The organism is Streptomyces sp. NPDC045470 (assembly GCF_040646595.1).
In the GTDB taxonomy this organism is placed as follows: domain Bacteria; phylum Actinomycetota; class Actinomycetes; order Streptomycetales; family Streptomycetaceae; genus Streptomyces.
Genome location: NZ_JBEZAN010000001.1, coordinates 696,440 through 752,117 on the forward strand (window position 1 = coordinate 696,440; position 55,678 = coordinate 752,117).

General features: G+C 71.1%; 51 protein-coding genes, 1 tRNA gene, 3 pseudogenes and 1 riboswitch (1 of these 56 only partly in view). Of the genes and pseudogenes, 30 read left to right on the forward strand and 25 right to left on the reverse strand.

Features of this window, described 5'->3' with window-relative positions; all coding sequences use genetic code 11:
* Positions 1-98: 98 nt before the first annotated feature.
* Positions 99-797 (reverse strand): superoxide dismutase family protein, encoded by a 699-nt coding sequence (locus AB0A97_RS03020; RefSeq protein ID WP_361143623.1) that lies wholly within the window; start codon positions 795-797, stop codon positions 99-101.
* 403 nt (positions 798-1,200) lie between these two features.
* On the opposite strand from AB0A97_RS03020, the gene AB0A97_RS03025 reads away from it, so the two are divergent.
* Both AB0A97_RS03025 and AB0A97_RS03030 read left to right on the forward strand, forming a co-directional pair.
* Complete coding sequence (locus AB0A97_RS03025) at positions 1,201-1,866, forward strand: VTT domain-containing protein (protein ID WP_361143626.1); 666 nt, start codon at positions 1,201-1,203, stop codon at positions 1,864-1,866.
* A 156-nt stretch (positions 1,867-2,022) separates the two neighbouring features.
* Positions 2,023-2,559: an N-acetyltransferase gene (locus AB0A97_RS03030; protein WP_361143629.1), complete on the forward strand. Its 537-nt coding sequence runs from the start codon at positions 2,023-2,025 to the stop codon at positions 2,557-2,559.
* Between the two features lie 29 nt (positions 2,560-2,588).
* Here the strand turns inward: AB0A97_RS03030 and AB0A97_RS03035 are convergent, their stop codons facing one another.
* The gene (locus tag AB0A97_RS03035; RefSeq protein WP_361143631.1) at positions 2,589-3,512 is read right to left on the reverse strand and encodes a universal stress protein; all 924 of its coding nucleotides are present in this window, start codon (positions 3,510-3,512) and stop codon (positions 2,589-2,591) included.
* 147 nt (positions 3,513-3,659) lie between these two features.
* On the opposite strand from AB0A97_RS03035, the gene AB0A97_RS03040 reads away from it, so the two are divergent.
* Complete coding sequence (locus tag AB0A97_RS03040) at positions 3,660-4,898, forward strand: class I SAM-dependent methyltransferase (RefSeq protein WP_361143634.1); 1,239 nt, start codon at positions 3,660-3,662, stop codon at positions 4,896-4,898.
* Between the two features lie 8 nt (positions 4,899-4,906).
* The gene (locus tag AB0A97_RS03045) at positions 4,907-5,602 is read left to right on the forward strand and encodes a nucleoside/nucleotide kinase family protein (RefSeq protein WP_361145204.1); all 696 of its coding nucleotides are present in this window, start codon (positions 4,907-4,909) and stop codon (positions 5,600-5,602) included.
* A 124-nt stretch (positions 5,603-5,726) separates the two neighbouring features.
* Here the strand turns inward: AB0A97_RS03045 and AB0A97_RS03050 are convergent, their stop codons facing one another.
* Positions 5,727-7,328, reverse strand: a complete 1,602-nt coding sequence (locus AB0A97_RS03050; protein WP_361143637.1) for a glycosyltransferase family 39 protein — start codon at positions 7,326-7,328, stop codon at positions 5,727-5,729.
* Positions 7,329-7,478: 150 nt separating this feature from the next.
* On the opposite strand from AB0A97_RS03050, the gene AB0A97_RS03055 reads away from it, so the two are divergent.
* From AB0A97_RS03055 to AB0A97_RS03070, 4 genes are all read left to right on the forward strand, one after another.
* A complete protein-coding gene (locus AB0A97_RS03055) occupies positions 7,479-8,771 on the forward strand; it encodes a glycosyltransferase family 87 protein (RefSeq protein ID WP_361143639.1) in 1,293 nt (430 codons plus the stop codon).
* Between the two features lie 164 nt (positions 8,772-8,935).
* Entirely contained in the window at positions 8,936-9,619 is a 684-nt protein-coding gene (locus AB0A97_RS03060) for a MarR family transcriptional regulator (RefSeq protein ID WP_361143642.1), read from the forward strand.
* Positions 9,616-10,521 carry an alpha/beta fold hydrolase gene (locus AB0A97_RS03065; protein ID WP_361143645.1) on the forward strand — a complete coding sequence of 302 codons (906 nt, stop codon included), beginning with the start codon at positions 9,616-9,618 and terminating at the stop codon, positions 10,519-10,521. The genes AB0A97_RS03060 and AB0A97_RS03065 overlap by 4 nt, the downstream gene beginning before the upstream one ends.
* 85 nt (positions 10,522-10,606) lie before the next feature.
* Positions 10,607-11,419: a PE-PGRS family protein gene (locus tag AB0A97_RS03070; protein ID WP_361143648.1), complete on the forward strand. Its 813-nt coding sequence runs from the start codon at positions 10,607-10,609 to the stop codon at positions 11,417-11,419.
* Between the two features lie 117 nt (positions 11,420-11,536).
* On the opposite strand, the gene AB0A97_RS03075 is transcribed toward AB0A97_RS03070, so the two are convergent.
* Positions 11,537-11,752 (reverse strand): zf-HC2 domain-containing protein, encoded by a 216-nt coding sequence (locus tag AB0A97_RS03075; protein ID WP_361143651.1) that lies wholly within the window; start codon positions 11,750-11,752, stop codon positions 11,537-11,539.
* 61 nt (positions 11,753-11,813) lie between these two features.
* Between AB0A97_RS03075 and AB0A97_RS03080 the strand changes: the two genes are divergently transcribed.
* On the forward strand, positions 11,814-12,395 hold the full coding sequence (locus AB0A97_RS03080) for a sigma-70 family RNA polymerase sigma factor (protein WP_361143653.1): 582 nt from the start codon (positions 11,814-11,816) through the stop codon (positions 12,393-12,395).
* 95 nt (positions 12,396-12,490) lie between these two features.
* On the opposite strand, the gene AB0A97_RS03085 is transcribed toward AB0A97_RS03080, so the two are convergent.
* From AB0A97_RS03085 to AB0A97_RS03095, 3 genes are read right to left on the reverse strand one after another with little or no spacing between them, the layout of a single operon-like run.
* Positions 12,491-13,006, reverse strand: a complete 516-nt coding sequence (locus AB0A97_RS03085; RefSeq protein WP_361143656.1) for a copper chaperone PCu(A)C — start codon at positions 13,004-13,006, stop codon at positions 12,491-12,493.
* A complete protein-coding gene (locus AB0A97_RS03090) occupies positions 13,003-15,489 on the reverse strand; it encodes a cation-translocating P-type ATPase (protein WP_361143659.1) in 2,487 nt (828 codons plus the stop codon). The genes AB0A97_RS03085 and AB0A97_RS03090 overlap by 4 nt, the downstream gene beginning before the upstream one ends.
* Entirely contained in the window at positions 15,486-15,716 is a 231-nt protein-coding gene (locus AB0A97_RS03095; protein ID WP_361143663.1) for a hypothetical protein, read from the reverse strand. The genes AB0A97_RS03090 and AB0A97_RS03095 overlap by 4 nt, the downstream gene beginning before the upstream one ends.
* Before the next feature lie 506 nt (positions 15,717-16,222).
* On the opposite strand from AB0A97_RS03095, the gene asnB reads away from it, so the two are divergent.
* The 3 genes and pseudogenes from asnB to AB0A97_RS03110 all read left to right on the forward strand — a co-directional run.
* Positions 16,223-18,136 carry an asparagine synthase (glutamine-hydrolyzing) gene (gene asnB / locus AB0A97_RS03100; protein ID WP_361143666.1) on the forward strand — a complete coding sequence of 638 codons (1,914 nt, stop codon included), beginning with the start codon at positions 16,223-16,225 and terminating at the stop codon, positions 18,134-18,136.
* A 54-nt stretch (positions 18,137-18,190) separates the two neighbouring features.
* A pseudogene (locus tag AB0A97_RS03105) lies at positions 18,191-19,429 on the forward strand (cytochrome P450); the annotation flags it as partial.
* A 239-nt stretch (positions 19,430-19,668) separates the two neighbouring features.
* Positions 19,669-20,535, forward strand: a pseudogene (locus tag AB0A97_RS03110) (isocyanide synthase family protein); the annotation flags it as partial.
* A gap of 110 nt (positions 20,536-20,645) precedes the next feature.
* Here the strand turns inward: AB0A97_RS03110 and AB0A97_RS03115 are convergent.
* The 3 genes from AB0A97_RS03115 to AB0A97_RS03125 form a co-directional block, all read right to left on the reverse strand.
* Complete coding sequence (locus AB0A97_RS03115; protein ID WP_361145207.1) at positions 20,646-21,527, reverse strand: ABC transporter ATP-binding protein; 882 nt, start codon at positions 21,525-21,527, stop codon at positions 20,646-20,648.
* A gap of 65 nt (positions 21,528-21,592) precedes the next feature.
* Complete coding sequence (locus tag AB0A97_RS03120; RefSeq protein ID WP_361143668.1) at positions 21,593-22,858, reverse strand: iron ABC transporter permease; 1,266 nt, start codon at positions 22,856-22,858, stop codon at positions 21,593-21,595.
* A complete protein-coding gene (locus AB0A97_RS03125) occupies positions 22,858-23,970 on the reverse strand; it encodes an ABC transporter substrate-binding protein (protein WP_361145210.1) in 1,113 nt (370 codons plus the stop codon). The genes AB0A97_RS03120 and AB0A97_RS03125 overlap by 1 nt, the downstream gene beginning before the upstream one ends.
* Before the next feature lie 261 nt (positions 23,971-24,231).
* Positions 24,232-24,445: riboswitch (cobalamin riboswitch) on the forward strand.
* Between the two features lie 177 nt (positions 24,446-24,622).
* On the opposite strand from AB0A97_RS03125, the gene AB0A97_RS03130 reads away from it, so the two are divergent.
* Complete coding sequence (locus tag AB0A97_RS03130; RefSeq protein WP_361145212.1) at positions 24,623-25,693, forward strand: HoxN/HupN/NixA family nickel/cobalt transporter; 1,071 nt, start codon at positions 24,623-24,625, stop codon at positions 25,691-25,693.
* Between the two features lie 168 nt (positions 25,694-25,861).
* Here AB0A97_RS03130 and AB0A97_RS03135 read toward each other — a convergent pair whose 3' ends face one another.
* The 3 genes from AB0A97_RS03135 to AB0A97_RS03145 all read right to left on the reverse strand — a co-directional run bounded on the left by AB0A97_RS03135 (position 25,862) and on the right by AB0A97_RS03145 (position 27,600).
* Positions 25,862-26,362: a VOC family protein gene (locus tag AB0A97_RS03135; RefSeq protein WP_361143670.1), complete on the reverse strand. Its 501-nt coding sequence runs from the start codon at positions 26,360-26,362 to the stop codon at positions 25,862-25,864.
* 100 nt (positions 26,363-26,462) lie between these two features.
* Positions 26,463-27,014: a DoxX family protein gene (locus AB0A97_RS03140; RefSeq protein WP_361143673.1), complete on the reverse strand. Its 552-nt coding sequence runs from the start codon at positions 27,012-27,014 to the stop codon at positions 26,463-26,465.
* A 319-nt stretch (positions 27,015-27,333) separates the two neighbouring features.
* Positions 27,334-27,600 (reverse strand): hypothetical protein, encoded by a 267-nt coding sequence (locus AB0A97_RS03145; protein WP_361143676.1) that lies wholly within the window; start codon positions 27,598-27,600, stop codon positions 27,334-27,336.
* A 908-nt stretch (positions 27,601-28,508) separates the two neighbouring features.
* On the opposite strand from AB0A97_RS03145, the gene AB0A97_RS03150 reads away from it, so the two are divergent.
* Positions 28,509-29,468 (forward strand): hypothetical protein, encoded by a 960-nt coding sequence (locus AB0A97_RS03150; RefSeq protein ID WP_361143678.1) that lies wholly within the window; start codon positions 28,509-28,511, stop codon positions 29,466-29,468.
* A gap of 1,195 nt (positions 29,469-30,663) precedes the next feature.
* Here AB0A97_RS03150 and AB0A97_RS03155 read toward each other — a convergent pair.
* Genes AB0A97_RS03155 through AB0A97_RS03165 form a run of 3 tightly spaced genes read right to left on the reverse strand, consistent with a single transcriptional unit; the run spans position 30,664 to position 31,941 of the window.
* Positions 30,664-31,053 (reverse strand): hypothetical protein, encoded by a 390-nt coding sequence (locus tag AB0A97_RS03155; RefSeq protein WP_361143681.1) that lies wholly within the window; start codon positions 31,051-31,053, stop codon positions 30,664-30,666.
* A complete protein-coding gene (locus AB0A97_RS03160; protein ID WP_361143684.1) occupies positions 31,047-31,487 on the reverse strand; it encodes an ATP-binding protein in 441 nt (146 codons plus the stop codon). Before AB0A97_RS03160 ends, AB0A97_RS03155 begins: the two co-directional genes overlap by 7 nt.
* 46 nt (positions 31,488-31,533) lie before the next feature.
* Complete coding sequence (locus AB0A97_RS03165; RefSeq protein WP_060730812.1) at positions 31,534-31,941, reverse strand: NUDIX domain-containing protein; 408 nt, start codon at positions 31,939-31,941, stop codon at positions 31,534-31,536.
* Between the two features lie 110 nt (positions 31,942-32,051).
* Here AB0A97_RS03165 and AB0A97_RS03170 point away from each other — a divergent pair, with 110 nt between their 5' ends.
* From AB0A97_RS03170 to AB0A97_RS03215, 10 genes are all read left to right on the forward strand, one after another.
* Positions 32,052-32,837, forward strand: coding sequence for a GntR family transcriptional regulator (locus tag AB0A97_RS03170; protein ID WP_361143687.1), 786 nt, complete (start codon positions 32,052-32,054; stop codon positions 32,835-32,837).
* Positions 32,838-32,993: 156 nt separating this feature from the next.
* A complete protein-coding gene (locus AB0A97_RS03175; protein WP_361143690.1) occupies positions 32,994-33,350 on the forward strand; it encodes a hypothetical protein in 357 nt (118 codons plus the stop codon).
* On the forward strand, positions 33,350-34,726 hold the full coding sequence (locus AB0A97_RS03180; protein ID WP_361143692.1) for an FtsK/SpoIIIE domain-containing protein: 1,377 nt from the start codon (positions 33,350-33,352) through the stop codon (positions 34,724-34,726). Before AB0A97_RS03175 ends, AB0A97_RS03180 begins: the two co-directional genes overlap by 1 nt.
* Before the next feature lie 84 nt (positions 34,727-34,810).
* Complete coding sequence (locus AB0A97_RS03185) at positions 34,811-35,458, forward strand: DUF2637 domain-containing protein (protein WP_361143694.1); 648 nt, start codon at positions 34,811-34,813, stop codon at positions 35,456-35,458.
* 12 nt (positions 35,459-35,470) lie between these two features.
* On the forward strand, positions 35,471-35,662 hold the full coding sequence (locus tag AB0A97_RS03190) for a mobile element transfer protein (protein ID WP_004986816.1): 192 nt from the start codon (positions 35,471-35,473) through the stop codon (positions 35,660-35,662).
* Between the two features lie 26 nt (positions 35,663-35,688).
* Complete coding sequence (locus tag AB0A97_RS03195; protein WP_361143698.1) at positions 35,689-35,883, forward strand: hypothetical protein; 195 nt, start codon at positions 35,689-35,691, stop codon at positions 35,881-35,883.
* Positions 35,884-35,908: 25 nt separating this feature from the next.
* Positions 35,909-36,154, forward strand: coding sequence for a SpdD protein (locus AB0A97_RS03200; RefSeq protein WP_361143700.1), 246 nt, complete (start codon positions 35,909-35,911; stop codon positions 36,152-36,154).
* Between the two features lie 167 nt (positions 36,155-36,321).
* Positions 36,322-37,638, forward strand: a complete 1,317-nt coding sequence (locus AB0A97_RS03205) for a replication initiator (protein ID WP_361143703.1) — start codon at positions 36,322-36,324, stop codon at positions 37,636-37,638.
* The gene (locus AB0A97_RS03210; RefSeq protein ID WP_361143706.1) at positions 37,635-37,823 is read left to right on the forward strand and encodes a helix-turn-helix domain-containing protein; all 189 of its coding nucleotides are present in this window, start codon (positions 37,635-37,637) and stop codon (positions 37,821-37,823) included. Before AB0A97_RS03205 ends, AB0A97_RS03210 begins: the two co-directional genes overlap by 4 nt.
* Positions 37,823-38,977, forward strand: coding sequence for a site-specific integrase (locus AB0A97_RS03215; protein ID WP_361143709.1), 1,155 nt, complete (start codon positions 37,823-37,825; stop codon positions 38,975-38,977). Before AB0A97_RS03210 ends, AB0A97_RS03215 begins: the two co-directional genes overlap by 1 nt.
* A gap of 93 nt (positions 38,978-39,070) precedes the next feature.
* On the opposite strand, the gene AB0A97_RS03220 is transcribed toward AB0A97_RS03215, so the two are convergent.
* Positions 39,071-39,145 (reverse strand) — tRNA-Val (locus tag AB0A97_RS03220).
* Positions 39,146-39,322: 177 nt separating this feature from the next.
* On the opposite strand from AB0A97_RS03220, the gene AB0A97_RS03225 reads away from it, so the two are divergent.
* From AB0A97_RS03225 to AB0A97_RS03240, 4 genes are all read left to right on the forward strand, one after another.
* Positions 39,323-40,717 (forward strand): hypothetical protein, encoded by a 1,395-nt coding sequence (locus tag AB0A97_RS03225; protein ID WP_361143712.1) that lies wholly within the window; start codon positions 39,323-39,325, stop codon positions 40,715-40,717.
* A 352-nt stretch (positions 40,718-41,069) separates the two neighbouring features.
* Entirely contained in the window at positions 41,070-41,717 is a 648-nt protein-coding gene (locus AB0A97_RS03230; protein ID WP_361143715.1) for a DUF4383 domain-containing protein, read from the forward strand.
* A gap of 164 nt (positions 41,718-41,881) precedes the next feature.
* Positions 41,882-43,027 (forward strand): galactonate dehydratase, encoded by a 1,146-nt coding sequence (dgoD, locus tag AB0A97_RS03235; protein WP_361143717.1) that lies wholly within the window; start codon positions 41,882-41,884, stop codon positions 43,025-43,027.
* Positions 43,028-43,331: 304 nt separating this feature from the next.
* Positions 43,332-43,550, forward strand: a complete 219-nt coding sequence (locus AB0A97_RS03240) for a zinc ribbon domain-containing protein (RefSeq protein ID WP_361143719.1) — start codon at positions 43,332-43,334, stop codon at positions 43,548-43,550.
* A gap of 234 nt (positions 43,551-43,784) precedes the next feature.
* Here the strand turns inward: AB0A97_RS03240 and AB0A97_RS03245 are convergent, their stop codons facing one another.
* Genes AB0A97_RS03245 through AB0A97_RS03255 form a run of 3 tightly spaced genes read right to left on the reverse strand, consistent with a single transcriptional unit; the run spans position 43,785 to position 46,237 of the window.
* A complete protein-coding gene (locus tag AB0A97_RS03245; protein WP_361143721.1) occupies positions 43,785-44,444 on the reverse strand; it encodes an O-methyltransferase in 660 nt (219 codons plus the stop codon).
* Between the two features lie 9 nt (positions 44,445-44,453).
* The gene (locus AB0A97_RS03250; RefSeq protein WP_361143724.1) at positions 44,454-45,110 is read right to left on the reverse strand and encodes a response regulator transcription factor; all 657 of its coding nucleotides are present in this window, start codon (positions 45,108-45,110) and stop codon (positions 44,454-44,456) included.
* Positions 45,101-46,237, reverse strand: a complete 1,137-nt coding sequence (locus AB0A97_RS03255; RefSeq protein WP_361145215.1) for a histidine kinase — start codon at positions 46,235-46,237, stop codon at positions 45,101-45,103. The genes AB0A97_RS03250 and AB0A97_RS03255 overlap by 10 nt, the downstream gene beginning before the upstream one ends.
* Before the next feature lie 108 nt (positions 46,238-46,345).
* On the opposite strand from AB0A97_RS03255, the gene AB0A97_RS03260 reads away from it, so the two are divergent.
* A complete protein-coding gene (locus AB0A97_RS03260; protein WP_361143727.1) occupies positions 46,346-46,975 on the forward strand; it encodes a DedA family protein in 630 nt (209 codons plus the stop codon).
* Here AB0A97_RS03260 and AB0A97_RS03265 read toward each other — a convergent pair.
* The 3 genes and pseudogenes from AB0A97_RS03265 to AB0A97_RS03275 form a co-directional block, all read right to left on the reverse strand.
* The gene (locus AB0A97_RS03265; protein ID WP_361143729.1) at positions 46,938-47,759 is read right to left on the reverse strand and encodes an HAD family hydrolase; all 822 of its coding nucleotides are present in this window, start codon (positions 47,757-47,759) and stop codon (positions 46,938-46,940) included. The two genes, AB0A97_RS03260 and AB0A97_RS03265, sit on opposite strands and share 38 nt — an antisense overlap.
* A pseudogene (locus AB0A97_RS03270) lies at positions 47,756-50,389 on the reverse strand (phosphoribosyltransferase). The gene AB0A97_RS03265 and the pseudogene AB0A97_RS03270 overlap by 4 nt, the downstream one beginning before the upstream one ends.
* Before the next feature lie 69 nt (positions 50,390-50,458).
* A complete protein-coding gene (locus tag AB0A97_RS03275; RefSeq protein WP_361143732.1) occupies positions 50,459-51,631 on the reverse strand; it encodes an HpcH/HpaI aldolase/citrate lyase family protein in 1,173 nt (390 codons plus the stop codon).
* Between the two features lie 219 nt (positions 51,632-51,850).
* On the opposite strand from AB0A97_RS03275, the gene AB0A97_RS03280 reads away from it, so the two are divergent.
* The gene (locus tag AB0A97_RS03280; RefSeq protein WP_361143734.1) at positions 51,851-53,083 is read left to right on the forward strand and encodes a TerD family protein; all 1,233 of its coding nucleotides are present in this window, start codon (positions 51,851-51,853) and stop codon (positions 53,081-53,083) included.
* A gap of 477 nt (positions 53,084-53,560) precedes the next feature.
* On the opposite strand, the gene AB0A97_RS03285 is transcribed toward AB0A97_RS03280, so the two are convergent.
* On the reverse strand, positions 53,561-54,298 hold the full coding sequence (locus AB0A97_RS03285; RefSeq protein WP_361143737.1) for a Tellurium resistance: 738 nt from the start codon (positions 54,296-54,298) through the stop codon (positions 53,561-53,563).
* Positions 54,299-54,551: 253 nt separating this feature from the next.
* Positions 54,552-55,678 carry the 3' portion of a DUF475 domain-containing protein gene (locus AB0A97_RS03290; RefSeq protein ID WP_361143740.1) on the reverse strand. 64 nt of this gene lie beyond the right edge of the window, so only the last 1,127 of its 1,191 coding nucleotides appear in the window; the start codon falls outside the window, past its right edge; it ends in the stop codon at positions 54,552-54,554.

The window sequence follows — 55,678 nt, forward strand, 5'->3', positions numbered from 1 at the left end:
CCCGCGCCCCCCGCCCGCCCCCCGCCGCAGGCCCCCCCCCCCCGCCGCTCTTTCCGAGCCGCGTCAGAACGTGGTGACGGGCAGCACCGGTGCCGCCGTCAGAAGAGCTTCGACAGGAGGCCGGTGACGGCCTTCGCGGCTTCCTTCGACTGGTTGAACGGCACGGAGTAGCACGCGACCACCCGGCCGGCCGTCCCCGCCACCCCGGCCTTGGTCGCGGTACGCCGCTCGTGGATCACCACGGACCGCGCCTCACCGGACCGGAAACGCCAGGCGTTCCGGGACACGGCGCTCGCCTCGCCCTGCCCGTCGGTCGTGAAATCCAGCCAGACCTCGTTCTTCGGGTTGGCGTACGCCGGGTCGACGGAGGGGGTACGCGGGTCCTTGCGGTGCTGGTAGTGCGGCCCCGAACTCTCCGGGCGGACCCCGCACGTCCCCGTGTGGACGTGCGCCCCGTAGGTGCGGTTCGCCACCAGACCGGCCACCCGCAGGCCGACCCGGGTACGCGCGCTGTCGGCGCGCTCGCTGACCGTGACGCGGGAGTTCACGGGCACCAGCTTGGGGTCGTACGTCAGCGCGCTGCTCAGCATCGCGCCGTTCGGGCGGGTGAACTGCGCCGCGATGGTGACGGAGTAGTCCTGATTGACGGTGTTCTTCGTGACCTTGTCGCCGTCCGCCGCGACGGCCGCCGGGGCGAGCAGGAGCGTGCCCGCCGTGACGAGGGCCGCCGCGGAGGCGCCCGCCGCCCTGACGGCCGTCCGCGGCCGCGTTCGCGTCGGTGCCGGTGCCGGCGTCATGCCACTTCCGGCCCGTCCGCCGTTCACGGACCGTTTGCCGCCGGCAGCCGGTCCCGCCGCGCCCTCCGGCGCCTCCGACGACTCCGGCGCCGCTGACGACTCCCTCAACGTCTGCATCCCTGTCTCCATTCGTGTGCCGTTCCGCTCCGGAGCACCCTGTTTGCGCGCTTCACAAGGCGCTTATATCGGCACATAACATGCCCAAAGCCGCGCTCTTTTGCGCCACGGCCGGAGCAGACGGGTGACAGTGCCGCCCGGGGCGGTCCCGCGGGGGTGTGAAGCCGACAACACCGTGCGCCCTGGAACGTCACGGCGGACCGGCCAGGCGTACGCTGTATGGCGGTACAGCCGCCCCAGCCGCCGATGCGACGTCGCGGCAGGGGATCGGATCAGGAGTAGGACGTTGTTGGAAAGCCTGGGGTCGTTGAGCGACACCCCTTGGGTCTACGCGATCGTCGGTCTCTCCGTACTCCTCGACGTCTTCGTGCCGATCCTGCCCAGCGGTGTCCTGGTGATCACCGCGGCCACCACGGCCGCGGGCACCCGCACCGCGGCCGGCGCGGTGGGCGTCTCCACCTCCGTACGCGGTGACGCCGACATCGCCGAGATGCTGGCCCTGGTGCTGTGCGCCGCGACCGCCTCGGTGCTCGGCGACATGGTCGCCTACCGGCTCGCCTGGCGCGGCGGCGACCGGTTCGACCGCGCCATCGCCCGCTCCCGGCGGCTGACCGCGGCACAGGAACGGCTCGGTGCGGCGCTGACGCGGGGCGGCGGCGGCATCGTCGTCCTGGCCCGTTTCGCGCCCGCCGGACGGTCGGTGGTCAGCCTCGGCGCGGGGGTCGCGCACCGTACGGTCCGGGAGTTCCTGCCGTGGTCCGCGCTGGCCGGGCTGGCCTGGGCCGCGTACGGGGTGAGCCTGGGCTATGTGGGCGGCCAGTGGCTGGGGGTGTCGTGGATCAGCACCGCCATGTCGGTGTTCGCGCTGTTCGCGGCCGGGTCCGCGGCGGTCTTCCTGATGCGCAGGCCGGAACGCCGGGCTGCGGCGTTCCCGGCGGCCGGCTCGGACTGACCGCCTGCCGGAGCCCGGCAGGCGGGAGATCCGGGGGGGGGAGGATCGGGAGCGGTCCGGGCGGAGGGCCGGGAGGTGTCCGGGCGGAGGGCCGGGGCCTCAAGGCCGGAGGAGAAGCCCGGGCGGATTGTCAGACCCCGGTGCGACCATGTGGGCATGAACACCTGGCAGTGCCGCCCCGAGACTCCCGAGGACGTCCCGGCCGTCCGCCGGATCAACCTCGCCGCCTTCGAGACCGCGGGCGAGGCCGACCTCGTCGACGCGCTGCGGCAGGACCCGGCGGCCTGGCTGCCGGGCCTCTCGTACGTGGCCGGGCCCGCCGCCGAACCGGCCGGCACCGCGGCGGCGCCCGCCCCCGTCGTCGCGCACGCGCTGCTCACCCGCTGTCACATAGCCGGCGAGCCGGCCGTCGCGCTCGCGCCCTGCGCGGTGCTGCCCGAGTACCACGAGCAGGGCGCGGGCAGCGCGGTCGTCCGGGCCCTGCTGGACGCGGCCCGGTCGGCCGGCGAGCGGACGGCAGTCGTGCTGGGCCACCCGCCGTACTACCCCAGGTTCGGCTTCGAGCCCGCTTCCCGCTTCGGCATCCTGCCGCCGCAGGAGTGGCCGGACGAAGCGTTCCTGGCCCTGTCCCTGGACGGCAGCACACCTCCGCGCGGCACGGTGCGCTACGCGGAGGCGTTCGGCGTCGACTGAGGAGAGGGGCAGGGGGAGGAGCGCTCGCGCTACTCCGCTTCCCCGCTCCGCTCCGTCCCCTCCGGCACGACCGCGATCGGGCACACCGCGTGCAGCAGTACGGCGTGGGCGACCGAGCCGAGCCGACGGCCGACCGGCAGCCGCCTGCGGTGCCGGGCGACCACGACCAGATCGCTGGCCTTGGACGCCTCGACGAGCTGCCCGGCCGCGTCCGCGTTCCGCAGCTCGGCCGTCACCGCCACCTCGGGGTAGCGCTCCCGGTACGGCGCGAGCGTCTGCGTCACCTGCTCGACCAGCGCGTTCTCGTACTCCTGCTGGGTGCCTTCGTAGGCCGCGATGTATTCGAAGGACGGCGGTGTCAGCATCGGCCAGGCATAGCCGGAGACCACCTTGAGGCGGGCGCCGCGACGGCTCGCCTCGGCGAAGGCGAAGCCGATCGCGCCCGGTTCGTCCGAGGAGGCGTCGACGCCCAGGGTGACCTGCGGCGGGTCGGGGCGGACCGCCTCACCGTCCGCACCGGGCCCGGCGCCGGCCCGGTCCGGGCGCGGCACGACCACCACCGGCCCTTCCGAGTGCGCCGCGCACGCCATGCCGTTCGAACCGAGCAGCAGGCTGGCGAAGCCGCCGCGCCCGCGCGAGCCGAGCACCAGCAGCTGCGCCTCGGCGCCGAGGGCGGGCAGCAGCGTGTCTGTGAGCCCGCTGAGGCTGCGGAATTCGATGCCCGGCAGCCCGGCCGTGTCGGCCTGCCCGTCCAGCGTCTTGCGCAGTTCGTCCAGGACCGGGTCGCCGATGCCGGATTCGGCCGCCGCGCGGCCCTCCGAGGTGACGTACGGCCAGACGTGTACGACCTGGAGCGGCGCGGACCGCAGCCGGGCCGCCTCGATCGCCCAGCGCAGCGCCCGTTCGCTGTCGGGAGATCCGTCCACCGCGACAATGACCGGCAGGGTGTCCATGTACGCCTCCATACGACCGACAGCGTGTGCTATGCCCAACTATTTACATACTCCTACCCCGGGCCGTCCCGAAGACAGGGGACGAAGGTCCCTCCCCGGCACGGAGTAGAGTCGAACGTCACTTCTCAGCCCCTTACCTGGGACGCAATGAACACACTTCAGGCCCCGCAGTCCGTCGAGTGGACCGAGGCCGGCGCGGCCCGCACCGCACGCTGGCGTTCCGAGAGCGGCACGCCGGCGCCCCGCCGGGTGGTCGTCGCCGACGACCGTACGAAGGCCGACGACGCCTACAAGCTCGCCTGCGAGGGCACGGCGCTGCTGTGGCGCGGCGACTTCCACAACGCCCGCCAGCTCTTGACGGCGCTGGCCCGCCGCATCGACCGCCGCCCGCGCAAACGGCCGCCGGCCGACCCCGCCCAGGCCTTCCACCTGCACCGGGCCGCGCAGAGTCAGCGCGCCCGCATTCTGGGCATGCTGCTGGTGTCCCTGGACCCCGGGTACGAGCTCCTACTGCGCCGTGCGCCCGACGTACGGGAGGCGTGCCTCCAGGCGTACGGCCCGGACAGCACGGACGCCCCGGACGGTCCGGACGGCACCGCACCCCGCTCCGCGACGCACCCCGCCCCGCCCCTGATCGTCTCGCTGCGCGAACTGCTCGGTGTGATCGGCGCGTACGAATGGCGCAGAAACGGCGTCCGCATACCGGCGCTCGGCGGCGACCGTGTCCACCCGTACTACGGCGTCTTCTCCCCCGTGCGCGGCGAGTACGTCGACCTGGTGGCCCAGGCACCGCTGCCCTCCGTCCCCGGGCCGGCGTTCGACATCGGCACCGGCACCGGCGTCCTGGCCGCGGTGCTGGCCCGGCGCGGTGTGTCCCGTGTGGTGGCGACCGACCAGGACCCGAGGGCCCTGGCCTGTGCGCGGGAGAACACCGAACGGCTCGGCGTGGCCGACCGCGTGGAGATCCTCGAAGCCGACCTGTTCCCGGCCGGACGCGCGGCGCTCGTCGTCTGCAACCCGCCGTGGGTACCGGCCAAGCCCACCTCCCCCGTCGAGTACGCGGTCTACGACCCGGGCAGCCGGATGCTCCGCGGCTTCCTGGACGGCCTGGCCGCCCACCTCGAACCAGGCGGCGAGGGCTGGCTGATCCTGTCCGACATCGCCGAACACCTCGGGCTGCGCTCCCGCGCCGAACTGACCGCCGCGTTCGACGCGGCGGGCCTGACGGTCCTCGACCGTCTGGACATCCGGCCCCGGCACCCTCGGGCCCGGGACGCCGACGACCCCCTGCACACGGCCCGCGCCGCCGAGGTGACCTCGCTGTGGCGGCTGGGGGCGGCGGGAACTGCGGAGTCCGCAGGGGCCGGGCAGGAACCGAGGACATGACCCAGGACATGAGCAAGGGCCTGAGCGAGGATCTGACCGAGCTCACGCACCTGCGACAACTCGTCGACCGTGCCCGGCGGCTCACCGCCTCCGCCACTCCGGCCCGCCGTCGGCTCCTCGGGATCGCGGGGCCGCCCGGCTCGGGCAAGTCCACCCTGGCCGCCCGTCTGGTGGCCGAGCTGGCCGGGGCGGCGGTGCTCGTGCCCATGGACGGTTTCCACCTCGCCGAGGCGGAGTTGCGCCGCCTGGGGCGCACGGACCGCAAGGGAGCGCCGGACACCTTCGACGCCGCCGGTTACGCGGCCCTGCTGGCCCGCCTGCGCTCCCCCGCCCCGGACACCACGGTCTACGCCCCGGCCTTCGACCGCCGTGTCGAGGAGCCCGTGGCGGGCAGCGTCCCGGTGGCGCCCGACGTGCCGCTCGTCGTGACCGAGGGCAACTACCTGCTGCTCGACGACCCGCCGTGGACGGACGCCAGGGCGTGCCTCGACGAGGTCTGGTACGTGGACCTGGACGACGCGGAACGGGTGCGGCGCCTGGTCGACCGGCACGAGCGGTTCGGCAAAGCACGCGCGCACGCCGAGCGGTTCGTGCGGACCTCGGACGAAGTCAACGCCCGCCTGGTGACGGCCGGGCGGGAGCGCGCCGATCTGGTCGTCAGGTTCGCCCCGGACGCGGCACCGGAACCGTACGGCGGGGCGTGAGGACGCCGGGCCGGCCGGCGCGGCCGGGTTCGGTGGCCCGGTCACCGCTGCCGGGTTCGGTGGCCCGGTCACCGCGGCCGTCGCCGTACGGCTGGGCGTGCGGGCCGAGTGCTTCCGTGGCCGGTCAGCGCACCTTCTCGTAGACCTCTATGCGGCGGCCGACGGTGTCCGTGCGGTCGGTCCGCTCGAAGTGCCGGCCGAGGACGCGGAGTTTCTCGGTCTCGCGTACGGGTGCGGGCGGCGCGGCCCGGCGGGTGTCGGTGACGACCACGATGCGGGACGCGGCCAGCATGGCGGTACGTATCTGCTCGGCGCTGCCCTCGACGCCCTTGATGGTGCCGGAGGCCGCCGGGCTCTCGGCCAGCGCCAGATCGTCGAGACCGGTGAAGGCCGACGGCGTCACCAGTGCCGTGTCGCGCCGGGCGGCCGGTATGAACAGCACGCCGTCGCCCGTCCGCGCGACCGCCGCGACCCGGTCGGCCGCCCGCAGCACGTCGTCCGCCCGGCTCTCCGGCGCGCGCAGGCCGGTCTCCACGGGCAGCAGCGCCACGAAAGCCGTCGCCGTCACACCCGCGAGCAGCACCCCCGTACGGGCCGGGAGCGCCTGGACGGCAGCGGCGACGCCGACGCCGAGCAGAAGGGCGAAACCGAGGTTCGTGTAGAGGACGTAGCGGTCCAGGTAGACGGGCTCCACAAGGACGGAGGCCAGCAGCAGACCGCCTTGCGGCACGGCGAGCAGCGGCAGCCCGACGGAGGCCGGTGACACGGCCGCGCGGCCACGGCCCGGGTACGGGACGCGGGCGCACACCAGCGCCACGAGCAGCAACACACCGACGCCCAGGACGGTGGACACGGCGACGGGCTTTATCCACGACACCTGGTCCGACTGGGCCCGGCTGGCCAGGATGAGCGGCAGTGCGCCGGCCAGCACCACGGCGGCCGACACCGACCACGGGACGAGCAGCGGGCGCGCACCGCGGCGGCGGGCGACGAGCACGGTGACGGCGTGCGCGGGCAGGACGAACAGCGAGAACCAGTTCAGCAGGGCCGTGGTGAGCATGACCAGGACATAGCCGGCCCAGCCCGCCCAGCCGGCCCAGCCCGCCCAGCGCGGCCGGCGGCGCCGCCCTACGGCCGCCCCTGCGTTCTGCGACGCGTCCGCCGCACTCACCAGAAGCCGGGTGGCGATCGCCACGCCGGCCGTGACCAGCGCGTACGCCCGGCCTTCCTGGGCGTAGTGCTGGATGTTGGGTATCAGCGCGAGGACCAGCCCGGCGGCGAGACCGGCCCACGGCCCGGCGAGGCGGCGTCCGGCCGCGGCGATGGCGGCAACGGCCGCGGCGACGGCCAGGACGGACGGCATCCGGAGGACCACCGGGCCGGCGCCGAAGAGTTCGAAGACCCCGTGCATCAGCACGTAGTAGAGGCCGTGCACGACGTCCACCTGGCCGAGCAGGTCCCAGATCTCCGCCACCGAGCGCTGGCCGACCTGCCAGGTCACGGCCTCGTCCCGCCACAGGCTGTCCTCTCGCCGGATGCCCCACAGGCCGAGCGCCAGCGCCAGCAGGGCGGGCAGCGCCGGGACGGCGAGCCGCGCGAGGGCGGAGGCGGGAACGGGTGCGGGAGCAGACGCGGAAGCGGGCGCGGGTGCGGTGGTGACGCCACGTCGGGCAGGGAGGGCAGTGGGGGCAGCGGCCGGTGCGGCGGGGGCGGCTTCAGCGGGCATGACGAGGACTCTACACTGCACGTATACATCGCATGTATACACCTTGTGCCTAGGCCGCGACCTGCCGACTTCACAGGTCTGCGCCGTACCGCCCTACCGCCACCGCCCTGACGCACCACCCCCCGTACGAAGAACGGAGCCCTTGGCGCAGTGCCCGACCAGACCGCCGCCCGAGCCATCGCCGCCGTCGCCCCCGCGACCACCCCGGCGCCCGCGCCCGACCCCGCGCCCACCCGCCCCCGTACGGCACTCCCGCCCCTGCTCGCCGTCTGGTTCCTCACCCGGCTCTGGCTGGTGCCCGCCGCCCTGAAGATCAGCCCGTTCGTGGGAGGCGGCGGGCTCGATCCGTCCGTGAGCAAGGTCTACACCGGCTGGTACACGGTCCTGAGCGGCGGCAGCTTCCCGCTGCACGACATGAGCTGGCAGTACCCGCCGGGCGCGGCCCTGCCGATCCTGGCGCCCGGACTCGTCCCCGGCCTCGGCTTCGGGCACGCCTTCATCGTGCTGGCCGCGCTGTGCGATGCCGCGATCTTCGTACTGCTGGTGCGGGTGGCGCGGCGGCGCGGGCGTTCGCTCGCGGCGCCCTGGCTGTGGACCGTGGGCCTGGCCGTCCTCAGCACCATGCCGTGGAACCGTTTCGACCTGCACGTGACCGCTCTGGCGATGCTCGCCCTGGTGGCCGCGTCCGCGCGGCGCGCCTGGGCCGACCGGGTCTTCGGGGCCGTGACGGCGCTCGCCGCCGTCGTCAAGGTCTGGCCCGCGCTGCTGCTCGCCGGCACGGCGCGGGGCCGCCGCACCCGTACCGCCTGGACGGCCGCCGCCGTCACCGGCGCGGCCGTGACCGCCGCTCTCGCCCTCGCCATGCCGAACGCGTTCTCCTTCCTCTCCGCCCAGGAGTCGCGCGGCATCCAGATCGAGTCGGTCGGTTCCCTGCCGTTCCATGTGGCCCGGCACCTCGGCTGGAGCGGCACCTGGGCGGCGAAGGACGGATCACACGAGTTCGTCGGCCCGTGGGTGAACGGGGTCAGCGCCGCCATGCAGGTGTCGACCGTGCTGGCCTTCGGCTGGCTGCTGTGGTGGCGGCACCGGTCGGACCGCACCGCCGCCCGGGTCCTGCCGGACGCCGCGCTGACCGCCACGCTCCTGTTCGTGGTCACCAGCCGGGTGATCAGCCCGCAGTACATGGTCTGGCTGCTCGGTCTGGCCGCGGTCTGCCTGCTGCGTGGGGACACCACCCAGCGTCCGGTCGCGCTGCTGATCCTGGCGGCCTGCCTCTTCACCACACTGGACTTCCCGCTCCTGTACCGCGGGCTGCGGGACGACGCGTCCTGGCTGTCCATCGCCAACCTGTACGCGCGCAACCTGCTGCTGCTCGCCGCGGCCCGGCTGTCCGCCCGGCGCCTGTGGCGCGGGACCGTACCCGTACGCCGCCCTCTGCCATGAGACAAGAAAAAGACGGCATCGGGTCGGGAACTTCGCCGCCCCCTCATCCGTACACAGAACGGAATCAGCGGATTTCGCGGATGCGACGCGCGTCGCGGAAGGCGGTAACTGCCGGGCGCGGGGGGCGACTTCCGTAACGACACCGCCGATGTCATCATGACACCATGAGTGTCACCGAGGGCGGCGCGGACTCCGCCGAGCATCTCGCGTACGAGGTGATCCGCCGCCTGTGGCCGCTGCACCGGACGGTCGTACGCGCCGTGGAACGGGAACTGGCGGGTACGGGCCTGACGGCCGGTCAGTGCGCCCTGCTGGACACCCTGCGTACGCACGGCCCGAGCACCGTACCGGAGCTGGCCCGCGCCCTGGGCCTGGACCGCCAGCCCGTACAGCGCCGGGTGAACCACGCGACGGACCTGGGCTTCCTGGAGGCCGTCCCCAACCCCGCGCACCGGCGCTCCCCTCTGATCCGGCTCACACCGGAAGGCGCCGAGGCGCTGAGCGCGCTCCAGCAGTCCGAGGCGGCCGGGCTGCGGCGGATGCTGGCCGGGGTGCCGGCCGCCGACGTGGCCACCACCCTGCGCGTACTCGACCGCCTCGGCGAGGACCTCCGGGCGCCGGCCCGGGACGAACCGGCGCACCCCGGCCCCTCCCGTACGGCGGTTCCGCCCCGGGAGCCTCGGACATCCCGTGAACCTCGGACACCCCGGGAACCTCGAAGGCCCCAGGCACCTCAAACCTCCCGGGAGCCCCAACCGCCCCGGACCTCCCCGGCAGGCCGGGCACCGCGAGCAGACCGAGCGCCCCACCCGACAGCAGCACCCCACACAGGACGGCACGGAGCATGACGACCGACGACATCCAAGGAATTCACGGAATCCAAGGAATCCAGGAGGCCGGGGCCTGGGGTACGGAGGTCGAGAACGACACGGTCCCGGTCGAGAACGGTGAGCTGTTCTACGAGGCGGCCGGCGCCGGCACGGAGGGCGACCCCTCCGTGGTGCTGCTGCACGGCGGGATGCTCGACCAGCGCATGTGGGACGAGCAGTTCACCTGGCTCGCCCGATCCGGCCTGCGCACGGTCCGCTACGACGCACGCGGCCACGGACTGTCCTCCACCGTCGACGGTGACTACGCCAACCACGAGGACCTGCGCGCCCTCCTCGACCACCTCGGCATAGCGCGCGCCATCCTCGTCGGCCTCTCGCACGGCGCCCGCATCGCCCTGGACATGGCGCTCGCCCACCCGGACCGCGTCTTCGCGCTGGCGCTGGCCTCGCCCGGGGTGAGCGGCCGGGCCTTCACCGACCCGTTCATCCTGGAGCACATCAAGGAGCAGGTGGCCGCCGTCACCGACGAGGAGGACGGCACGGAGCGCTACATCGAGCACTTCCTGCGCATGTGGGTGGACGGCCCGCACCGCGCCCCCGACGCCGTGGACCCCGCCCTGCGCGAGCGGATGCGGGCCTCGGCGGACGCCAACGTGGTCGTGCACGCAGGCGGCATGGGCGCCGGAGTGCCGATCGAGGTCGGCGCGTACGAGCGGCTGGCGGAGATCCGCGTACCGACCCTGGTCCTGGACGGCGACCTGGACAGCTCCGACATCTCCGCCAACGCGCACGCCATCACCCTCGCCGTGCCGGGCGCCCAACGGGTACGGATTCCGGGCGCGGCCCACATGGTGAACCTGGAGAACACCGGCCACTTCGACCACGCCCTGCACGGGTTCCTCTCGGGTCTCCCGTACTGAGCCTGTCCGGCCCTGAGCCTGCCGCCCACCCCGCCCCTGCCCCTGCCGTCGGGCGTCCGGGGCGGGGTGCAACCATGAGCGGGTCATGATTGCGGGGCATGTTCTCAGGGGATTGCGGGCCGGGGTGTTCGCGGCGGTGTGTGTGCTGCTCGCCGCCCTCGGCCACGTCCTCATGTCCGGCGCGCCCGTGCCCTGGTGGGTACTGCTCGGCGCGATGACGGCAACGGCCTTCGGGGCGTGGAGCCTCGCCGGCCGCGAACGTGGACCGCTGTTCGTGACCTCGCTGACGCTGGCGACGCAGGCCGCGCTGCACTCCGCCTTCTCCTTCGGCCAGTCGGTGGCGGCCACCCTGCCCGGCACCGTGGGCGAGCAGGCTTCCCTGGCCCAGCGGTGGGCGGCCTCGCTGACGTGCGGCACGGTCGGCCCGATCCCGCAGCGCGAGGCCGAACAGATGCTGCACGAGGCGGGGATCGGGCGTCGGTACGGCGAGGCCATGGCCGACATGCGGTCCACCCACGGAGTGCACTCCGGGCACGCCATGCACTCCGGGCACGCCATGCACTCCGGACACGACATGCATGGCATGCACGACATGCCGGGTATGCACGACATGCCAGGTATGGGGGGCAGCATGACCGGCATGGTCGCGGCGCACGTTCTGGTCGCGCTGCTGAGTGCCTGGTGGCTGTGCGGCGGCGAACGGGCGGCGTTCCGCGTCGTACGGACGGTCTCCGTACGGCTCTTCGTGCCGCTCGCCCTCGTCCTGCGCGCGTTCCTGCCGGACCTGCCCCGGCCTGCCCGCCCGGTACGCCGCGAACCCCGGCAGCCGCTGCGGCGGCTGATCCTCGTCCACGTCATCTGGCTCCGCGGCCCGCCCCGGGAGAACGCTGTCCGCTGACAGCACGGTCACATCCAGGACTTCGCACCGCACGCCGGCCGGTCCTGGTCCTTGTAATCGTCATCGGTCCCGACCGTCGTCCGTCGAGTACGCGGCGGGGCCGGATCTCCCGAAGGACTACTGATGATGACTCCTGTCCTCGCCGTCACCGTATGCGGCGGACCGCCGCAGCCGGTCGAGCAACCCGTCCAGCGCCGCTGCCCGCTCCGACCAGAGACGGCAGTCAGCGCACCCCGCCAGGTGGGCGTCGAGCAGCCCGCCCGTGACGCCCGGCGGCAGTTGTTCGCCGTCCAGGCGGGCGGAGACGGCGGTTCGTACGCGCGAGCAGTGCATGACCCCATCCTCCCCGACGTGCGCGGCAGCGGTTCCGCGACCGGCGGCGAGGAGGTGCGGCATGCGCGATGACCGTACGGTGACGGCCTGGGCCCTGGCGGCCCGCGCCGGGGACGAGACGGCCGTGGAACGGTTCGTCCGCGCGACACAACTGGACGTACGGCGCTACGTCACGCACCTCAGCGGCGACGCGCAGGCCGCCGACGACCTGGTGCAGGACACCTACCTGCGGGCCCTGCGCAGCCTGCCCCGCTTCGAGGGCCGGTCGTCGGCCCGTACGTGGCTGCTGACCATCGCCCGCCGGACGGTCGCCGACCGGCTGCGGTCGATGGCCAGCAGACCGCGGCTCACCGGGACCGACGACTGGCAGGCCGCGGTGGAGAAGGCCCAGCCGCGCGGTGTGCCCGGCTTCGACGAGGGCATCGCCCTCACCGAACTGCTGTCGGCGCTGCCCGCACCCCGCCGGGAGGCGTTCGTACTGACCCAGGTGCTGGGTCTGCCGTACGCGGAGACGGCGGAGATCGCCGGCTGCCCGGTGGGAACGGTGCGCTCCCGGGTGGCACGGGCCCGCGAGACGCTGGTGTCCTTGCTGGCGGAGCAGGAGCAGCACCCCGCCCGGGTCCCGGCGGGCTCCGCCGCGTGAGGCTGAGGGCTGGGCCGGATGCTTGAACGGCCGGTGTCCTGGGCGTGCGCCCGGGACACCGGCCTCCGGCTCTCGGCTCTCGGCGTACGGCCGGATCAGAGCCGCAATTGGCCAGGGCGTACGGCGACGGCCTGGGCGGTGACGGGGCCGCTGTGGCGAAAGTGCAGTGTGAAGGTGAGCCGGTCGCCCGGTGCCAGTCGCGGTGGCGGGCTGACCATGACGTCCAGACCGGTCGGCGCCATCCGCAGTTCGCCGCGCGCCGGGACGGTGACGGTGCCCGCCATCTCCATCCGGTGCGCCCCTTCGGCGATCTCGACATCGCGGCCGATCATGGCCCGCAGCCCGGCGGGGCCGGTGACGCCCGTCAGTTCGTCGGCGGTGGTACCGGTGTTGCTGATGGTGAAGAACGCCGCGGTGGCTTCCGTGTTGGAGGCGGTGAGGATACGGCCGTCGGACACGCCCAGCCGGGGCGGAGTGCCCGCGTTGCCGGTGACGGTCCAGGCGGTGAGGCAGCCGAGCGTCAGCACACCCGCGAGGAGCGGTGCGGCGGCGGAGCGCAGAGCGGTGCGTGCGGTGGTGGCTGTGGTGACAGGGATGGCGGCGGGTGTCATGGGGCGTCCGGGGTGATCGTGGAGGAGGTGCGGGAGGCAGGAGAGGTGCTCGGGGCACGAGAGGCGCGAGAGGTGTGGGAGGTGCTGGCGGCGCGGGAGGTGCGGGAGGCCGGCTTCCATGCCCGTAGGCGCAGACTGTTGCCCACCACCAGCAGCGAACTCGCGGACATCGCGGCGGCCGCGATCATCGGATCCAGCCGTCCGACGGCGGCGAGCGGCACGGTGACCAGGTTGTAGCCGAAGGCCCAGACGAGGTTGGCGCGGATGGTGCCCAGCGTGCGCCGGGCCAGCCGTACGGCGTCGGGTACGGCCTGGAGGTCCTCGCGCAGCACGGTGACGTCGGCCGCGCCGATCGCGGCGTCCGTACCGCTGCCCAGGGCGATGCCGAGGTCCGCACGGGCCAGCGCGGCCGCGTCGTTGACTCCGTCGCCGACCACCGCGACCCGGCCGCCGTGTTCCTTCAGCGTCGTGACCAGCGCGGCCTTCTCCTCGGGGAGCGCCGCTGCGTGGATCTCGGTGATTCCCAGGTGCCCGGCGACGGCCCGCGCGGTGGCCGCGCGGTCCCCGGTGGCCAGCACCGGCCGCAGACCGAGGCGGCGCAGGTGGTCGACGGCCCGGTAGCAGTCGGGCCGCAGTGTGTCGCCGATGGAGAAGACGGCCTGGGGGGTGCCGTCGACGGTCACGAGTACGGCGGTGTGCCCGGCGGTCTCGGCCGTACGGACCGCGTCCGCGAGCGAGGCGGGCAGGGCCGTCAGCTCGCCGGGCCGCCCGACGGTCACGGTCCGGCCGTCCACCTCGCCGGTCACGCCGTACCCCGCGGTCGCGGCGAAGTGCCGCGCGGTGGGGGGCGGCCGGTGGTCGGCGAGGGCTTCGCGGCGCTGGTCACCGTACGCGGTGATGGCGCGCGCCAAGGGGTGTTCGGAGCCGTGCTCGACGGCGGCGGCCAGCCGAAGGGTCTCGTCGGCCGTAAGGCCGGGGGCGCACGTGGGGTGCGCGGGGCCGTTGGTGTCCGTGGGTTCCATGGGGTCCTTGCTGTCCCTGGTACCAGCAACTGCTGTGACCCCAGCGGCCCCCGTGTCGCTCGTGTCCCCTGTGCCTCCCTTGCCCCCCGTGTCCCCCGTGCGGACCGTCATGGCGATCACGCTCATCCGCCCGGTGGTCAACGTGCCGGTCTTGTCCAGCACCAGGGTGTCGATGCGCCGCAACCGCTCCAGGGCCTGCGGCCCGCTGACCAGAATGCCCAACTGCGCGCCCCGGCCCGTGGCGGCCAGCAGGGCGGTCGGGGTGGCCAGTCCGAGCGCGCAGGGGCAGGCGACGACCAGGACGGCCACCGCGGCGGTCACCGCCGCCTGCGGATCGGCGCCCGCGCCCAGCCAGAACCCGAGGACGGTCACGGACACCGCCAGCACGGCCGGGACGAAGACTCCCGCGACCGCGTCGGCCAGGCGCTGCGCCTGGGTCTTGCCGGTCTGCGCCTCCTCCACGAGACGGGTGATCCGGGCCAGCCGGGTGTCCGCGCCGACCGCGGCAGCCCGTACTTCGAGGAGGCCGCCCACGTTCACCGCGCCGCCCACGACCGCCGATCCCGGCCCGACCTCCACCGGGCTGCTCTCACCGGTGACGAGGGAGAGGTCGAGGGCGGAACTGCCGTCCACCACCGTGCCGTCGGTGGCCACCCGCTCTCCGGGGCGTACGAGGAACCGGTCGCCGACCTGGAGCCGGGCGACCGGAATACGACGTTCCACAGTGGCGGCACCGTCCGCGAGGCCGCCACCGGAACCCCTGTCCGCCGCGTCGGCCGGTACCCGTACGGACACGTCCTTGCCGACCAGTTCGGCCAGCGCCCGTAGCGCAAACCCCGTACCCCGCCGGGCCCCGGCCTCCAGCCACCGCCCCGCGAGGACGAACAGTGGTACGCCGACCGCCGCCTCCAGGTAGAAGTGCGCGGTGCCGCCGCTGAGGAAGAGCGCGTACGCGGACCAGGCGAACGAGGCGGCCACACCGAGTGAGACCAGTGTGTCCATCGTCGCGGCACCGTGCCGCAGACCGCCGGCCGCGCGGCGGTGGAACGGCAGCGCACCCCACACGGCGACCGGCGCGGTCAGCGCGAAGCAGAGCCACTGCCAGTTGCGGAACTGCCAGGCGGGGACCATCGACAGGACGAGTACGGGGACGGACAGCAGCGCGGTGACGAGGAGACGGTCGCGTTCGCCGTCCGGTGCCGGCCCCTCGGCAGGAGGGGCATTCTCTGCCAGGTCGGTCCGTCGGCTCTCCGGGAGTTCCGCCGTGAATCCCGCGGCCTCCACCGTCGCCAAGAGATCGGTCACCAGCAGTCCGGACGGGTGGCGGACACGGGCCTTGCCGGTGGCCAGGTTCACCGTGGCGGTCACCCCGTCGAGCCGGCCCAGCTTCTTCTCCACCCGGTTCACGCAGGCAGCGCAGGTCATGCCGCCCACCGTCAGTACGGTGACGCGCTCGCTCATCCCATACCGCCCATACCGCTCATGCCGTCCATGCCGTCCATGGAGTCACCGCTTCCGGGTTGCTGCGGCGCTCCGGGGAGCGTGCCGCTCGGGCGCATGCCCGGTGCCGCGGGCCCGGCGGCCGAGCCCGCCCCGTACGCGCACAAGAACAGGACGGCGAGCAGTGCCACGAACCCGATCACCGGTTTCGCGGGCCGTACGGATGACAGACGTTCTACGAGAGGCATGGCCGCTCCGATACACAGATGCAGACTCGGACACAGACGACGGAAAGAGAAAAGGGGAAAGGGGAATGGGCTCACCGAGCCCGAAAAGGCGAGGCGGGAGAATCGGAGAACGGAAACGGGAGACCAGGCGCGAGGCAGCTCAGGTTTCCCGGGCCCCGGGCCCGCGCCCCGTATCCAGCGCCCAGAACCTCGCCGCCCCGCCCCGCCGCCCGAAGCGCCATCCTGGCACGGCGACCGGCCCCCTCCCCCTCTCTCACCGCCTCTTGTCCCACGTGAGGTTTGTCCTGGTCATCCGCTGGAACCCGGCCGGCCGCCCGGCCGACTACCTAGGGCTGCGACCGCCGTTCACGACGTCATCCCACCGGAATTCCGGTACCCCCTCGGCGGAATTCCCGTAACGCGCCGGGAACTCGTCCGCCCTCCCGCCCGACCTCTGAGTGAAGCGTGCGCACGACCGGCCCCGGACGTGTGAGCGGACAGTTGCCGATCGCCGAGGAGTTGGGTCCATGTGTGGCATCACCGGATGGATTTCGTACCGCGAGGACCCCCGCGCCCAGATTTCCGTCATCGAGCGGATGACCTCCGCGCTGGCCCGCCGCGGCCCCGACGCCTCGGGCACCTGGTGCGGCCCGTACGCCGCGATCGGGCACCGGCGCCTGGCCGTCCTGGACCTGGAAGGCGGTACGCAGCCCATGGTCGCGCCCGCCGCCGTACCCGTACCGCCGTCCTCCGACGAGAGTCACAAAGGGCTCCGCACCCCGCGGAGTTCCGCGGGTGCGGTGTCGCCGGACGCCGTCCTCACCTACAGCGGCGAGATCTACAACCACCACGCCCTGCGGGCCGAACTCCGTTCGCGCGGGCACCGTTTCGCGACCCGCAGCGACACCGAAGTCGTGCTGCGCGCGTACCTGGAGTGGGGCGACGGCCTCACCGAGCGCCTGGAAGGCATGTACGCCTTCGCCGTCTGGGACGCCCGCCGGGAGCGGCTTCTCCTGGTACGTGACCGGCTGGGCGTCAAACCGCTGTTCTTCGCCGGAATCCCGGGCGGCCTGGTCTTCGGTTCCGAACCCAAGGCCCTGTTCGCGCACCCCGCCTGCCGGCCGCGGGTCGACGCGCGGGGGATGCGGGAGGCGTACGGCCTGCTCTTCGGCACCGGGGAGACGCTCTGGTCGGGGGTGCGGGAGGTGCAACCCGGTGGCGTGGCGGTCTTCGACCGGAGTGGTCTGTCCGAGCGTGTCTACTGGCGCCTTGCGGCCCGCCCGCACCCGGACCGCGGGATCGCCGCGACGGTGGACACCGTCCGTTCCCATGTGGAGCGGGCCGCCCGTGCCCAGGTGGAGGCGGACGTGCCCCGGTGCACCCTGCTCTCCGGCGGTCTCGACTCCACCGTGCTGACCGCGTTGCTGGCGGACGAACTGCGCGTACGGGAGGGGCCGGCGGCCCGGCTCCGTTCGTACGCGGTCGACTACAGCGACCAAGTGGAACGTTTCACCGGCGATGTCCTGCGCACCGGCCACGACACCCCGTACGCGGCCGAGGCCGCCGCCTTCATCGGCACCGACCACCACCTCGTCGTCCTCGACCCGCGGGACCTGCTGGACCCGGCGCACCGCGCGGCCGTGGTGGCGGCCCGCGACTCGCCCATCGGCGTCGGCGACATGGACACCTCCCTGTACCTCCTCTTCGGCGAGATGGCCCGGCACTCGACGGTCGCGCTGTCCGGCGAGGCGGCCGACGAGGTCTTCGGCGGCTACCCCTGGTTCCGCAGCACCGCCGCGCGGGACGCCGACACCTTCCCCTGGCTGCTGGTGACCGGCGACCAGGCCGCCATGCCGCTGCACCCGGCGCTCGCGGACACGCTGCGCATCGGCGAGTTCCGCGCCGACACGTACCGGTCCGCGCTGGCCGCCGTCCCGCACCTGGACGGCGAGACACCGGCACAGCGCCGCCGGCGCGAACTCCAGCACCTGTCCCTGACCCGCTGGCTCCGCCAACTGCTGCACCGCAAGGACCGGCTCAGCATGGCGCAGGGACTGGAGGTGCGGGTGCCGTACTGCGATCACCGTCTCGTCGAGTACGCCTTCAACGCCCCCGCACCGCTCCAGGACTTCGACGGGCGGGAGAAGAGCCTGCTGCGCGCCGCGGGCGCCCGCCTCGCCCCGCACTCCGTACTCCACCGCCCCAAGAACCACTACCCGGCCACCCACCACCCGGCGTACCACCGCGGCCTCCAGGACATGGCGCGTGACGCGCTCTCGGCCGGTCAGGGCCGCGTCCGCGACCTGGTGGACGAGGGCGCCGTCAAGGACCTCCTAGACACCCCGCCCGAACACCTCCAGTGGGGCCACCGCCTGCATCTGGAACGCGTCGTCGACCTGTCGCTGTGGCTGGACGAGTACCGCCCGGAACTGGCCTTCTGATCCGCTCGCGCACCTACGAGCCCGTGCGCGCCCACCTCTGAGGAGCACCCACCCATGCCTCTTCCCGAACCCGAACCGATCCCGCTGTACGGAAAGAGCTACAAGCGTGATCCTTACCCCCTCTACACCGAGTTGCGCGAGCGCGGCCCGGTCCACCGCGTCCGGTTCCCGAGCGGTGTACGTGCCTGGCTCGTCACCGGATACGAAGCCGCTCACCGGGCACTGAACGACTCCCGGCTCGGCAAACACCACTCCCGGGGCAACGCGGCCTGGCGCGCCCGCGCCTCGATCATGCCGGAGCCGCAGCACTCCCAGCTCCAGGTGCATCTGCTGCACCAGGACCCACCCCGGCACACCGCCCTCCGCCGACTGATCACCGACACTTTCGCGCCCCGGCGCGTCGCGGCACTCCGTCCGCGCTTCGCGGCACTGGCGGACGCGCTGCTGGACGAGCTGCCGCCGGCCGGGAGCCGGGAGCGCGGCGGCACCACCGACCTCGTCGCGTCGTTCGCCGCCCGCTTCCCCTTTCTCGTACTCGCCGAGGTCATCGGCCTGCCGGAAGAGTTCACCGGACGCTTCGACCGGGACTGGGGCAAGGTCGTCCAGCCCGTCGGCCCGGCGGACCCCGGCCGCCCGGCCTATGAGGCGAGGCTGCGCGGCCTACAGAAGTACATCGCCGGTCTGGTGGGCCACAAGCGGCGAGAACGCGGCACCGACCTGCTCTCCCGTCTCGTCGCGGCCCACGACGAAGGGGCCCTGGACGGCGCCGAACTGGACTCCATGATCTTCCAACTCCTCGTCGCCGGCCAGGAACCCGTCACCCATCAGATCACGACGGCCCTGATCGCCCTGCTGCGCCACCCGCACCACCTCGCCGCACTCCGCGACGACCCCGCGCTCCTCCCCCGCGCCGTCGAGGAACTGCTCCGCTACGACAGCGCTTTCGAGCTGACGACCTGGCGCTTCCTCGCCGAGGACGCGGACGTGTCCGGCACCCGGGTTCCGGCCGGCGACTCCGTGATCGTCTCGCTGTGCGCGGCCAACCGCGACCCCGCCCGCTTCCCCGCACCCGACACCCTGGACCTCGGCCGGTCCCCCAACCCCCACCTCGCCTTCGGCCACGGCATCCATTTCTGTCCGGGCGCCACCCTGGCCCGTACCGAACTGCACATCGCCCTGGAGACGCTGCTCCGTCGCCTGCCGGGTCTCCGCCTGGCCGTACCGGACAGCGAACTGAACTGGATACCGGCGGTGCTCGCGCGGGGAGTCAGCGAGCTTCCGGTGGCGTACGGCGGGCCCTCCGCCGGGCGGCCTGCGGCGGGGAGTTCCCCTGCGGCTCGGTCCCGGGCGGCGGATTCCCCAACGGGGCGGTCGTCGGCGGAGAGTTCCCCGGCGGCAAGCTCGGGTGCTGCTCGCGGTTGCCCCTTCGGCACCGCCGTATCCGCCGCCACGGTGGACACTGTTGTCGCCGCTGACCCCGTCGCCGCACCCGCACCCGTCCCGGCACCCGCTCCCGCTCCCGAGGAAGCCCGATGAACAGCACGGCGGCAGCGGCCGCCATCCTCACCGCCCTCCTCCCGCACCGCCGCACCCCGGAGGCGACGGCCGCGGACCGAGCGGCCACCGCGGCCCATTTCCCGTACCACCTACGACAACTGGAAGCCCTGACAGCGGCCCGCCGCCCGATCCGCTTCACCCTCCCCGGCTTCCCCTGCAAATCCCCCAACCCGGCCAAGGTCATCGGTCGGCTCCCCGACGAGGGGGAACGCCTCGCCCTGCGCTTCCTGGACCAACTGTGCGCCCGGATCGGGGAGCTGTACGCGCCGGGCGCGCGGCTCGTCATCTGCTCCGACGGACACCTCTTCAGCGATCTGATCGGCGTCCCGGACCCGCACGTCGACGCGTACAACGACGCGCTGCGCGCCATGATCCGTACGGCCGGGCTGTCCCACCTCACCACCTTCGACCTGCGGGACGTCTACGGGGACCGGCCCTGCGACGCCAAACGCGCCGAGGTGCACAGCCGGTACGCGCCCTCCCTGGACTCGCTGCGCGCCGAAACCCGGAACCCGGCCGCCGACGGCGGCGAAACGCTTCGCGTCTACCGCGGCATCACCCGCTTCCTGTTCGAGGACACCACCGGCTTCGAAGGCACCCGCTCCGCCCTGCAACGTGCCTGCCGCACCCGCGCCTACGGAGTCGTCCAGCGCAGCCGCGCCTGGGGTGCGCTGATCGCCGAGCACCATCCGGACGCCGTCCGGCTGTCCATCCATCCGCAGCCGCCCGGCACGGCGAAGTTCGGCATCCGCCTGCTCGACGCGCCCGACGTGTGGATGACGCCGTGGCACGCCTGCGTGCTGCGCGACGCGGACGGCGGTGTACGGCTGATGCGCGCGGCGGACGCGGCGCGGCTCGGACGGCTCGTCCACCGGGACGGCCGCCCGAGCCATTACGTGCAGGACGTGAACGAGGCCGGGCGGCCGGCACCGGCTCGGACGACGGCCATGGCTCAGCTCCCCTGCCCCACAACGGCATCCGCAACGGCATCCGCAACCGCATCTGCCCCTGCCTCTGCCTCTGCCTCTGCCTCTGCCTCTGCCTCTGTATCCACGACGGCACCTGCGACTGCACGCTGATCGAGGGCGATCAGCGGGTCCCCCGTCAGCGGGTGGTCGACCACCGCCGCCCGTACCCCGAACACCTCGGCCAGCAGCTCCGGTGTCAGCACCTCGCGCGGCGCACCGGACGCCACCACCGTCCCTTCGGAAAGCACATGGAGCCGGTCGCAGACCGAGGCCGCCGCGTTCAGGTCGTGCAGGGAGACGAGCGTCGTACAGGCCCGGCCGCGCAGCAGGCTCAGCAGCTCGACCTGGTGCCGTACGTCCAGGTGGTTCGTCGGTTCGTCCAGGACGAGGACGTCCGGTGCCTGGGCGAAGGCGCGGGCGAGCAGGGCACGCTGCCGCTCCCCGCCGGAGAGCGCCGAGAACCGCCGCCCGCCGTGCTCCGCCAGCCCCACGTCGGCCAGGGCGCGGGCCACGGTCTCCCGGTCGGCCCGGTCGTCGCCCGCGAACGCCCGCTTGTACGGGGTGCGGCCCATCGCCACCACCTCGTGGACGGTGAGTTCGAAGTCGCCGCCGCGTTCCTGGGGCAGGGCGGCGATGTGCCGGGCGGTGCGCGACGGCGGCATGGCCCGGATGTCCTCCCCGGCGAGCAGCACCCGGCCCGCTTCGGGGTTCAGATGCCGGTAGACCGTACGCAGCACCGTGGACTTGCCGCTGCCGTTCGGGCCGACCACACCCGCGATCTCACCGGGCGCGGCCATCAGCCGCACCCCGGCCACCACGCACCGGCCGGCGTAGGACACCCGCAGGTCCTCGATGTCGATCCGCATGCCCTGCCCCGTGGCCGCTTCCGTACGTACTCCTCCGCCGGCCGTGCCGGTGCCCCTCCTCGCACTCATGCTCCCGCTCCCGATCCCAGCCGCCGGTCCAGCACGTACAGCAGTACGGGCGCGCCGATCAGCGCCGTCACCACGCCCACCGGCAGTTCCTGGCCGTCCATGGCGGTACGGCACACGATGTCCACCACGACCAGCAGGAGCGCCCCGGTCAGCGCGGCCAGCGGCAGCAGCCTGCGGTGGTCGCCCCCGACGATCAGCCGGCACAGGTGCGGCACCATCAGCCCCACGAAGGCGACCGCCCCGGACACCGACACCAGGACACCGGTGAGCAGGCTGGTCACCACGAACAGCAGCCGGCGCAGCCGCACGACGTCCACGCCGACGCTCGCCGCCGTCTCGTCCCCCATCGTCAGCGCGTTCAGCGCGCGGGCCCGCGCCTGGAGGACCAGCAGCCCGGCCGGTACGGTGACGGCCGGCAGCAGGAGCGTGCCCCAAGTGGCGCCGCCCAGGCTGCCCATCAGCCAGAACAGCACGCCGCGCGTCTGCTGCTCGTCACCGGCCTGCAGTACGAGGTAACTGGTGAACCCGGCCAGGAACTGCCCGATGCCGACCCCGGCCAGCACCAGCCGCAGCGGCGCGAAGCCGCCGCCCCGGCGGGCCAGCGTCCACACCAGCGCGAACGAGGCGAGCGCCCCGGCGAAGGCGGCCGACGACAACCCCAGGCCCCCGCCCAGCCCGAACACCCCGCCCGCCCCCGCCACGGTGCCCGCGCCCAGCACGATCGCGGCCACCGCGCCCAGCGAAGCGCCGTTGGAGATGCCCAGCAGGTACGGATCCGCCAGCGGGTTGCGCACCAGCGCCTGGGTGGCCGTACCGACGAGCCCGAGGCCCGCGCCGACCAGCGCGGCGAGCAGCGCCCTCGGGACCCGCAACTGCCAGACGATCAGGTCGTCCGTCCCCGGCCGGGGCGGCTCGCCCCCCAGGCGCCGGAACACCACCGACCACACCTCGGCCGGGGCGATGTCGGTGGCACCGAGTGCGACGGCCGCGGTCAGCGCGACGAGCAGGGCGACCAGCAGCCCGAGAGCGAGCCAGACGGCACGGGCCTGGCCGGGCCCCCTTCCCTCGGCACCTCCGACCCGCCCTTCCTCAGCACCTCCGACCCGCCATTCCGCGGCGCCTCCGGCCCGTCCTCCCTCAGCTCCTCCAGCCCGCCGTTCCTCGGCTCTTCCGGCCCGCCCGTCGTCCTGCCCGACGGCTCGCCCGAGGTCCGGCCCCGGAGCCTGCTCGACGGCCTCCCGCCTCGCGCCCGGCGCTGCCATCAGCGGTCCGCTCCGGGCTCGGCCAGGCGGTCCGGGTAGAGCGTCGCCGCGATCCGCCGCACCGTATCGGCATTGCCCACCCCGGCGATGGTCGTCTGCTCCGAGCCGATACGCAGGAATTTCCCTTCCCGCACCGCGCGCAGCCCCGCCGTGGCCGGGAATTCCTTGAGGAACTTCTCAGCCTCGTCGAATGCCTTCCCGGTGGCCGCGGCACTTCCCCGGTTCCGTACGCCGAGCTGGATCCAGTCCGGGTTCTTCGCGACCACGTCCTCCCACGACACCGGCTGGAAATCGCTCGCGCAGTCCGCGAAGATGTTCCGCGCCCCCGCTTCGGTCAGCACCGCGTTGGCCACCTGCCGGTTGCAGACCGCCACGGGCTGTTTCGTCCCCGCGTCGAAGTCGAAGAAGAAGTACGACGGCCGCTTCGCCGCAGGCACGTCGGCAAGGGCCGCACGTACCGAGGAAACCTTCTTCTCCATCTCCGCCACCAGTCGCCCCGCACGGTGCGAGGTACCCGTGACCTGCCCGAGCCGCCGGATGTCGGCTTCCACCGCGGACAGGTCCCGCTGCGGCACCTTCTTGCGCGGCGCACACGCCGTAGAAGCCAGATAGACGTGCTTGATGCCCGCCGCGGCGAATTCCTCCTCGGTCGGACCGGTCGCCGCGCCGCCCATCATGCCCATGGACGCGAACGTGTCGATATAGACATCGGCTCCGGACCCGAGCAGCTTCTCCTTCGGGATCACCGTCTTCCCCAGCACCGGGACGCGTTGCGCGCGGGCGTCCAGTTCGGGAGGCAACGTGCCTTTCCCCGGCGGGAATCCGGTACCGACGACCCGGTCGCCCGCTCCCAGCCGGAGCAGCATTTCCAGGCTCGCCGCATTGCTCGTGACAATCTTTCGCGGCGCCTCGGAAAACGTCGTCCGCCGCCCCTCGCAATCGGTGACCGTGGCGGGAAAGCCACCCGCTCCGCCGCCCCGCCCGTCCGCGGCGTCCGCCGCCGCCTGCCCGCCGGAACTACCGCAGCCGGTGGCCAGCGCGGCCACCCCCAGCACCCCCACGATCGCCGCCACCGACCGGCCTCGCCACGCCGACCGACCTTCCGGCACCATCCGGCCTTCCCAAGCCGACCGACCTTCCGGTGCTGCCCGGTCTCCCGACACGGACCGGCCCTTCGACACCGACCGGCCCTTCAGCACCGGCCGGCTCCCGGCCACCGGCTCCACCAGATCCATCCGAGGACGCATACGTCCGCTCTCCCTGCCTCTCGACCGCCCGAGGGCCCGCGCGTGCGGGCCCGGGACCAGGTAGTCGAGCGGACGGCGCCCCGGGTTCCCGCCGTATTGGTCCGATGACCACACCGCGGCCGGGCGTTAGAGTGTGCGGGCCGTGGTGTCGGGAAGACCGGTGAAGACCGTCAGGTCCAGACCGGAGCGGCCCTCGCCACTGTGATCGGGAAGTTCCCGCCCCGTTCCGTACGCGCCCCGCGCCCGTACGGAGCCACTGGCCGCAGCCCGCGACCGGGAAGGCAGGGGCGGGCGCGCACACCCGTCAGCCAGGAGACCGGCCACGGCATCTCACGAACTGATCCACGAGGTGCTGGAGCGTGACCACCGGATGCCCCCGTCCGCCAATTCCCCTTCCCCTTCCCCTTCACCGTCCCCGTCTTCTCCCCCCTCCCCCTCCCCCTCCACTTCGCCGTCCCCGCCGTCCGCTTCCGCGTTCCGCTGGCGGCGGCAGGACACCGTGCGGACCGCCGGGCTGATGGCGGTCATAGCCGCCCTGCACGTCATCGCCTTCGGTGTGCTCTTCCTGCTGGTCGTGCCGCAGCACTACGCCGTCGGGTCGCAGGTCTTCGGGGTCGGTCTCGGCGTCACCGCGTACACCCTCGGTATGCGGCACGCCTTCGACGCCGACCACATCGCCGCCATCGACAACACCACCCGCAAACTGATGGCCGACGGCAAGCGCCCGGTCTCGGTGGGCTTCTGGTTCGCGCTCGGGCACTCCAGCGTGGTCGTCGCCATGGCGGCGCTGGTCGCCGGCGGCGCGCAACTGGCCGGCACCCTGCTCGACGACGGATCGAGTGCCCACCAGGTGCTCGGCACCGTGGGCACCACGGTCTCCGGCAGCTTCCTCTACCTCATCGCCGCGCTCAATCTGGTCGCGCTGGCGGGCATCTGGCGGGTGTTCCGGGCGATGCGGCAGGGCCGGTACGACGAGGCGGAGCTGGAGCAGCACCTCGACTCCCGCGGCTTCATGAACCGCGTACTGGGCCGCTTCACCCGCTCCATCACCCGGCCCGGCCAGATGTACCCGCTCGGCCTGCTCTTCGGTCTCGGCTTCGACACCGCGACCGAGGTGACGCTGATGGTGATGGCGGGCAGCGGCGCGGCGGCCGGTCTGCCCTGGTACGCGATCCTGGTGCTGCCGCTGCTGTTCGCGGCGGGGATGAGCCTGTTCGACACGCTGGACGGTACGTTCATGAACTTCGCGTACCAGTGGGCGTTCTCGAACCCGGTGCGCAAGGTCTACTACAACCTCACGATCACCGGTCTGTCGATCGCCGTCGCCTTCTTCATCGGGACCATCGAACTGGTCACCGTCCTGCACGAGAAGCTGAACCTGACGGACGGCGTGACCGGCTGGATCTCGGCGATCGACCTGGACAACGTGGGCTTCATCATCGTCGGCCTGTTCGTGGTGGTCTGGGCGGCGGCGCTGGCGTACTGGCGGCTGGCCGGGGTGGAGAAGCGCTGGTCGGCGCGGGCCACCGAGGCGACCGGGGCCCCGGAGGCCGCACGGGCCCCGGAGACGGCCGGGGAGACCGCCTGACCCGTCGCCCGACCTACCGGGCCCGACCTACCGGACCCGGTCTGTCCGCTCCCCGCCCCGCCCTTCATCAGTGGGGGCCGGGCCACCGCCCCCACCCGCCATCGGCAGGGTCGGCCGCCGCCCCACCCTCCACCGGCAGGGTGGGGCGGTGACTGCTCCCGCCCTGCCTCAGGTCGCCGAACCGGCCGCCGCGCCCGTCTTCAGATCACGGCCCCAGCGCGCCAGCTCGGCTTCGAGGTCGAGCGGGCGCAGCCGGTCCGGTTCGTCCGGGCCCGGCCAGTCCGTACGGGGCACCCGCCACATGACCTCGAACTCGTTGCCGTCCGGGTCCTTGGCGTACAGCGACTTGGACACCAAGTGGTCGGTGGCGCCGACCAGCGCGCCCCGCCCCGCCAGGTCCGCCGCCACGTCCGCCAGCTCCCCGAGGGTGCCGACCTCCCAGGCCAGGTGGTAGAGCCCCACCCGGCCGTGCTCGGGGCCCGGCGCACCGGCGCCGACCGCGAACAGTCCGAGATCGTGATCGTTGGCGGTCCCCTCGGCGCTGAGGAACGCGGCCCTCCCCGGTATCTCGGTGTCCACCCGGAACCCCAGCGTTTCCGTGTAGAAGGCCACAGCGCGCGCCACGTCCCGTACGTAGAGCACCGCGTGATTCAGCCGCCGCACTGCCACGTCAATCCCTCACCTTCCGCTTCTCCCCGCACCCATCACTTCACGGCACATCACGTCATGCCACACTCGGCTCCCCCGGCTCCACCCGGCTCGCCAGGAATCAGTCGCGCACCAGCAGCATCACGAACGCGACGATCACGCCGAACACCAGGGCGGCCACCCCGTACGCAAGGCGGTGGTTGCGCAGGACCGGGAGCAGCCGGTCGACCGCGTACCGGCCGGGGCCGGTCAGTGCCAGGGCTCCCGCGCCCGCCGTGAGCAGCAGCTCGTACTCGACGCCCTCGGGCGCGAAGAAGCCGCCGCCCCACTTCACCGCCAGCGCGTTCACCATCGTCCCGACGACCGCCGCGCCCGCCAGCGGCGTCAGCAGCCCGAGGACCAGCCCGAGGCCGCCCAACGTCTCGCTGAGGCCCGCCACCACGGCCATGGCCTTGCCGGCCGGGTAGCCGCTGGCCGTGAAGAACTGTCCGGTTCCGTCCAGCCCCGGTCCGCTGAACCAGCCGAACAGCTTCTGCGCACCGTGCGCAGCCATGGTCAGGCCGACCGCGAGCCGCAGAACCAACAGACCGATGTCGTACGCGTGCGGGGTCGCGGCATGGCGGTCGTCGACGCCGCTGCCGTAGTCGCGAAGGGGGCTGAGGGGGGAGGACATGCGAGCGCTCATTTCTGTCTGTCTGGTCCGTCCGGACCGGCGTGCCCTACGGGAGGACCGACGCCGCCCCGACGGAAGTACTTGAAACTTCAAGTCAAACACCGACGATACACATCACTTGAAAGTGAAACAACACCCCCACCCCTCACCCTCCGAACGCCACCCCACACGATGCGTAACCCTTAAACCTACCCCCCACACCCCCACCACACACCGCATCCACACCAAGACCCACCCCACCCCACCCCCAGAAAAACCACTCCCCAACACCGCCCACCCCTCCCTTCCCTCCCCTCCCCCCTCATCTCCCTCTTCCTCCTCATCCCCCTCCCCCTCGCCCACCTCTGCCGCCCTCTCCCCACCCCTCCGCAACCGCCCACGTGTCCTTGTCCCCACCGCGCCACTCGACGAGCCCCGGAGTGTCCAGGTCGATGTCCTCGGCATCCGGCGCCAGCCCCGCATGCCGCAGGAACTCGGCGACATCACCACGCCCGTGCGCCAGCCCGACGATCTGCCCGTGGACAGTGACCCGCCGCCCACCGGACGAGGAGGGCGGGTGGACGATCACCGGCGGATGCTCAGCCATGCTTTCAGCGTGCACCGAGACCGCCCACCACGCATGTCGGCCGCACCGCACCATGCCGGCCCCATTGCCGGAGAGCTGCACGGAAGCGCGCCCACCGATACTCACCGAACCAGCGTCGCCGGTCGTGGCGTTGACGTACGGAACAACCGCGCCAGGCTTGACGAGCCGCCCGGCGTCCGCGACGCACCACACGGCAAAGCCGGCGCACCGCCCCGGCACGCGACATCCAAACACCGTCCGACCAGCAACATCGACGTCAACCCCAAATGCCGAAGACCCCCCGTCAAGATCGACGGGGGGTCTTCGCGCTGGTGGGCACAACAGGATTTGAACCTGTGACATCTGCTTTGTAAGTTCGATCAGCGGTTGGCCCTGGTGGCACCGCCCGCCGTCGCCGGGTCCGCGTAAGGGTGCTTGTGTACATTCAGGTCCGACGTCGTTGATGTCAGCCGTGGATGTCAGGCTCCTTGCGATCCGTAGCCCACCTAGATCGGCGTAAGAGACGGTCGCACAGATCGGCGCACGACCCAGCCCAGCCACCCATGGGCAGAGCCGGTCGCCCCGGCTACCACACTTCGTCGCCGTACAGCGACCACAGCCCAAGATCCGGCGGCTCGTAACGCCCGACACACAGCCGGAGCATCCAATTGGGCGACGGCCACCATCAACCGGCTCCTCTACCCAAAGCACCTGCTGGAGGTTGTGCGCCGCGTTGCAGCGAGTCACCGATGAAGGAGCCGACGGCGCCAGATGCGCGAATGTACATTTAAGGCGCGTACATGATCAATCCGTACAAGCTCGCTGGCTCGTCTCGGCTGGCGAGTCACCACATCTCATAGCCAGCTCTTCAACTACCTTTGTACCGCATTCGGGGTAAGTCTCGACAGGTAAGCACCTAAGCTACCAACATGCGACGTCAGCAACTTGAACTACTCACCATTCAGGCCGTAGAGCGGGTACTAACTGGAAACGGAAATGAAGATTCACTGATCGAATTCAAGTCAGAATGGCCTGACGTTTCAAAGTCCAGGCAATTGGCCGGCCACGCCAACAGCGCTCAGGGTGAGGAAATAATCTGGATCATCGGAGTGAATGAGAAGCAACGGAAGCTGACCCACCCAGCAAAACCCGACCTGGCGACTTGGTGGGCACAGGTAGGAAAAAGATTCGACGGACAAGTTACTCCAGAAATGACGGACCTCTCCGTTCAGATCGGCCACCACGGATCGGTAACTTCCCTTCTCTTTCAAACAGATAGAGCACCTTACGTCGTGATCACAGAGGCAGGCGGTAAAACAGAAAGAGATGTACCGATTCGCGATGGCACGCGCACTCGCAGTGCAACACGATACGAACTACTTCGCCTGCTGACGCCGGCCACCTCAGTACCAACATTCTCCTTGCTTGGAGGGGAAGCGCATCTATCTTCGCCCGTGACTGGCTACGAATGGTTCTTCGATGGCGATGTGGCCTTCTATGCAGAACAGCCAATCGGGAACTCGTGCTTCCTCCCAGCGCATGGCATGTCTGGCCTGCTCACCATCACGGTGGAGGAGGGCGAGCCTCTACAGCTACCCCTCACCGTAACCCCCAGTCACAACTACCGAGATGCCAGCGGCACTACATGGCGAGCCGATGGTGCACTTATCGACGGACCTTCCCGCTTCGCCGTTCACATGAATTACCAAGGACCTGACTTCTATTTTTCGGCGCCCGATAAGGCCAAGGAAATCCACGCAAGGCTCGAATTCTCAGTTGCCGGAGCACAGCGACGTGCGATCGCAACCGTCCCCTTCTCGTCTCCCACGCCATTTCATATGCCATCGCAAGGACGCCGTCTCGCCGTCAGGGTTTCCAATACCGATTAGCCCACTGGACTCAAGTTTTTGTCGACCACTCGTCCCAAAACTGTCGTGACGGAATAGTCACCGTGAGCCCATAGGGCACGGGCTCCTCAAACAGGTGACTCCTGACCAGCAATCTTGGCCGGGGACCATCCCGCTTACCGCCCGATGATAAAAGTTATTCCCCTGCCGAGCGGGCACGGCAGAGGCACGGCGTCTCGGTAAAACATTGTTACTCTTCTCCCCAAAACGGTGGTATGCCCAGCGGAGCGTCCGCGACGGGCTTGACCCCATCGCGGCAGCAGTCGCTCCCCCTCGGCCACGTCATGGGTGTTGGTCCGCTCCCGCTGGCGCGTGTGTGACGACGCCGGTACGGCGATCGGCCCCGTTGGCCGTTGCAGGCGGCAGTGCTCCGCTCCCCAACCCCCGCCCCCTCCGTAACCTGCCCTCGTCGACAGGACCAGGGCTTATGCGGAAGGCGGCAGCGCGCCCGTCACGTAAACCGCTCACCGCTTCCGCCTCCACCTTCATCACCCCTTACCTGCACCCTTCCCTCCTCCCTCGAAGCTCCCCGCCGGGTCTGCCTTTCTGGCGAAGCTCCCCGCCGGGTCTGCCTTTCTGGGCCGGGGGCTCTGGTGCTGCTGCTCAGCTCGTCCTGGTGGCGGGCGTCTGCGGCCTGGTCATGCGGGGCGGGCGTCGCGGGTGGCGGTGTTGGCTGGTGGGGTGTTTGCTCGTTCCGGCGCCGCTTTTGGGCGGGGCAAAGCGTGTACGAAGCACCCCGTGGCATCGTCAGGTGGCGCGGGGCCGGGGGCCGGGCGGAGCGGGCCGGAGGCAGGAGCGGCGCCCGAGCCCCCGAGCTCCGCGCCGGCCCGCGTTGCGGGCCGGTGGGGTGAGCTTCGTAGCGGTGGCTGCCAAAGCCGTTGACCCGCGCGCCGGATGCCGAAGGCAAGAGCACCCGCAAGGCCAACGCCGTCCCCCGCAGGGCCCGCCCCGGCGACGGCCGGACCGCTGGGTACTTGGCCGACGGGAACGAACCCGTCTGCACGCTCTCACCAGCTGCTCACGGGCTTCCATCGGGGTTTCGCGTCCGTACGCGCTCGGCGTCAGGGCAGCCCCGGCCGGGAGCGGCAGCCTTCCTGCGGGAGTTCCCGGTGAGCTCCCCCTCCCACCCCCTCCCCGCCCGCAGGGCGGGGCTTGAACCAGTAGAGAAAGTTGTAACTCAGGCTGGCGGGAGGGGCTTGAAGTCCTCTGTGCAGGCGGGGAGTACGGTGCCCTGTCGGTGGGCGAGGGGGAGGAAGGTCACGGGGCGGATCGTCCAGGTGATGCGGGTGTTGGTGTGGGTGATGGTCACCGTGTAGGGCTGTCGGCGGAGCAGGGCCGCCCTGGCCTTCAGTCGTCCTTCGCAGAGCCATGTCCAGGCTTCGTGTGAGGCGTCCGGGGAAAGGGCCGGTGTGATGGTGCGGAGGGCGACGGCTACCCACCTGTCGGCCTGGTGGGCCGAGTAGGCGTCGAAGGATGCGTGGAGGGCCGGCCTCTCGGTCGGGTTGGCGAGGTCTTGGGTCCAGCATTCGCACCAGTAGCCGCGGCGGGGCTTGTCGGTCTTCAGCATGGGTGGGCTCCTGGTCGGTTACTCGTGAAGAGTTCGGCGGTGATGGTGTGGGCGCCCTGACTGCTGTGGACCACCACGCGGTGAGCGATCGCGTTGACCAGGCCGAGCCCGCGGCCGTGCTCGGCGTCCGGATTTTGCTCCTGGCCCTGCTCCTCGATCTTCGGGAACGTGCCTGCACCTCCGTCGTCCGTGACCGACAGGGCGATGACTTGCGGGGTGACCGCGAGGGACAGATGGAAGCTGCCGGAGTCCCGCCCGCTGGCGGTGTGCAGGATCGCGTTGGAGCTGAGCTCGCTCACGATCAGCTCGGCGTCCTCGGCCAGCGGGGAATCGCGCAGTATGTCGCGGGTCCATCGGCGGGCCCGGCTCACCTCTTCCGGGGAACCTGGGCAACTGAGCCCCCAAACCTGGACTCTACTCGTATACTCGTGCATACAAGTTCCTTCGTGCTGGTAGGCCGCCATGTGCAGCGGGTTCGGGCTAGACGAGTTTCACGCCGTCGTGGGCGCGGACGGCCGGCGGGGTAGTGGCGTCGAGCGCGTCCAGGACGCGGATCGCGTACGCCTCGTCGGCGAGTTCGGTGACTTCTTCGCGGGTGGCCCATCGCAGCGCGCGGGTTTCGTCCCCGGTGGTGGGGGTGCCGTCGGCGGCCCGGCAGCGAAAGACCAGAGAAACGATCAGGCCCGTCATGTTCTTGTAGACGCCGGTCAAGGTCGCCGGAAGCTCGATCTTGATGCCGGTTTCTTCGAGCACTTCGCGCTGAAGGGCTTCCGGAATGGTTTCCTCGCGTTCGAGGACTCCGCCCGGCGGTTCCCAGTGGCCGTTGTCGCGCCGCTTGATCAGGAGAGCCCGACCTTGGTCGTCAACGATGACTCCGGCGACGCTCACGGAGTGCGGACGGTCGGTGCTCACGTTCCTCGGCCCCTTCGGATGGCTAGGCTCTCCACCGTAGCAATAGCACTCGCCCACTCGTCTAGATACCTAAAGGAGTAGTCCACGTGACGTCTCTTCCGAGCGTTCTTGGCGCTCTCGACCCCACGAGTGATCGTGCGGTTTTCCGGCAGATCGCCGATCAGCTTCGCGAGGCCATCGACCGTGGCCGGTTCAGGGAGGGGGAAAAGCTGCCCTCGGAAGCTGAGCTGGTGGAGCACTACGGGGTTTCCCGTATGACGGTGCGGAACTCCTTCTCGGTCCTCCAGGGCGAGGGCCTGGTCCACGCCGAGCACGGCAAGGGCGTCTTCGTCCGGCCGCGCCCGCCCGTCCGGCGACTCGCCTCCGACCGCTTCGCCCGGCGCCACCGCGAGCAGGGGAAGTCCGCGTTCATCGTGGAGGCCGATGCCGTCGGCAGTCATCCGAAGGTGGACGGCCTGGAGGTCAAGGAGGAGAAGGCCAGTCAGGACATCTCGGCCCGGCTCGGCTCCGTACGGCGGGTGCTCGCCCGGCGCCGCCGCTACCTGCTCGACGGCCGGCCGGTCGAGTTCGCTACCTCATACCTGCCGCTCGACATCGCCCGCGGCACCCAGATCGCCGAACCCAACCCCGGCCCCGGCGGCATCTACGCCCGACTGGAGGAGCTGGGCCATCACCTTGACCACTTCGAGGAAGAGATCCGCGCCCGGATGCCCTCACCTGCCGAGGTCAAGACGCTGCAACTGGCGTCCGGCGTCCCGGTGATCCACCTGATCCGCACGGCGTACGACAAGGAGAAGCGGGCCGTGGAAGTCTGCGACACGGTAATGGCGGCGGACGCGTACGTCCTCTCCTACCAACTCCCGGCCACCTGACCGGCGGTGCGCGAGGCCACTTTTTCGGACTCGTACACCCCGACACGCATACTCGTATAGACGAGTGGCCAAGTGGTGTGGCAAGGTGGTCCCAGTTCCCGGAGAAGCCGGGTACGCAGACTGCAACTTGTCTAGACGAGTAGATGGGAAGAAACCTTGCGCACCATCCGTGTGGAGACCTCGGCCGCGACGATCCTGCTCACCGAAGCGCCTGAGCCCAAGGTCCGCGACCGCAAGACCGGCGAGATCGCCAAGGACACCAACAGCGGCGAAGCGCTGATGACGATCGGCGTCGTCTACATCGAGGAAGGGGAGTCGTCCCTGATCAAGGTCACCGTTCCGGAGAGCGGCGCCTCCGAGGGCCTGGCGCTCGGCGCTCCGGTCTCCCTGCCCGGCCTGGTTGCCCGGCCGTGGGAGTCGGTATTCAACGGCCAGCAGCGGCACGGCATCGCCTACCGGGCCGCCGCCGTCACTCCGGCCGCCTTCCCGGCCGCCATGGGGGACGCGGCCTGATGACCGACCTGGCAACGCTTCTGGAGGTGGGTGGTCCCGTCGCCGCACTCGGCGGTGGGGCCGCCTACGCCCGGGCGCGACACCCGGGCGTCTACTGGTCCACGGTCGGCCTGCCGGTCTCAACGGCCCGGCTGCTCGGCTCGTACAGCTCGGTCATGGAAGCGTGCGGCCTTACCGTCTCTCCGTCCCGGCTGCGGGTCCTGGCGGTCAAGGCCGCCACCCGCCGCGAGGTCCGGCCCGTACCGCCGCGTCGCGGCATCATCCGGCCGACCACGACGGGGTTACGGCTTCGGCTCCGGCTCGCCCCTGGGCAGGAACCCGCCGACGTGGCGGCCTCGGCCGAACGCCTGCGCCATGCGTGGGGCGTGCACGCCGTGTACGTGACGCCCGTCAAGCCGGGCGTGATCGACCTGCGGTTGGTGGGCTTCGACGTGCTGCGGAAAGTTCGTATGCCGCGCAAGCTCCCGGCGGGGCTGCTGAAGATCCCGGTGGCGCTGCGGGAGGACGCCACGGCCTTCGTGCGGGACTACCGCACCGTTCCGCACGGGCTCACCCTCGGCGCGACGCTGTCGGGCAAGTCCATGTACCTGCGCCACCTCATCGCCGGGCTGGCCCGGCAGCCCGTCGCCCTGGTCGGCATCGACTGCAAGCGGGGCGTGGAGCTGGCTCCCTTCGCAGCCCGGCTTTCGGCGCTGGCCACCGATCCCGATCAAGCGGCTGTACTGCTGCCCGTGCTCATCGAGGAGATGGAGAACCGGTACGACATGATCAAGGCCCGGCAGGGCATCGCCCCGGACACACCGGACGAGGAGATCACCTCCGACATCTGGGGCCTGCCTGAGCATGAACGCCCCGTGCCTGTCGTGCTGTTCGTGGATGAGGTGGCGGAACTCTTCCTCGTCGCCACGAAGAAGGACGAACAGCGCCGGGACGAGATGGTCACCCAGCTCATCCGTCTTGCTCAGCTTGGCCGGGCGGCCGGCATCTATCTGGAGATCTGCGGCCAGCGCTTCGGTGCCGAACTGGGTAAGGGCGCGACCATGCTGCGCGCCCAGTTGACCGGCCGTGTCTGCCATCGCGTGAACGATGAAGCCTCCGCGAAGATGGCGTTGGGCGACATCGCGCCCGAAGCGGTCTCCGCCGCCTGTGCCATCGCCCCTGAACAGCCCGGTCTCGCCGTGATCGGTGACGCGTCCGGCGGCTGGTCCCGCGTCCGTACGCCGTACCTGTCGCTCGCTGAGGCGTCCGAGACCTGCCACGCCTCGGCCCACCTGGTCCCCGACCTGCCCGCGCTCCAGCCGTTCCGGCCTGCTGTGCCGGTACGGCCGGTCAAGCCCCCGGCTCCGGTCGTTCGGCCGCAACCGACGACCGGCTGAACTCCACCTTCCCCACCGGTTGGCGTGATCGCCTCGCGCCGTGTCCCTACCCCCGCCATGCCTGAATCCGGAAGGAGCCGCAGTATGCGCGCCCTGCTGGCCCGCGTTGATGCGGTGCTCGTCCAGGCGGTCATCGCCGCCGCTCTATCCTTCGCCCACCTGCACGACATCGCCTCGGCGGCCGGTCAGGACGGGTGGAAGGCATGGGCTTACCCCGTCTCCGTTGACCTGCTGCTGGTGGCCGCCTGGCGGCGGCTGCGGACCTGCGACGAGAAAGCAGCCGGATGGTGCTGGTTCGTGATCGCACTGGGCGCGTCCCTGGGCGCCAACGTCGCCACCGCCGGACTGCTCGACCTGAACCACGTACCGGCCTGGCTGCGCATCCTCGTCGCGGGCTGGCCTGCGGTCGCCTTCCTCGGCGGCACGCTGCTCGCTCACTCCGCAGCGGTTCCGGCAGAGGCACCCGCCGCCGATGAAGACCAGGAAGAGCCCTCGATCATCGAGGACCAGGAGGACGCGCCCGACCCGGCACCGGCACTCCCGGCGCCACCGGCCCCCGAACCGGCTCCCGCGCCCCCTGCGGTCTCCGTCCCGGCCGCCCTGATCGAACACGCCCGCAAGGTCGCCACCGAGCACCACACCCGCACCGGCACCGCCATCGACACCCCGACCCTGCGCGCCCGCCTCGGCGTACCTCTGCCGATCGCTGACGCCATCGCCGCCCAGCTCTGAGAGGAGATCTATATGAGCGCCAACCGCCGCTTCCGCTCGGTCACCCGCATCGGTCCCGTCCAGGTCGGCACGTCCTACGACGGCCGTGGCCGGGAGAAGCACACCGCCGCCTGCACGGCTCCGCGCTGCGGCTTCTCCGCCGACTACGACAGCCGCGCCGCCGCCGAACTGGCCGCCCGTACCCACCGCTGCCCCGTCCGCTGATCCATGCGCCGAAAGGATTCCGCCCCGTGACCGTCAGCCTCCCGCTCGTCGTCGTCCTCGGCCTCGTCGCCTGGGGCGCGGTCAAATACCTCGGCGTCCGCATCTGGATCGTCGTGGTGATCGCGCTCTTCGGCTTCTGGCTCTCGCACACCTTCATGGCGCCGGCCATCGAGAACGGCACGCGCTCCGGCGTCAACATCATCAACGGCTCACATGACTAGACGAGTAGATAAGGAGACCTCTGCCGTGTTCCTGCCCAAGTACCCCGACAGCCCGACGCCGCCCACGCACATCACCCCCACCGCGGCCGACCCGGCCCCCGCCCGGCGGCCCGTCCCTCAGATCTCCGTCAGCACCGGCGCCGTCGCGGCCATCCTCCTCGGCGGGGTCGTGCTCACCGCGCTCCTGGCCGCCGTCGCCGTCTCGGCCGTGTCCGTCGCGGTCGCCGCCGTCGTCCTGCGCTCGCTCCTCCGCGACCAGCACCGCCGCTGACCGACCAGCAGCACACCGAACCCCCGGGCCGGCCTCGATACCGCCAAGCATCCGCCGCCCCGGGGGCCCTGCTCCTCCCAGCCCAAGCCAGAAGGAGAAAGGCCATCATCACCCCCGCCACCCCGCCCCCGCTCACCGAACTCGGAGAACTGGCCGCCCTCGGCACCATGCCCGCCCTCCTACGCCAACTCTCCAGCCTCGGCGGCTGCACCCACCCGATCCGCCTCGACGGCCACCGCACCGAACACGCTCTCAACACCCGTACCGGCGAGATCGGCAACGTCCTCCACCACCTGGATTCCTCCAGCCTCCCGGCCGGTCACCTCCTGGTCCGCTGCAACAACCGCCGTACGACCCGCTGCGCGGCCTGCTCCGAGGTCTACCGCCGCGACACCTTCCAACTGATCACCTCCGGCCTGCGCGGCGGCAAAGGCGTCCCGGAACGCGTCGCCACCCACCCCCGCGTCTTCGCCACCTTCACCGCACCCGGCTTCGGCCCGGTCCACAACCGCTCCACCGGACCGACCGGTTCGGTCCGCCGCTGCCGCTGCGGCGCCTTCCATGACCAGGAGGACACCGCCCTCGGCACCGCACTCGACCCCGACACCTACGACTACGAAGCGGCCGTCCTCTGGAACGCGCACGCCGGTGCCCTCTGGCGGCGCTTCTCCATCTACCTGCGGCGGGAGGTCGCCAAGCGCGCCGGCCTCACTCAGCGCGCGTTCCGGCAGTACGCCCGGGTGTCCTTCGCCAAGGTCGCCGAGTACCAAAAGCGCGGCGCCGTCCACTTCCACGCGGTCATCCGCCTCGACGGCCCAACCGGCAACGACACCCCACCGCCCGCCTGGGCCACCGCCGAATTACTCACCGACGCCATCCAGGCCGCCGCCACCGCCGCCCGCGTAGACGGCCCCGTCATCGACGGCCGGGCACACATCTTCACCTTCGGCCGCCAGCTCGACGTACGCACCATCCGTTCGGCCGACTTCGACGGCGGCCAGGAGCTGACCGAACGGGCCGTGGCCGCGTACATCGCCAAGTACGCCACCAAGGGCGCCGAAACCGCGACCGGAGCCCTCGACCGCCCGCTGAAGTTCCTCGCCGAACTCGCCCAGCTCGACATCAGCGACCACGCCCGCCGCCTCATCCGAACCGCCTGGAACCTCGGCGCCCGCAAAGATCTGGAAGAACTCCGGCTCCGCGCCTGGGCCCACATGCTCGGCTTCCGCGGCCACTTCTCCACCAAGTCCCGCCGCTACTCCACCACCCTCGGCGCCCTCCGCAACGCCCGCGCCGGATGGCGCCGCGCCCAAGCCGCAGCAGAAACCGACACCGCCCCGGACACCACCCTCGTCCTCGCCCACTGGGTCTACGCCGGAACCGGCCTCACCAACGCCGAAACCTGGCTCGCCGAATCCCTCGCCCGCGACACCGCCCGCGAACACCGCGCCGCCCTTGACACCGAAGGAGGCGACTGGTCATGACCACCGCCACTGATGAACTCCTGACGGTCCCGGAAGTCATGGCCCGCCTTCGTCTCGGCCGCTCCACCGTCTACGACCTCATCCGCTCGCACCGCCTCGTCTCCATCACGGTCGGCCGCGCTCGTCGCATCCCCCTGTCGGCCCTCCGCGAGTTCATCGCTGACCAGATTGGGGAGGCTGCGTGATGGCACAGCAACGGAAGCGCAACCCCAACGGCGCTGGCACGATCACCAAGCGTAAGGACGGCCGCTATCAGGCCGCCGTGTACGTCCTCCAGCCGGACGGCACCCGTGCCCGAAAGTTCGCCTACGGCAAGACCTGGGCCGAGTGCGACACCAAGCGGCGCGAGCTGCTGGACAAGGTGGACAACGGCGTACCGGTGCCCACGCGGTCGGCCAAGCTCGCTGAGTGGCTGCCGTACTGGCTGGAGAACATCATCAAGCCACGTCGCAAGCGGACCACGTACGCGAAGTACGAGGTACACGTGCGCTTGTACCTGGTGCCCATGCTCGGTACGAAACGGCTCGAATCGCTGAGCGTCGGGGAGGTACGGCGTTTCCTGGGCCAGGTCGAGCGGAAGAAGTCGGCGGCGACCGCCAAGGAGTCCCACCGGGTCCTTCGTACCGCGCTGATGGCGGCTTGCCGGGAGGAGCTGATCACCCGGAACGTCGCCACATTGGTAGAGCCTCCGTCGCCGGAGTCCCGAGACCTCACCCCCTGGTCGTTGGAAGAGACCTTGGCGTTCCTGGCAGCCTCGCGGCGCGATCCGCTCTACGCGGCCTTCGTGCTCGCCATCGCGCTCGGCTTCCGCCGGGGTGAGATCGTCGGACTTCGCTGGGCGGACGTCGACCTGGACAAGCGCGAGATCCGCGTACGGAAGCAGCGGCAGCGGGTCCGTGGTGAGGTGTACGACGACGATCCGAAGGGGCGCCGTCGTCGGCAGACCTTGCCCCTGCCGGCCATGTGCGTCGCGCCCCTCCGGTGGCAGCGGATGAGGCAGGCCGCCATGCGGGAGCGCGCTGGGGAGAAGTGGGAGGAGACCGGCTACGTCTTTACCACTCGCACCGGCCGACCGATCGAGCCGCGCAACCTGTACCGCTCCTTCACTCGCGTCGCCAAGAATGCCGACCTCCGCGTGATCCGGCTGCACGACGCCCGGCACGGCTGCGCGACCCTGCTGACCGCCGCCGGGGTCGCTCCCCGGGTTGTGATGGAGATCCTTGGGCACAGCCAGATCGCGATCACGATGAACACGTACACGCACGTCGTGCAGGACACGCAGCGTGAGGCCGTGAGCCACATGGACCGGCTGCTCAAGAGGCGACCCGAAACCGGCTGACCAACGGTCGACCAACATCGACTGACCAGCGCCATTGATGTCAATCCCGGATGTCAAAGACCCCCCGTCATGATCGACGGGGGGCCTTCGCGCTGGTGGGCACAACAGGATTTGAACCTGTGACATCTGCTTTGTAAGAGCAGCGCTCTACCGCTGAGCTATGCGCCCTGGCTGGACCGACAGACTACCTTGCTTCCTGGGCTGCTTCACAAACCAGGGGCCTCAGCTCCGGCGGCGGGCCGGGGAACCAGCCCCCGAGATCGCGAACCAACCGGCCGCTGTATTCGTTCTCACTGGGTGGGAGAATGGCAGCCGGGCCTGGGGCGATGCGATCGGGAGAGGGATGTGACGGCGACACACACGCAGCCGCACGAGCAGCGAGCACGCCGTGCAGTACGCCGTCGCCCCCGCGGGGGCGCGTTCCGGGACACGATGGCTCTGCTCCTTCTGCCGCTTCCTTTGCTGGCCGCCGCGGCGCCGGCCGCGTTCGCCGGTGGCGGTACGCGGCGCTGGTTCGGGCGCGGGGAGAGCCAGCGGGCGGACGCGCAGGCCGCGAAGGATGCCGCGGCTGCGGCGTTCTACGAGCTGGACACGGCACAGCGCGACCTGCGGATCTCCATAGAGACGATCACGGCGGTCGACAGTTCGCCGGCGGCCGTACGGGCCGCGAAGGACTACGAGAACTTCGGGCGGCGGATCGACGAGGTCAGCCAGGGCTACATCAGCGCTGTCGACGCCCACGATCTCGACCGGGACGATCTCGACGCCGGTGCCGCCTCACGGGCCCGCGCCGACCTGACCCGGGCCAAGGAGGAGCTGGAGCGGGTCAAGGCCGACCTCGACCGGTTCGCGCAGGGGCTCGGCCCGCTGCTGCAGACCGCGGAAACGCAGTTGGCACGGCTCGCACCGGCGGTGGAACGGGCGCGGCAGGCCCTGCTCGCGGCGAGCAACGCGCTGGACGCCGTCCGGGCGCAGGACTTCAAGGCCGACGATCTGGCGGCCCGGCTGGCCGCCCTGTCGCCCGAGCTGACCAAGTTGAACCAGGGCGCCGGTCAGCACGGCGTGCAGGAGACGATCCGGCGCGCCGACGACGTACTGCGCCAGGCCGAGTCCGTACGGACCGAGGCGGAGCGGCTGCCCGAGAAGGCCGCGGAGATCGACAAGCGGCTGGTGTCGCTGCGGACCCGGGCGCAGGCCATCACGACGCGGGCGAGCAAGGTCGACCCCGTACTGAGCGAATTGCGGCGGCGGTACAGCGCTGCCTGCTGGCAGGACCTCCAGCATGTGCCGGACCAGGCCGCGGACGCCGTCGCGCAGGCCGAGAGCAAGGTGCGGGAGGCGCAGCGGGCGCGGGACGAGCAGCGATGGGCCGACGCCACGAGCCTGCTGGCGACCGTGCGGGCCCTGCTGAACACCACCGACGAGGCCGTCTCGGCGGCCGGCGACCGGCTGCGGCGGCTGGACGAGGTGTCCTTCGACCGCGAGAAGGAGGTCGATCGTACGCGCTTCGCCGTACGGGACGCGCAGCGTCTGGCGATGGCCGGACGCAGCACGCCCGACCCGCGGCACGCACGGCCGCTGGACGATGCGGTGGCACGTCTGGAGCGCGCGATCGCCGGTCTGGAGGGGCGGCACCCGGACTGGTGGCACTTCCTGACCGAGACGGAGGCGGTACGGCAGACCGCGTCCCGCGTCGTCCAGGATATCCGCGACGAACGGGGCGGCGGCGCAGCGGGCTGAGTCGGCTACGGTCCGGACGGTCGGCAGGAAACAGGGCGGCAGAAAGCTGGCCGACGTCGGCGCCTGCCGCCCCGGCCCTCCCGTCTCAGCTCTCCCACCCCAGCCCTCCGGCCTCCGGGGTCCGCGCCCAACCCTTCACACGCGGCTCACCGGCCCACCAGCAGGCAAGTACGCCGGCACGCCGACACGCCGGGCCCACCGGCACGCCAGCGCCCCACCCCATCGCTCCGGCGGATCCTCCCGTCCTCCCCTCCCACCCCCATGACCTGCCGCTATGGCGTTACGCCCGGTTCAGGCGGATGCTGGTGTCAGGCACGGCCCAGGCGGTTCATCGCGCTAAGGAGGCCGGAACATGGACGCTGGCCAGGCTCTGCACGGGCCCACCCGGACGCTGCGCGGCAAAGTGCGGCACACACGGCTCGACGAACATCTGCCCGTCGATCACCGGCTCAGCACGGTGTACCGCTTCGGCGCCGGTTTGATGGGGTTGGTTCTCGTCGCCTTCGGCATTCTCGGACTGATCGACAAGATCGGATTCTTCGACACGGGCGGCGACACCGTCGCGGGCCTGAACACCAACGGTGCGCTGAGCGTGCTGTCGATCATCGTGGGACTGGTCCTCTTCGGGGGCATGGTGATCGGCGGAAACCTCGCCTCCACGCTCAACATCGTGCTCGGAGTGGCCTTCCTGCTGAGCGGCTTCATCAACCTCGCCATCCTGGAGACCGGCTTCAACTACCTGGCCTTCCGCATCCAGAACGTCCTGTTCAGCTTCCTCGTCGGCCTGATGCTGCTGGTCTTCGGCATGTACGGACGGGTCTCCGGCGGCCTGCCGCACGACAACCCGTACTGGCGCGCCCGGCACCCGGAAGCGGCGCAGCGACAGCCCCGGCGCCCTGTCCCGCCCCCGCCCCGTACCGGCGCTCATGTGTCACCACGGCACGAGCCCCCTACAGGTGGCCGCCACCGCCGCCCGAAACACCGCAGACGCGCCGTATGACAAGGCCAGCCCGGGTGGCACCACCGAATCTCCGGCCTCCCCTCCCTGGATCTCCTTCCCTCTCCCTCGCGCCCCGACCTCCCACCCACCCGCCCACCGATTGATAACCCCCGCCTCGCATGCCAGCCTCTGACCAGCCACGATCAGAGGAAAGGCGGCGGCCTGTGAAGATCAGCCGTGTCGAAACGTTCCTGGCTATCCCACGCTGGATGTTCGTCCGCGTGGAGACCGACGACGGCCTCGTCGGCTGGGGTGAGCCGGTGGTCGAGGGCCGCGCGGAACCGGTACGCGCCGCTGTCGAGGTCCTGTCCGAGTACCTCCTCGGTCAAGATCCGTCGCGTATCGAGGACCACTGGCAGGTCATGACGAAGGGCGGCTTCTACCGCGGCGGCCCGGTACTCTCCTCCGCGGTCGCCGGGCTGGACCAGGCCCTGTGGGACATCAAGGGCAAGCAGTACGGCGTGCCCGTCCACCAACTCCTCGGCGGCCCCGTACGGGACCGCGTCCGCGCATACGCCTGGGTCGGAGGCGACGAACCGCACGAGATCCGGGACGCACTGACCGCCCAGGTCGAGGCGGGCTTCACCGCCGTCAAGATGAACGGCTGCGGACGGATGTCGCCGGTCGCCACCCGCGCGGAAGTACGCGCCTGCCTGCGTCGGGCCGAGACCGCCCGTGACGTGCTGGGCGATGAACGGGACTTCGGCCTGGACTTCCACGGCCGGGTCTCCCCCGCCAACGCGCGCCGCCTCCTTCCTCTGCTGGCCGAGCACGCACCGATGTTCGTCGAGGAACCCGTGCTCTGCGACTACCCGCACGCACTTCCCGACCTGGTCAACGCCTCCAACATCCCGCTCGCCCTGGGCGAGCGGCTCTTCACCCGCCAGGAGTTCCTCGCTCCTCTCCAAGCCGGTGTCGCCATCCTCCAGCCGGACATCTCGCACGCGGGCGGCATCTCCGAACTGCGCCGGATCGCCGCCCTCGCGGAGACGTACGGAGCCCAGCTCGCCCCGCACTGCCCCCTCGGCCCGGTCGCCCTCGCCGCCAGCCTTCAGGTCGCCTTCACCACCCCCAACTTCCTCATCCAGGAACAATCCATCGGCATCCACTACCACCAGGACGCCGAACTGCTCGACTACGTGGCCGACCCGGAACCCTTCCGTTTCCACGACGGTTTTCTCCTGCGCACCGACCGCCCAGGGCTGGGCGTGGCGGTCGACGAGCCCGCCGTACGAGCCGCCGACCGGCAGGGGCACGCCTGGCGCAACCCGGTCTGGCGTCACGCGGACGGTTCGTTCGCCGAGTGGTGACCGACAACCACGCCCCCGACCAACAAGCCGCACGAGGACACATCAGCGACACATCAACGACTCATCAGCGCACGCACCAGCACGCACACCACCGCGCGCGCCAGAGAGGCACAGGCCCACCGCTCGAACGGGCCGTGCCGACCGGCGCCTTCGCGATCGCCTCGCCCGTTGACTGGAAGAGCGCCCCCTCCCGGGCCGAACTGAGCTGTCTCGGCACACCTCGCGGCACCGCCGTACGTTGCCCCGGACCGCTACCTCCCCACGACCCGCCCCCTCTCCCCCACTCGCGAGCTAATCTGTCACCATGCCTCGTTACGAATACCGCTGCCGTTCCTGCGGCTCGACCTTCGAGCTGAGCCGCCCGATGGCCGAGTCCTCCGCCCCGGCCGCCTGCCCGGACGGGCACGAGGACACGGTCAAGCTGCTTTCCACGGTCGCCGTCGGCGGCGCGGCCGCCTCTCCTGCTCCGGCCCCCGGCGGCGGCTCAGGTGGTGGCTGCTGCGGAGGCGGGTGCTGCGGTTAACACCGGTCACCGGTAGTTCCAGAGGTACCGGCGGCACCGACAGCACACCGGTGCCGCCGATGGCTTCGGCTTGCCGATGGTCGCTCCGGGGCCCGGGTGCCTGCCTCGGCCTCAGCTCGGCTCCAGGGGTCCAGGCACCGCGGGCCTCGCGCTGAGCCCACCTCCCTGCGCCCAGGGCCCGGCGCCGGTTCGCCACATCCGCCCGGAGCCCGCACCCGCACCCGCACCCGGCGATCACAGTTTGCGTGCCACCGTCAGTCCGTCTGCCACAGTGAGTATCACCGCCTCTACCCGCTGGTCCGCCATGACGTGGTCGTTGAACTCCCGGATCGCCGCGGCTGCGCCTTTCACCTGCGGGTCGGTGACCGTGCCGCCGAAGAGGACGTTGTCCGCGGCGATCAACCCACCCGGCCGCAGGCGCGGCACCAACTCGTCCCAGTAGGGAATGTAGTTGCCCTTGTCCGCGTCCAGGTAGGCGAAGTCGATGTGCGGCTCGGCGGGCATCGCCCGCAGGGTGTCCAGTGCCGGTGCGATGCGCAGGTCGATCCGGTCCGCCACACCGGCTCTCTCCCACGCTTCACGGCCGTATGCCATCCATTCCTCGGACACGTCGCAGGAGATCAGCTCACCGTCCGGAGGCAGGGCCTGCGCCATCGCCAGGGTGGAGAAGCCGGTGAAGGTGCCGACCTCCACGATGCGGCGTGCACCGCACAGACGGGCCAGAGAGGCCAGCAGCGGGCCTTGCTCCTGTGCCGACTGCATCTGCGCCTCGTCGGGGAAACGCTGGTAGGTGGTCTCCACCAACTTCCGCTGAACGGCGTCCAGCGGCGGATTGTGCGCGAGGACGTAGTCGTACAGCTCCTCCGTGATCGCGGTGGATTTGCTCTTGGTCACCGGTCCTCCTCAGGCACCCAGATAGCGCAGAACGGCCAGAACGCGGCGAGAGTAGCCCGAAGTGCCCGCCAGACCGAGCTTGTCGAAGATCGCGTTGGTGTGCTTCTCCACCGCGCTCTGTGAAATGTGCAGCCTCCCGGCGATGGCAGCGTTGGTGTGGCCTTCGGCCATCTGGGCGAGCACCTCACGCTCACGAGCCGTGAGCGAGTTCAGCGGATCGGTGCGGCTGCTGCGGGAGAACAGGACGCGTACGACCTCCGAGTCGAAGGCCGCTTTGCCGGAGCCGACCCGCTCCAGCGCGTCTAAGAACTCGTCCACCTGTACGACTCTGTCCTTGAGCAGGTAGCCGACGCCTTCACTGTCCTCGGTCAGCAGTTCGGTGGCGTACCGCCGCTCGACGTACTGCGAGAGGACCAGCACACCGACATCCGGCCAACGCTCACGGATCTGCACCGCCGCCCGCAGTCCCTCGTCCGTGTGCGTAGGAGGCATCCGTACGTCCACGACCACCACATCGGGCCGCTGCTCCGCCGGCGCGCGCTCCAGCACGGTCATCAGTTCGGCGGCGTCCGCGACCGCGGCTGTCACCTCGTGGTCCTCTTCCGTCAGCAGGCGCACCAGGCCTTCCCTCAGCAGGGTCGAATCGTCGGCAAGTACTACGCGCACGGCAACTCCGCGGTGATCGTGGTCGGTCCGCCGATCGGGCTGTCCACCCGTAACCGGCCGTCCAGGGCGGCGACCCGGCGTGCCAACCCGACCAGCCCGCTTCCCGAGGCATTCGCACCGCCCCAGCCGTCGTCCTGGATCCGGACGGACAGCATGTTCTCGTCCCGGCCGACAATGACGGTTATCCCTTCCGCGCACGAGTGTTTCACCGCGTTGGTCACCGCCTCGGACACGACGAAGTAGGCGACGGTCGCCACGGCGGTCTCGGGCTCCTGGGTGAGACGACAGGTCAGCCGGACCGGGACCGCGGAACGCTCCGCGACGGTTTCCAGAGCGGCCTGCAAACCTGCTTCGTCCAACACCGTCGGATAGATGCGCCAGGCGACCTCGCGCAACTCGGTCAGGGCCTGGCGGCTTTCGGCGTGGGCTTGTCGGAGCAGTTCGACCGCATGGGCCTCGTCCTTGCTGCGCACCGCACGGCCGAGCAGCATTCCGAGGGCCACCAGTCTCTGTTGGACGCCGTCGTGCAGGTCGCGCTCGATGCGACGGCGTTCGTCGTTGACCGCGGCGACGACCCCGGCTCGGCTGGAGGCCAGTTCGGCGACCCGGCGTTTCAGATCTCTCTCGTGTGTGGGGCCGAGGAAGTGCCGCGCCAGCCGGGCTTCCAGGGCCGCCACCCCGAACACCGCCTGCAGACTGAGGAAGAGCAGGAACAGGGCGCCCACGCCGGTCTCCGCGACGTCGACCGGATGCTCGACATGGGTGAACGTCCATACCGTCGACGCCCAGAGGACTATGGTCGCCCCCGTGAGCGCGGCGAAGACCACACCCGCGCCGAGAAGTCCCAAGAGCCAGCGGACCGCGAGGTATTTGAGCGCACGCTCGTCGTCGTACCCGTAGGCGAAGTCGGCACCGCCGAACCGCAGACGGCGGCGCGCCGACTCGATGAGCCACCGGGCCACGGCCATCACCGGCGCGAGCACCTTGCGTCTCCCGCGCGGCCAGACGAAAACGCAGAGCAACGCGAGCCCCGAGAGCACGATGAACGGCAGCTCGACCGCCACCGTGCCCGCGCCGACCAACAATCCGACCGTGAGGCGCATCCCGCGCCGTGCCATCCCCCGCATGATCGAAACGCTAGTGGCTGCGACGACACCGCCGCACTGCGGAAAACCGCAGTGTTCCGTGCGGTTTTCCGCAATGTGCCGCCGCCCGCGGATTTCTAGCGTCGAAGCATGAACGAACACGCGGAAACCAGCTGGATCACCGGACTCATGGACACGCTCGGCGCACCAGGCGCCGGCCTGGCCATCGCCGCCGAGAATCTCTTCCCGCCCCTGCCCAGCGAGTTGATCCTGCCCCTGGCAGGCTTCGCGGCGGGCCAGGGCCGGATGACTCTGTTCTCCGCTCTGCTGTGGACGACGCTCGGGTCGGTACTCGGGGCCCTGGCTCTCTACGGCGTGGGCGCGCTGCTCGGCCGGGACCGGATGCTCGCGATCGCGGCCAAGCTGCCGCTGGTCAAGGTCTCCGACATCGAGAAGACGGAGCGCTGGTTCGAGCGGCACGGCAACAAGGCGGTCTTCTTCGGCCGGATGGTGCCGATCTTCCGCAGCCTGATATCGGTCCCGGCCGGTATCGAGCGGATGTCGTTACCGGCCTTTCTCGTCCTGACCACTCTCGGCAGTCTGATCTGGAATGCGATCTTCGTCCTCGCCGGCTACGCGCTCGGCGAGAACTGGGAGGAGGTGACCGGCTATGTGGACGCGTACTCGAAAGTGGTGCTGGTGGCCGCCGTGCTGGCGGTCCTGGCCTTCCTCGTCGTACGGCTCAGCAGGAGTGGACGGGGGCAGCGACGCCGCGGGTGAACGCCCGCAGGATCTCCTCGCCCGCCACGGCTCCGCGCGCGTCCAGCGCGGTGACGTGGGGAGCGTTCCACCCGGAGTCCGCCAGCTCCCCGTGGCCGGGACGCCACCCGCGGTCTGCGGCCAGCAGCAGGTCGGCGTCCAGCAACGAGTCGCCGGCGGCGAGAACCTGCGAGGCACCGGTCCGGCGGACGACTTCGGCGACGGCGGCGCTCTTGGTGAGCGGCTTCGGCACGGCGTAGACCTTCCGCCCCTGGAGCGAGACGGTCCAGCCGCGGGCGTCCGCCCACTCGGCGAGTTCCTTGACCCAGGTCTGCGGCAGCAGCGAGCGCTCGACGACGAGGTAGGCGAAGAGGCCCTCGGCCACGCGTTCCTTGAGCAACCAGGCTGGGTCGGCGGTCCGCAGCAGGTGCGTACGGACCTCGTCGAGCGATGCGCACTCCGCGCTCAGCCGGGCGGCGACGGTGCGCTGCCAGCTCGGGTCGGACTCTCCGTCGACGAGCAGGTGTCCGCCGTTCGCGCAGATGGCGAACGTCGGTGCGGGGCCAGGGAGATGGATACGCCCGTACTGCTCACGCGTGCGCGTGGTCGTGGGGACGAACGTGGTGGCGTCGGCGAGAGCGGCGAGCAGCTCCGCCGCCGTCTCCGTCATGTAGGAGAGCGGCCGGTGCTCGTAGACCTCGACGCAGAGGAGGCGGGGCGCCTCGGCGTCGGGCACGGCCAGGTCCAGTGCGGCGGCCGAATAGATGAGGGTGCGGTCCAGGTCGCTGGCGACGATCGTGCTCACGGCGCGGTCACCGCCTTGCCGTCCGCACCCGTCGCGCCCCGCGTGAAGCGGGGGTGGATCAGTCCGACACAGGTGTAGGGGAGTTCGTCGACCTCTTCGACGGGGACGCCCCGCTGTTCAGCCAGGAGACGCACATGATCGAGATCCGTTCCGGCGCCGCGCCGGGCAAGAATCTTCCAGGGGACGCGCCGGAGCAGTACCCGCGTGGTCTCACCGACACCCGGCTTGACGAGGTTGACGTCGTGGATACCGTACGCCTCGCTGATCCGCTCGACCGCGGCCCAGCCCGCCCAGGTGGGTGTCCGGTCGGCCGCGGCCAGTTCCTTCACGTCGACGGCGACCTGGTCGGCGACTTCGTCGAACCGCGCCGCGACGGTGTCGACGAGCACCCGCGAAAGGTCGGCCGGCGCGAGGTCACGGTAGAACTTGGCGCCGTGGAAGTCGTCGGGCCCGACGAGATCGTCGCGGAGTACGGTGCGCGAGATCAGACCGGAGACGGTCGAGTTGAGGCACGCCGAGGGGATGAGGAAGTCGTCGCGGGTGCCGTAGGTGTCCACGCAGCCGCCGGGATCGGCGAGGACCGCGATCCGCGGGTCGAAGCCGGGGAAGTCGCGAAGCGCCTGGGCCAGTTCCCGGGTGATGGCGCCCTTGCCCGTCCAGCCGTCGACGAAGACGATGTCCGCCGGATCGTGGTGGGCGGCGAGCCAGCGCAGTGCGGTGGTGTCGATGCCACGACCGCGCACGATCGAGACCGCGTAGTGCGGCAGGTCGAGCCCGTGAGCGTGCAGGGCCCAGCGGCGCATCAGAACGCCCACCGGGGTGCCGGCGCGAGCCAGCGAGACCAGTACCGGACGGGCGGAGCGCTCGGCGATCACCGTTTCGGTGACGGCACCGACCGCCCGCGCGATGCGGCCGGCAGAGGCCTCCAACGCACTGTGGAACAGCGCCTGGTACTGCTCGCTCGGCTGGTATTCGACGGGCAGCGACTCGGCATAGTGGGCGCCACCTGCCTGTATCGCTTCCTCGCGCTCCTCCGTCGGCGCTTCGAGGGTGATCGAGGACAGATCCTGGAGCAGCCAGCCGACCTCGTCGGGGGCGTAGGAGGAGAAGGCGGGGCCGCGCAGCGGCTCGGGGAGGGGCATCGGTCAGACCTGTCGTCGCGTGGCGTGGGACGTGTGCTTCGGGGTGGGCTCCGGCGTCTGCGGCAGCGTGCCCGCCGGTGTGTAAGAAGGGATGACGGCGAGGAGCAGCCGGTCGGTGTGCTCGGCGAGTCGGCCCAGGAGGCCGTCGGCGCCGTGGAGTTCCGGGGTGTCGCCGTGCGAGTCGGTGACGGCGACGACCGCGTCGAAGCGCCGCTGCGGGTCCGCGCCGGCCGCGACGTTGTACGCGTACCGCTCCCCCGGTCCGTCAGCCGGCCGGTCGTGGGCGGGGAAGGCCAACCGGGTACGTATGGCGTAGCCCGGGTCGTCCACGGCGAGGACCGGGGAGCGGGTGGTGGTCGAGAAGTACACCTCGGCCGATGTACAGGCGTCCAGGGCTCCGGCAAGGCGCAGCGGCGCGTACATCAGCTCTTCGTTGCCGAGGACCAGTACCCGGCGGGCGCCGGTGAGGCCATCGGCGATCCGGGTGGCCATGCCGGGCAGCGCCGTCTCCAGGCGGGACCGGTGGGCTGCGGTGAAGCCGTGGCGCCCGCCATCCGGAACGCCCTCCGGCCAGCCCAGGTCGATCCGCGCGGCTTGCACCGGGCCGCTCGGGGCCACGGGCGTGTCCGAGGCTGCGTCCCCGGCCTCACGGCTGCTCCCGCTCTCGTCACTTGCATTGCTGCCCTCCCCGGCGCCGGCCGCCGGGGCCCCCGAAGCCCGGCTCGCGGGCATCGGCACGGGCGTGGGCGTCGTGTGCTGATGGGCGGCTACGAGGGCTTGGCCGCGTTCGAGGACGTCGGCCGGGAGTTGTACGCCGCCGGCGGCCAGGGCGATGAGGTCGACCCGTGCCCCGAGGTCTGTGGCGAACTTCCGCAGCCGGCCGCGGTCCGTGTCCGAGCGCATGTCGACCAGGGCGACGACGACGTACCGCTCGCGGGGGAAGCGGGCGTGCAGCGCCTTGATGGTGTTCAGGACCGTGCGGCCGGTGGAGAACTCGTCGTCGACGAGGACCAGGGGGCCGTCGCCGGCCAGCAGCGCCGGTTCCTCCGGGAGCAGCAGGTGCGAGGTCGCGTGACTGTGTTCCTCCTCGAAGCCGCCCGCCTGCTCGACCCCCGCGACCGGCCGCCGTGTGGAGTGCAGATAGGGCGCGAGGGCCAGACCGTCGGCCACGCTGTGCCCGAGTCCCGTGGCGGTCTCGGCGTATCCCAGGACGACGGCGCGCGCCGCCTCGGTATCGCCGAGCAGTTCACGGACCTGGCGTCCGAGCCCGAGACCCGCGCCGTAGACCGTGTCCGGCCGCTGCGGTACGTGCTTGCCGAGCACGTTCGACACGAGCAGGTGCGCCCGCTTGGGATTGCGCCGCAACGCCAGCCCGAGCAGCCTGGGCAGCTCCGGCCCGCCGCTCAGCGAGACTCCGAGCCGCTGGGCGACCCACTCTCCCGTCCACACCACTGTGCCCGTCTCCTTCGTCTCTTCCGCCGTCGTCATCGTCCGTTGCTTCCTGGACGTCGTCGGCCCGGTGGGGCGGTGACCGCCAGGCTCGAACCGTTCGCCGTCTCAGGTGTGCGGAAGGCCGGCCGCCAGCAGTTCCACGAAGCCGACGCCCTCGCGGGCGACGCCGAACACCTCGGCGCGCAGCAGGGTCCGTTCGGCCCAGGCGCGATGCGGCTTGATCTCGTTCATCTTGTTCGTGTACGCGGAACGCAGCACGCCGCCGGCGCCCCGCTCGGGCCGCAGGATGTCCACGGCGTCGCTGAACTCCTCATGGCTGACGACCGAGAGGGCGTGCACCGGGGCCACGTGCGAGGGGTGGATGCAGGTCTTGCCCTGCAGGCCGTTCGCGCGGTCGAGTTCGATCTCGCGCAGCAGGCCGTCCATGTCATGTTCGATCAGAGCCGTCCGGAGTTCCTCCGCCCTGCCGAGGAAGGGGCTCTGCCGCAACTGCGGCTTGAACATCCGCTCGTGCAACCGGAAGTACTCCCACACCGGGCCGGTGACCGTGAAACCGGTGCCGTCCGCCCGGCCGAGGACGTTCACCACGTCGGCGATCACGGAGGCGACGATCTGCACGTCGTACGCGGTCATGTCGGGGGCCCGGCGCAGGCCGTAGGCCGAGCAGAAGTCGGTGACACCGAGACGCAGCGCCAGAATGCGGTCACGGTACTTGTCCACCGTGCGCGCGATGCCCCGCAGTGTCTCGCCGCGGCTCTCCAGGTGGAGGAGGTCGGGCGATTCGAGCACCGGCATCGCGAACAGCCGCCGCCCGCACTCCCCCTCCGCGCCGGTCAGCGCCTCCAGGAACGGGACGCCTCGCTCCTCGGTGAACTTGGGCAGCACGAATCCGGACAACAGTCGCACGTCACGACCCAGTCGGCGCACCAGGTCGGGAATCTGCGCAACCGCGCGCACCCGGATGAACAGCAGCGGGAGGACCGTACCGTTTTCGGCCTCCTCGCCGAGGGCCGTGAACTGCCGTACGAGGTTCTCCTCACCGGCGGTCACGTCCGCGTCGCTGATGGAGTCCTCCAGGCACAGCACCATGGACACCACTCCACGTCCGGCCTGTTTGACGATGTCCTCGGCGAGCCGTGGACGGGTGGCCGGGCTGTAGAGCGTCGCGCCGAGGGCGACCGAGAGCATGCCGGGCGGGGAGTCGGCGGTGAACTCGGCCGGCTCCTGGTGGAACAAAGCGTTCCGGATATCGGGCGCAAGATGCCCAAAGTGACGCATAGAACTCCCCGTGAGCAGGCGGGGCCGGGGCCACCCCGCGGCGACTCGCTGTCTGGATCCGGCCGGTAATCGTACGTGCGGCCGTGAGGAGAAAGTTCCCGCCCATGTGAAAAGCACGTAACCCGCACACGACGGCCAGGTGTCGCGGGCACCGGGCGGGCCACGCCGGGACGGCCCCCGCGTTGTCCCCCCGACCTCCGGGAAGGCAGGATTACGGACATGACGCACGCGATGCTGAAAGGGTCCAACGTACCCCTCGACACCACGGCGGTCCGGGCCGTCCTGCGCTGGGCCCCCGGCGCGGGAGTGCCCGATGTCGATGCCTCGGCCCTGCTCCTCGGTGCCGACGGACGCGTGCGTTCCGATGCGGACTTCGTCTTCTACAACCAGCCACGGCACCCCAGCGGCCAGGTGCGGCACCTGCCGAAGACGCAGCTGGCCGACGGAGTGGCGGACACCATCGAGGCGGACCTGTCCGGACTTGAGGCGTCGGTGGACCGTGTCATGCTCACCGCATCGGCGGACGGCGGAACCTTCGCGCACGTACGGGATCTACGCGTCCTGCTGCACGACGCCTCCTCGTCGGACGACGAGCCGGTCGCGGTCTTCGACGTAGTGCCGGAGACGGGCAAGGAGACGGCCCTGATCTGCGGCGAGTTGTACCGGCGCGGAGACCGGTGGAAATTCCGTGCGCTCGGGCAGGGTTACGAGAACGGGTTGATCGGCCTGGCCACCGAGTTCGGGATCTCGGTGGAGGAAGAGGACGAGTCCGCGGTGCAGGAAGCCGGTGCGACAGTCGGCCCGACAGCGGCCGCGTCGTCGGCCGCCACCGCACCCGCAGAGGGCTCCGGCACCGGAGCCGTCGGGGCCGGTGCCGGGTCCGGCGAGGCGGAGGGTCCGGTGTCCCCTGCGGACCCCGAGGCCGCGACACAGCACCTTCCCGACCCGAGCCCGAGCCCTGGCCAGAACCAGGCGCCAGCACCGGCGCCGACGCCCCCCGCCGCAGGCCAGGCACCGGCCCCGGACTCCGGTGTGCAGTCAGAACCGGACTCGTTTCCGCTGCCGCCGCCCACCGCTCCGCCCGCGACTGCCCCGCACGCGGCTGCGGCGTTCCCGCCTCAGCCGCAGCCCGCCGGCGGGGGTTACGGCTGTCCGCAGCACGCTCCGAACATCCCGCCGCCTCCGACTCAGCCCCCGGCTCAGCCCGCGTACGGATACCCCGGTCCGACGCCGCAACAGCCACAGCAGCCCCAGCCCTCGTACGGCTATCCGCAGCCTCCACATCAGCCTCAGCACCAGCCGTATCCGACGGGCCCCATGGCTCCGGCCGTCCCGGCGCCTCCGGCCTACGGTTACCCGCAGCAGCCGCCCGGCCCCGGCCCGGCTCCCGGGCCCGGGCTGGACCCGAACTTCGTCCTCCCGCCGCAGGGGCCGCAGTTCCAGCACCGCTGACGGGCGGGCGGCAGACCGTCACCGCTCACCCGTCACCGGCCGGCCGCTCACTCGTGGACGGCTACTCGTCACCGCTCAAGGGTTGTGGCGCCCGGCGGCAGCTTCGTTCGGGCCAGCCGTAACGGGGCCATGGCCGCCCCTTGCTCGGCGTGGAGTGAAGAATGAGTGGAGTGGAGGGTGAGCAGACCCCAGGCGCCTGCCCTCACACGGCCGACCCACAGCCGACCGTCCGCAGCCGGCCGTCCACAGCCGAACGACCAGCGGCCGGGCGGCCAGCGGACTGGGCCGCCGGATCGCCGGGCCAGCGGGCAGGGCCGCCGGGCACAGAGCAGCACAAGGCCGACCGGCCCCAGCCTCAACAGCCGCGAGTCCAGGCTCCCGCCCCGCCCTCCACACCAGCCGTAACGTTTCCCCACCCCGCCTCACCAGGCCCCACCCGTACCCCAGGGCCCACGCCCCAGGGTCCCCGGCCCCACCTCACACCTTCGACTTGTACCCTCGCCCCCACTGCAGGCCCCAGCCGTACAGGCGGTCCAGTTCGGACTGGAAGCCGTAGACGTACTTCACCTCGCGGCGGACGGTGAGTTCGCCCTTGTTGTTCTCCAGCATGAAGATGGCGCAGGAGCGGGCCTGTGGCGCGCGTTCGTCGAGGCCGATCTCCACGCGGGGGCCGCTGCTCGGGTAGAGCGTCACGACGGCGTGGGTGCGGTCGAAGGCCGGCGTTCCGTCGTAGATGTAGACGAAGATCAGCAGGCGCTTGATCTCGTCGCGGTGGTCGAGGTTGATGTAGAGCGTTTCGCCGGAGGGCGAGCCGAACCGGTCGTCGCCGCTGAGCTTCACGTACGGCGCGGCGTTGATGTCGCCCAGGAAGTTGCCGAGCGGCTGCACCACGCCCTTGGTGCCGTCCTTGAGCTCGTACAGGCAGGCCAGGTCCAGGTCGATCTTGACGACCGCCGGCCCCTGCGCCTGCACCACCTCCGGTTTGAACATCTTGCCCGGATTGCGCAGCAGGCTGCCGCCACGCTGCGAGCTGCGCATTCCGATGTCGGACGTGCGCATCTGCCAGGACAGGTTGACCCGCAGGTGCCCGGAGGCCGCGCCCTGCTTCGTCAGCGAGACGACCGGATTGCGTTTGGTCAGCTCGACCACGTACGACGCGCCACCGGCTTCGAACTTCGGCGCCCCGCCCCGACGCCAGTTGCCCAAGAACGACACCTTGCCCCACCCCATCGATCCGACCCGGAGGCCGCCCGCCCCGATGGCTCGGCGACCCGACTGCTGCGTGCGTCCCGGCTGTACCGGTCCATCCCGGCTGTGCCGGTTCTCCCCGGCCGTACCGGTTCATCCCGGCCATACCGGTTCCTCCCGGCTGTCCCGGCCGCCCCGCGGCCCGGTACGGCCGCGGGGCGGCCATGGAGTGAGCACTCCATGGCCGCCCCGCTGAGAGCGTTCCTCAATCAGGCCCTCGTCACACTCCGGAGGTGACTTCCGACTTTGCCGCGGAGTCTTCTCCCGTTTTGGCTTCCTTGCGGTTCTTGCGCACGGATGACCAGAAGGACGCGGCGATCAGAACGATTCCGACCAGGCCGGTGATGACCTCGTTGATCTCGTACTTGATCGTGGCGAGCAGGATGACGGCCAGCGCGCCGATGGCGTAGTGCGCGCCGTGCTCCAGGTAGACGTAGTCGTCCAGGGTCCCCCTGCGGACCAGGAAGACCGTCAGCGAACGGATGTACATCGCGCCGATGCCCAGACCCAGCGCCATCTCGAAGATGTCGTTGGTGATGGCGAAGGCGCCGATGACGCCGTCGAAGGAGAACGACGCGTCGATGACCTCCAGGTAGAGGAACAGGAAGAACGCGGCCTTGCCCGCGAGTCCCACGCCCGAGACGGAGCCGCGCTTGGACGCCTCGCCGTTCGGACCGGCTTCCTGGCCCGCCACCGCCGGCTTCGCCGCCGAGCCGTTCCCGGCGTCCTCGTCCTCGGCTTCCTGTGCCTCCTCGGCCTCCTCCAGCTTGTCTTCGAAGTAGCCGGAGACGCCACCCACGACCAGGTACGTCAGCAGGCCGGCGACGCCGGACAGGAGCACTGTCGCGCTCTTGTCACCTCCGCCGTGCGCGACGTCGGTGGCCACCGTCATGGCGCCGACGAGCAGGACGACCAGCGCGACGATGACGGACAGCATGTCCAGCTTGCCCATTTTGGCCAGCGGCCGTTCCAGCCAGCCCAGCCACTTGTGCTCGCGCTCCTCGAAGATGAAGTCGAGGAAGATCATGAGCAGGAACATGCCACCGAAGGCCGCGATGGCCGGGTGGGCCCCCGTGACCAGGTGCTCGTACTGCGCCTTGTCGTTGATCGCCAGATTGACGGCCTCGATCGGCCCGATCTTCGCGGTGACCGCGACGATGACGACCGGGAAGACCAGACGCATGCCGAAGACGGCGATGAGAATGCCGACGGTCAGAAAGATTTTCTGCCAGAAGGCGTTCATCTTGCGCAGGATTCCGGCGTTGATGACCGCGTTGTCGAACGAGACCGAAATCTCCAGGATCGACAGGATGCCGACGATCGCTAGCCCCTGCCACCCCCAGAGGA

What these genes read in the sequence shown, in the direction of transcription:
- AB0A97_RS03095 (WP_361143663.1), bottom strand. Translation starts at nt 15,716, where the DNA reads ATGCCTCTCGTAGAACGTCTGTCATCCGTACGGCCCGCGAAACCGGTG.
- AB0A97_RS03130 (WP_361145212.1), top strand. Translation starts at nt 24,623, where the DNA reads ATGGCGGTCATAGCCGCCCTGCACGTCATCGCCTTCGGTGTGCTCTTC.
- AB0A97_RS03085 (WP_361143656.1), bottom strand. Translation starts at nt 13,006, where the DNA reads ATGACACCCGCCGCCATCCCTGTCACCACAGCCACCACCGCACGCACC.
- AB0A97_RS03145 (WP_361143676.1), bottom strand. Translation starts at nt 27,600, where the DNA reads ATGGCTGAGCATCCGCCGGTGATCGTCCACCCGCCCTCCTCGTCCGGT.
- AB0A97_RS03090 (WP_361143659.1), bottom strand. Translation starts at nt 15,489, where the DNA reads ATGAGCGAGCGCGTCACCGTACTGACGGTGGGCGGCATGACCTGCGCT.
- AB0A97_RS03210 (WP_361143706.1), top strand. Translation starts at nt 37,635, where the DNA reads ATGACCACCGCCACTGATGAACTCCTGACGGTCCCGGAAGTCATGGCC.
- asnB (WP_361143666.1), top strand. Translation starts at nt 16,223, where the DNA reads ATGTGTGGCATCACCGGATGGATTTCGTACCGCGAGGACCCCCGCGCC.
- AB0A97_RS03155 (WP_361143681.1), bottom strand. Translation starts at nt 31,053, where the DNA reads ATGCTGAAGACCGACAAGCCCCGCCGCGGCTACTGGTGCGAATGCTGG.
- AB0A97_RS03150 (WP_361143678.1), top strand. Translation starts at nt 28,509, where the DNA reads ATGCGACGTCAGCAACTTGAACTACTCACCATTCAGGCCGTAGAGCGG.
- AB0A97_RS03065 (WP_361143645.1), top strand. Translation starts at nt 9,616, where the DNA reads ATGACGACCGACGACATCCAAGGAATTCACGGAATCCAAGGAATCCAG.
- AB0A97_RS03260 (WP_361143727.1), top strand. Translation starts at nt 46,346, where the DNA reads ATGAACGAACACGCGGAAACCAGCTGGATCACCGGACTCATGGACACG.
- AB0A97_RS03240 (WP_361143719.1), top strand. Translation starts at nt 43,332, where the DNA reads ATGCCTCGTTACGAATACCGCTGCCGTTCCTGCGGCTCGACCTTCGAG.
- AB0A97_RS03050 (WP_361143637.1), bottom strand. Translation starts at nt 7,328, where the DNA reads ATGCCCGCTGAAGCCGCCCCCGCCGCACCGGCCGCTGCCCCCACTGCC.
- AB0A97_RS03160 (WP_361143684.1), bottom strand. Translation starts at nt 31,487, where the DNA reads ATGCACGAGTATACGAGTAGAGTCCAGGTTTGGGGGCTCAGTTGCCCA.
- AB0A97_RS03190 (WP_004986816.1), top strand. Translation starts at nt 35,471, where the DNA reads ATGAGCGCCAACCGCCGCTTCCGCTCGGTCACCCGCATCGGTCCCGTC.
- AB0A97_RS03280 (WP_361143734.1), top strand. Translation starts at nt 51,851, where the DNA reads ATGACGCACGCGATGCTGAAAGGGTCCAACGTACCCCTCGACACCACG.
- AB0A97_RS03180 (WP_361143692.1), top strand. Translation starts at nt 33,350, where the DNA reads ATGACCGACCTGGCAACGCTTCTGGAGGTGGGTGGTCCCGTCGCCGCA.
- AB0A97_RS03075 (WP_361143651.1), bottom strand. Translation starts at nt 11,752, where the DNA reads ATGCACTGCTCGCGCGTACGAACCGCCGTCTCCGCCCGCCTGGACGGC.
- AB0A97_RS03030 (WP_361143629.1), top strand. Translation starts at nt 2,023, where the DNA reads ATGAACACCTGGCAGTGCCGCCCCGAGACTCCCGAGGACGTCCCGGCC.
- AB0A97_RS03255 (WP_361145215.1), bottom strand. Translation starts at nt 46,237, where the DNA reads ATGCGGGGGATGGCACGGCGCGGGATGCGCCTCACGGTCGGATTGTTG.
- AB0A97_RS03045 (WP_361145204.1), top strand. Translation starts at nt 4,907, where the DNA reads ATGAGCAAGGGCCTGAGCGAGGATCTGACCGAGCTCACGCACCTGCGA.
- AB0A97_RS03020 (WP_361143623.1), bottom strand. Translation starts at nt 797, where the DNA reads ATGACGCCGGCACCGGCACCGACGCGAACGCGGCCGCGGACGGCCGTC.
- AB0A97_RS03185 (WP_361143694.1), top strand. Translation starts at nt 34,811, where the DNA reads ATGCGCGCCCTGCTGGCCCGCGTTGATGCGGTGCTCGTCCAGGCGGTC.
- AB0A97_RS03120 (WP_361143668.1), bottom strand. Translation starts at nt 22,858, where the DNA reads ATGGCAGCGCCGGGCGCGAGGCGGGAGGCCGTCGAGCAGGCTCCGGGG.
- AB0A97_RS03035 (WP_361143631.1), bottom strand. Translation starts at nt 3,512, where the DNA reads ATGGACACCCTGCCGGTCATTGTCGCGGTGGACGGATCTCCCGACAGC.
- AB0A97_RS03205 (WP_361143703.1), top strand. Translation starts at nt 36,322, where the DNA reads ATGCCCGCCCTCCTACGCCAACTCTCCAGCCTCGGCGGCTGCACCCAC.
- AB0A97_RS03070 (WP_361143648.1), top strand. Translation starts at nt 10,607, where the DNA reads ATGATTGCGGGGCATGTTCTCAGGGGATTGCGGGCCGGGGTGTTCGCG.
- AB0A97_RS03125 (WP_361145210.1), bottom strand. Translation starts at nt 23,970, where the DNA reads ATGGTGCCGGAAGGTCGGTCGGCGTGGCGAGGCCGGTCGGTGGCGGCG.
- AB0A97_RS03230 (WP_361143715.1), top strand. Translation starts at nt 41,070, where the DNA reads ATGGACGCTGGCCAGGCTCTGCACGGGCCCACCCGGACGCTGCGCGGC.
- AB0A97_RS03215 (WP_361143709.1), top strand. Translation starts at nt 37,823, where the DNA reads ATGGCACAGCAACGGAAGCGCAACCCCAACGGCGCTGGCACGATCACC.
- AB0A97_RS03140 (WP_361143673.1), bottom strand. Translation starts at nt 27,014, where the DNA reads ATGTCCTCCCCCCTCAGCCCCCTTCGCGACTACGGCAGCGGCGTCGAC.
- AB0A97_RS03275 (WP_361143732.1), bottom strand. Translation starts at nt 51,631, where the DNA reads ATGCGTCACTTTGGGCATCTTGCGCCCGATATCCGGAACGCTTTGTTC.
- AB0A97_RS03115 (WP_361145207.1), bottom strand. Translation starts at nt 21,527, where the DNA reads ATGCGGATCGACATCGAGGACCTGCGGGTGTCCTACGCCGGCCGGTGC.
- AB0A97_RS03040 (WP_361143634.1), top strand. Translation starts at nt 3,660, where the DNA reads ATGAACACACTTCAGGCCCCGCAGTCCGTCGAGTGGACCGAGGCCGGC.
- AB0A97_RS03060 (WP_361143642.1), top strand. Translation starts at nt 8,936, where the DNA reads ATGAGTGTCACCGAGGGCGGCGCGGACTCCGCCGAGCATCTCGCGTAC.
- AB0A97_RS03080 (WP_361143653.1), top strand. Translation starts at nt 11,814, where the DNA reads ATGCGCGATGACCGTACGGTGACGGCCTGGGCCCTGGCGGCCCGCGCC.